We start from the raw sequence: 53,745 nt of genomic DNA on the forward strand, positions 1-53,745 counted from the left end.
CACCCAGCCCGGTCGCTGGCTCGTCGGCCGCCGTGGCGACGCTTCGTTCCAGCGGATCTTCGACGCCCTCCGCCCCGGCAACCAGACCTGGGCCGGCGCCGCTTCCGCCCTGCTGGTCGGATGCGTGATCACGGAGGACGAGACCGGCCGCCCCATGCCCGTGCCCGACTACGTGCTCGGCCTGTCCGGCCAGAACCTCGTGCTCCAGGCCGTCGCCGAGGGCCTCGTTGCCCACCAGATGGGCGGCTTCTCCCGCGAGGCGATCGCCTCGTCCTTCGGGCTTCCGGCCACCGCCCGCGCCGTCGTGGTGATCGCCGTCGGCGTTCTGGGCTCCCCCGACCTGCTGCCCGAGGACCTGGCCGCACGCGAGATCGCCCCTCGCGTCCGCAAGCCGCTGTCCGAGCTGGTCTTCACCGACACCTGGGGCACCCCGGCCTTCTGACTCAGCCGAGGCGGCGGACCAGGCGCACGACGATGCTGGTGACGATGAGCCAGAAGATGGCGGCGAGGCCGTAGTCGGCCAGCACCCGCAGCTTGGCGTCGGCCGGCGTGAACAGGTCACGGAAGGCCAGCGCCAGCGGATCGGCCCAGGACCGGACGAACGTGGTGATCGGGTTGTCCGGATTGGCGCCGAACACGGTGAGCAGCACGTGCGCGACGAGGATGACGGCGATGATCGTGCCGACCCAGCGCAGGACGGCGGCGACGATGCCGACCACCCTCCCGCGCGCGTGCGTCTCCGTCTGTTCCGCCATACGGGGCAGTCTGCCACGCCCGCCGACCGGCGTCGATCAGCCGGCGCGGTAGAGAACCCGGGCGATCAGACCCGTCACGACCAGCCAGAACACCGCGGCCAAGCCGTAGTTCAAGATCACATTGAGAGCATCGCTGCCGGTGGCGAACAGGTTGCCGAACCACAACGCCAGCGCACCCGCCCACTGCGCCACCCACACCACGAGCGGGTTGCCCGGGTTGGCGCCCAGCAGCACGAACAGAATGTGCGCGACCAGGATGACCGCGATGATCGTGCCGATGACGCGGACCACCGTTCCGGCCGTCGCGCGACCGCCACGAACGTAGGTAGCCATGACCGACCTCACCTCGCTCGATACAGGGGCCACCCGATCGGGTGGCGTCGAGCGGTGAATACCCACGCCCGGTGATCGCTACACAGTCAGCGCAGCACCCGGGCGACGATGCGGGTCACCAGCAGCCAGAACACGGCCGCGAGGGCGTAGGTGATGATCACGCTGGCCGGCGCGCCCGGCGGCTGGACGATGTTGCCCCACCACAGGACCAGCAGGTCGGACCACACCTTGACCACGGCGAACAGCGGGTTGTCCGCGGTCGATCCGGACAGCGCCAGCAGCATACGAATGATCATGATCAGGGCGGTGAGCACGCCGAACAGGTTGATCACCGTGGACAGCACGCCCGACTTCTTGCCCCCTGACGCCATGCGTCCACCTAACCACAGCCCCCGACCACCCGAAGGTGCCCACCATGTGGGTTCCGGGTTTCACGATCCGGCGATAGCGGTTACGCTCCGCCCGTGCGTTTCGCCCTCCTGCTTCGCTGCCGTGGCGGGGTCTGATCCAGACCGGCCCCCCGTCGCGGAGTTCAGCGCTGCCGCCGGTCGAGTCATCCCGGTCAGCAGGAGTTCACATCCATGAGCGAGTCCAGCAAGATCCGCACGCCGTCCCGTCCCGCGCCGGCCGACCAGCCGTCCTGGAACACGCAGCGCGGCAGCTCGATGCCGGTGCACCGCTACCGGCCGTTCCACGAGCTGGTCGAGGAGATCTCGGTACCCGACCGCACCTGGCCCGACAAACGCATCACCAAGGCGCCGCTGTGGTGCGCGGTCGATCTGCGTGACGGCAACCAGGCGCTGATCGACCCGATGTCGCCGGCCCGCAAGCGCAAGATGTTCGATCTGCTGGTGCGGATGGGCTTCAAGGAGATCGAGGTCGGCTTCCCGGCGGCCAGCCAGACCGACTTCGACTTCGTCCGCGAGATCATCACCGACGGCGCCATCCCGGATGACGTCACCATCCAGGTGCTGTCGCAATGCCGGCCGGAGCTGCTGGACCGCACCTTCGAGGCGCTGCGCGGGGCCCGCAAGGCCATCGTGCACATCTACAACTCGACCTCGATCCTCCAGCGCCGCGTGGTGTTCCGCGAGGAGCGCGAGGGCATCAAGAAGATCGCCACCGCGGCCGCCGAGTACGTGGTCGAGCTGGCCGCCAAGCAGCCCGACACCGACTTCCGCTTCGAGTACTCGCCCGAGTCCTACACCGGCACCGAGCTGTCCTACGCGGTCGAGGTGTGCAACGCGGTCACCGAGATCCTGGGCGCCACCCCCGAGCGGCCGGTGATCATCAACCTGCCGGCCACCGTCGAGATGGCCACGCCGAACGTGTACGCCGACTCCATCGAGTGGATGAACCGCCACCTGGAGCGCCGCGACTCGGTGATCCTCTCGCTGCACCCGCACAACGACCGCGGCACCGGCGTGGCCGCCGCCGAGCTGGGCTACCAGGCCGGCGCGGACCGGATCGAGGGCTGCCTGTTCGGCAACGGCGAGCGCACCGGCAACGTCTGCCTGGTCACGCTGGCGATGAACCTGTTCAGCCAGGGCATCGACCCGCAGCTGGACCTGTCCGACATCGACGAGATCCGGCGCACCGTCGAGTACTGCAACCAGCTGCCCGTGCCCGAGCGCCACCCCTACGGCGGCGACCTGGTCTACACCGCGTTCTCCGGCAGCCACCAGGACGCCATCAACAAGGGCCTGGACGCGCTCAAGGCGGACGCCGACCGGGCGGGTGTGCCGGTCGAGGACTTCCAGTGGGAGGTCCCGTACCTGCCGATCGACCCGAAGGACGTCGGCCGCAGCTACGAGGCCGTGATCCGGGTCAACTCGCAGTCCGGCAAGGGCGGCGTCGCCTACGTGATGAAGACCGAGCACCAGCTCGACCTGCCGCGCCGGCTGCAGATCGAGTTCTCCAAGGTCATCCAGGGCGTCACCGACGCGCAGGGCGGCGAGGTGTCGCCGCGGCAGATGTGGGACGCCTTCGCCGGCGAGTACCTGGACCGCGTGACGCCGCTGGAACTGGTCCGGCAGCGGGTGGACGACGTCGACGAAGGCACCTACCGGATCACCGCCCAGGTACGGGTGGAGGGCGACCAGCACGAGATCACCGGCGTCGGCAACGGCCCGCTCGCCGCGTTCGTGGACGCGCTGAGCACCGTCGGCTACGACGTGCGCGTCATGGACTACGTCGAGCACGCGCTCACCGCCGGCGACGACGCCCGCGCCGCCTCCTACGTGGAATGCGCGGTCGGCGACACCGTGCTGTGGGGTGTGGCGGTGGACAGCTCCATCGTCGCCGCCTCGCTGCGTGCCGTCGTCTCCGCGGTGAACCGCACCGCCCGCTGATGCAGTGAAAGGACCATTCCTGACGTTGAACGTCAGGAATGGTCCTTTCCGAACGTCAGGTCAGCGGAGCTCGGCGGGCTCCTCCTCGGCCGGGGCCGCCATCGCCTTGCCGGCGCGGTGCTTGACGTACAGCGAGACGCACACGCCGGCGATCAGCGCGACGCCCAGGCCGACCCAGGCGAAGCCGCTCAGCCACTTCTCGGCCACCTCGCCGACGTAGTGGATCAGCGCCGTGGTGCCGGTCGCCCACACGATGCCGCCGAGCGCGTTGGCGATCAGGAACTTGGGGTAGCGCATGTGCAGCGCGCCGGCCAGCGGGCCGGCGAAGATGCGCAGCAGGGCGATGAAGCGCCCGAAGAACACCGTCCACATGCCCCACTTGGCGAACGCCCGCTCCGCGGTGGCCACGTGACTGGGCCCGAAGTGCTTCGGGAACTTGCGGCCGAGCCACTCGAACAGGGGTTTGCCGCCCTTGCGGCCGATGGAGTACCCGATCGAGTCACCGATGATGGCGCCCGCGGACGCCGCGATCGCGATGTACTCCCACTCGACGGCCGAGCTCGGGTGGATGGTCAGCAGGGTGGCGCTGACCAGGGCGATCTCCCCCGGGATCGGGATGCCGAGGCTCTCGATCATCACGATCAGGCCGATCGTGACGTACACGGCAAGCGGTGGAATGGCCGCGATCCACTGGGCGATGTGCAAGGCCGTCGGTCCTTCCCCTGTCCCGTACGTTGTGTCCAGTGTGCCCGAAGAAGCGCCGACTGTCGGGCCGCTGTCGAATTCCTGAGGAGTCCATGTGATCTGGCATCACGCGGGCGATCAGGATGTTGACTGTGGACATGAGCGTTCCGGACAGTGTCACAGCGGCGTTGGGGCTGGTGTTCCTCGTCGGCTTCGTGCCGCTGCTGCCCACCGAGCCGGTGCTCATCTCCTGCGGCGTGCTGGCCGCGTCCGGCAAGCTCCCGCTGCAATGGGTGATCATCACGGCCATCACCTCGTGCGTGCTGGCCGACCTCGTCAACTATGGCATCGGGCGGCGGATCGGGCAGCCAGCCATCGCCAAGTTCGCCCAGCGCCGCACGCCCGCCCTGGTGCTGGACTGGATCAAGGAGCGGCTGGCCCGCAACGCCGAGCCGATCCTGGTCGCCGGGCGGTGGCTGCCCGGCGGCGGCACCATCGGCGCCGTGCTGTGCGGCTCGCTGCGCTTCCCGCTGCGCCGGTTCGCGCTGGCCTCGATGATCGGCTGCACGCTGTGGTGCCTGTACGCGACGCTGCTCGGCTACCTCGGCGGCGAGCTCGCTGACGACGACATCCCGCTGGCCCTGGGCGTGTCGCTGGGCATCGCGGCCGTGCTCAGCCTGCCCGCCAGCATGTTCCTACGGGCGCAGCGGCGGCGTCGGGCCGTCACCGCCGTCGACATCGACGACGACCCCGACCTGGAGCCCATCGCCGGCTGACTGGCCGTAGCCGATGAAGTTCCGGACGGCCTGGCTCATCTCGTGCTCCGTGAGCAGCCGCGGCTCGCGGCCGGCGCCGAGCACCTTGAGCGCCACCTCGCAGACCCACTCCAGGTAGCCGGCCCGCTGGTACGCCTGTCCCAGGTCGTCGCCGGTGGCGACGGCACCGTGATTGGCGAGCAGGCACGCGGACCGGTCGCCCAGCGCTTCGACGAGCACAGTTGCCAGCTCGGGCGTGCCGAACGGGCGATACGGCGCCACGAGCACGCGACCGCCGAGCAGCGCCAGGTAGTAGTGCACGGCCGGCACCTCGTCCACGACAACCGACAGCGCGGCGGCCGCGGTGGAGTGGGTGTGCACGACCGCCCTGGCATCGGTCGCGTTGTACACCGCGAGGTGCATCGGCAGTTCGCTCGTCGGCTTCAACGGCGCCTCGACGGCCGTGCCGTCCAGCTCGTGCACGCCGACCAGCTCCGGCGTCAGGTCGCCGTAGTCCAGGCCGCTCGGCGTCACGGCGACGAGGTCGCCCACGCGGACGCTGACATTGCCGGCGGTGCCGATGACCAGCCGGTCCTCGACCGCGCGCCGGCATGTCTCGACGACTTCCCGCCGGGCGTCCGCGAGCAGCATCACGGGGCCGTCAGGACGATCGGGTCACCCTCGGTGATGGCGATCGTGTGCTCGAAGTGCGCCGCTCGGCTGCCGTCCTCGGTGAGCAGCGTCCAGCCGTCGTGGCCGGTCCAGTACGTGTCCTGGCCGCCGCCGGTGAACATCGGCTCGATCGCGATCACCAGGCCGGGGTGCAGCTTCATGCCCTTGCCCGGCTCGCCCTCGTTGGGCACGTGCGGCAGCTCGTGCATGGCGTGACCGACGCCGTGACCGCCATGGTCGGCGAGGATGCCGTAGCCGGCGTTGCGGGCGATCGGGCCGATGGCGTGGCCGATGTCGCCGAGCGTGTTGCCGGGCCGGCAGACCTCGATGGCCGCCCGCAGGGCTCGTTCCGTGGCCTCGACCAGCGCGATGTCCTCTGGCTGCTGCTCGCCGATCAGGATCGTGATCGCCGCGTCGCCGTGCCAGCCGTCGACCTCGGCGCCGAAGTCGATGCTCAGCACGTCGCCGTCGTTGAGCCGGTAGTCGTTCGGGATGCCGTGCACCACCGCATCATTGACGCTCGTGCACAGGACCGCCGGATAAGGCGTCGGCGCGAAGCGCGGGTGGTAGTTCAGGAAGGACGAGCGGGCCCCCATGCTGGCGAGGACCTCCGCCGCGACCGCGTCCAACTCCTTGAGGCCGACACCGATGGCGGCCCGTTCCTTCACGGCCGCGAGCCCCGCGGCCACCACCGAGCCGGCCGCGCGCATGGCCCTGATCTCGGCTTTTGTCTTCAGCTCGATCACACCAATAACTTTACCGGTATTAGTATGACGGTTGTGGTGCGCGTCCCCCTGACCGAGTCCGAGCGAGCCCGCGGCGAGCGGCTCGGCCGGCTGCTGCGTACCGCCCGTGGCGGCCGCAGCATGGTCGACGTCGCCGCGCACGCGCGTATTTCGGTGGAGACCCTGCGCAAGATCGAGACCGGCCGCGTGCCGACCCCCGCGTTCTTCACCGTCGCCGCCGTCGCCGATGCCGTCGGGCTGTCACTGGACGAGCTCGTCGATGCGACGGTCGAGCAGCTTCGCTGAGTCCTCCTCTGGCAGCGCCGCCTCGGTCAGCCGGCGAAACGCCAGCTGGTAGGCGTCGACCTCGTCCGGCGAATCCGCGTACGAGACCGCCGTCAGGCTCTCCGTGTAGACCGTCGTGAACGCCGGCACCGCCAACGTGAGCAGCGTGAACGCCGTGCCGAGGCCCGCATGCTCGCCGCGGTCGATCGGGATCACCCGGAACGTCACGTTCGGCCGCTCGATCAGGCCGCGCAGGTGCTCCAGCTGCATGCGCAGCACCAGGCGGCCGCCGACCGGCCGCAGCAGCGCCGGCTCGCCCGTGACGATGTGCAGGTCCGGCGGGGTCGCCGAGGTCAGCGGCCGCTGCGCCTCCACCCGCTCACGCGCCTCCCGACCCACGTCCGACGGCGCCGTACGCAGCGACGTCGACAGCAGCGCGTTCGCGTAGTCCACCGTCTGTGTCAGATCCGGCAGCAGCTGGTCCGTGTACGTCTTGATCACCGACGACTCGGCGACGTACGCCCGGAACGTGCTCTCGCTCGCCGTCACCCGGGACGGCCGCTCGCGGGCCTTCATCCCGAAGAACCGGATCTTCTCCGCCTCGCCGTCCGGCACCTCGTAGAGCTCGAGCATGCGCTCCAGCTCGCTCTCCGGGACCTTGATGGCGCCCGCCTCGAGTCGGGCGATCTTGACGCTGCTGTACCAGTTCAACAGCTTCGTGGCCTGGGTCGGCGACATGCCGGCCTTCTCACGGCAGCTGCGCAGCACTGCACCCAGCAGCTCGCGGTACGCCGCGACTGCGGCAGACCCCATCGGCACATCCCTCCTCGTCCGCGGCCACCCATCCTGCCCGCCGCCACGGCCCCCACACCCAACCCCACCCGATCGAGGGACATATTCCTGATAGCTTATCAAGAATCCTGCCCGCTAAATTGAGCTCATGCCCATCACCCCCACCCTCCGCACCCGCCTCCAGGAGGCGGCATGCGACTACGCGCACCTGGCCGGCTGGAAGATCGTCCCCGGCTCCGTGTGGACCGGCTCCGAGTACATCCGCGGCCACACCAACCGCATCGCCGGCGAGTTCGAACCCGTCTTCCCCCGGCCCACCCGTGACGTTCGACGCGTGCACTCCCTGTGGAAGATCGCGCCCTACTCCGTGCTCGCCCCCACCGGCACGGCGTTCGACGTCATCTCCGTGCCGCTCGTCCTCGGCGTCGCCGCCACCCGGACCGCCCCGTTCCGACGGCGCATCGCCCCCGCCGCGCTCTCCCCCGACCGCATCCGGTTCCTCGTGTTGCCCGGCATCCCCGTCGCGCCCGACCTCCCCTTCGCCGAGCTCTGCACCCACGGCGAGTGCGTCCCCCTGCCGCCCACTCCCGTCGCCGGCGGCGCACTCACGTGGTGGATCTCCCCCGTCGCCACCGACTGGCAGCCCGGCGACTCCCTCGCCGTGCAAGCCGCCCTCCGCGAAGCCTCCGCCGACCTACTCCAGCCATGCTCGCGCTAACCCTGTTGGCCGCTGTCGGCAGCGTGCTCCTCGCCCTGGCCACCGTTCTCCTGCGCCCGCACCTCTTCGGCCCCAAACCCCAACACGCCGGCGCCCACCACGGCGCCGCCCTCACCGTCACCGACCTCCGCGTCCGCCTCGCCTACGAAGCCGGCCAACGCTCCGTACAGACCGCCCGCCATCACCTCGTTACCCACCGGCTCTGATCAGCGAATATCCAGTTGTATCGGAACAGCGTCATCCTGCCGAGCAACACATAGCAGGCATCCCGTTTTCAAGATCGATCCTGCACTCACGATGCAATAGCGGCACCAATCCGCGACGGTCACATCACCGAGCCGTGCGACACATTCACCTTTCTGCCGCAGCTACGTCGGGCCACACCTGGGTCGTGACTTCACGAAGATTTTCAACCTCAGACTTAGGGAATTTGCCCGTTGCAACAAACCGCTCCTCGATAGTGAGCCCAAGCTCTCGCGCCTTGGGCTCACTTCTCCCGAGGTAGTAGACCAACAAACTGTCAGCATCTTCACCCGTCACCAGAAATGGTTCGTTGCGATATTCGCAACGCCACTCGACACGGTAGACACCACACGTCTCCGAGATCGGCGTGTGTCTGATGTACAGATCGGGCGCATACTTCTCAAAGCCCACCATCGGTGGGTTGTCATCAAACCAGTAGAGGTCGACAACATCCGGATCCACCGTCAATGCGGTTCGGAATTTCCGCCCGCCAACAACGGAGAAGTAGTACTGTCCATGGGAGTCTGCCACTTTTCCCCTTTACCCAAGCAAGGCCATCAATATAAGCGGGTAATCCTTCTTGAAACACCATCCACGCCAGTCCCACCCGACATCAAATGTCTGCCAGACCCGGTAAACCCGCTTCCCATGAAGGAATCACCTCAGTCAACGGAGCCGCCAATATTCGCGCGGCCGGCCTCGGCCGACCACCGGACGGGACCATCGACGGGCGATGCGCCATGAACCCCTGCGCCACCCTCCGCAGCACCAGCAGGAGGAACCATCTACACCGAACTAGGCATTCCCCCTTTGGGCCAGTAGCGCTTCTTCACCTCACGAAGATTCTCCGCCTGCCCCCGAAGAATCTCACCGGTTGCGACGAACCGCTCGACCACGTTCATGCCAAGCTCGCGAGCCCCGGTTTCACTGTCTCCAACATAAGTCGCATCAAGGTTTTCACCGTCCTCACCGTTGACAATGAATGGCTCACCCCGGATACTCACATCGCCACTCGACAAGCAAGAGAGATTCCAACTCCTCCAAGCGGACCGCCATCTTGTAGGAGCCCGGGGTCGTTTGCGTGAAGCCAGGAACGGGCGGCTCAGAGCCGCTCCAGCGAAGATTGAGACTCGAAATTACGAACCATTTTCACGTGGCCAGATCTGGCGACGAACCTCTCGCAGATTGTCCACCTGATCCCGCGGGAACACACCAGTAGCCACAAGAGGCTCCTGAATCTTCAAACCAAGCGATTCAGCAACGCTGATGTCTCCACCGACATACTGCACCGCAAGGCGGTCCCCCAGGTCGGTGTCGACAATGAAGGGATGGCCTTTATATTCACAGTACCACTCCACGTTGTACAGGACGTCAAGTTCGTCCAACCGCACAGATCGCGTCCGAATCCCCGGCGCAAGCTCCGTAAACCTTTCATCGGAAGGACTTTCGCCTTCGGAATAAAGGTCGACAACATTTGGGTCCTGCGTCAGCGCTGCTTCATACTCGTGACCGTGGAGATATGCTACGTATGCCACTCGACCATCAACCCTTCTTCGTCGGAACCCAGCCCGTCTTCCCATTGAAGGTAGCGACAGGATACTCGCGGCCGTCACTGTCGATCCGAACTATACGGTCACCATTTCCCAGGTCGCTCGGCATACGCTCCCATTCTGGAACGAAATATTCATCCGACCGAGTCACACCATTGCCATTGAACGGCTCGCTCCACAGTCGACTTCCTTCAATGTTGGCGACACCTTCCCGCGTGGTCCCACCAAAGGGAATCTCATACTTCTCCGGGTCGGCAACCGTAGACCGCAGGACATAAACAGACTTCATGTCTTCAGAGAACGGCGTTCCAGGGTAATTCAACGCCAATGCCCGATAGTTGGACGCAGGTGTGGTCAACTGATCAGTATCCACACTGCGCGCGAAACAACCCCTCACCCTCTTGTAGCTGAAGTCATCGCTCTCGACGTTACCGAGATAGTTCTCCACCGCTTTGGGACTGAGCACCTTCTGTACGGGCATTCCAGCTTCTAGAGGAATTTCCTCGCGGATGGCTCGCCACTTCATGGCCTCGTCATGGGTGACGTTCGCGGTGCCGCCGGGCTGGTTCATACGGTGCCGCATGGAGTCGAACTCCGCCTTCGTGACGCCGTGGCGCTCGAGCAACTCGGGAAGCTGAACCTCGGCGGAGTGTGGACCGGGGAGCCGCCCCTTGAGGCGAGCGGGTTCGCCGCCACCTCCTGGGATGGTGGGTGCTGTCCTGTCCTTGCCGCCATGGCGTGACCCAACCTTCTCGGCTGGATGAGTACCGCCACCGGGAGCACGCTTCGGCTTCTTGCCAGAGTCGGCAACGCCCTTGCCGACGGGAGAACCGGAGCGTTTGGAGCCGCCGGGCGGGTCGACCTTGCGTTTCGCGTCGGGATGATGCTTGCGGAGGTTCTTGGCGGCGGTGGTGTCGGCTTCTTCGTAGAGGTCGGCGGTTTTGCCGAGGCGATGGCCTGCGGAACCGGCGACGCGGCCGCCCTGGTCGAAGACCTTGCCGGCGAGCTCGGTGGCCCGGCCGGTGAACTTGGCGACGACGGAGCCGACGCCGGAGCGGTCGCCGGAAGCATGGGAGACGAGGTTCTGGCCGGTCTGCTCGAGCTTCTGACCGGCCTGCTGGATGGTGTCGCCGAAGTTCTTGAGCTTGCCTCCCGACTTCCGCAGATGAGCTGGATGGATCTTGGCCTTGCTCACGTCGCCCCCAGGTGACGGTCAGAGCGTCTCAACCCATCGGGCAGGGTACGGCAAGTCGAGAGACGATTCTTGGTAACTACTCGGTCGGGCTACGGGGCAGCACTCCAGGTCAGACCAGCAAGAACCTGAGAGTATGCGAGACGGCCGAGCAGGTAGTTGCACGCCTGGTTCTCCGAGGCGGCAGGACGACCTCGCTACGAGGGCACAAAATACGCACCGCCTATTCTTCCATCTCGTCGGCAAACTGGAAGCGATCGCGGGTGATTTGCAGGACGGTCATGCGACCAAGAAAGGCGTAGCAAGCGTCGGCCTCATTGTAGAAGACGGACCACCGACCGGTGCCTCGAAGAACGATGCACCACCTGTTGTCGGCGGTCTCGCCGATGGACACGTCGTGATCGTCGATACCGATGGCTTCCAACGCGCTCGGGAGGCTGTCGACTGAGATGATCACGATATCTCCGGTTCGCTGACGCCGATTCGAGAGACGGCCTCCGGACCTGCCGTAGAGGCAGGTCCGGAGGGAACCAGGTCATTGAGCGGCGTCGCCCCATGAGAGGCCGGCGAGGATCTGGCTGTAGGTGAGGCGGCCGAGGAGGTAGGTGCAGGCCTGGTGCTCGGTGGAGAAGCGCTCCAGGTCGTTCTTGTCACCGCGCTCGAGCCAGTACACCTCCCAGGCTCCGTCCTCGGCCTGTTCGAGGGACCATGAATACTGGGCATGTCCGCCGAGGGCGACCATGCGAGCGGGAATGCCGATGGCGGCTACGGCGGATTCCAGTTCCTGGATGTTCACAGCTTGACCTCCCGGAGATACCCGGCGTTCACAAGATCGATGACGGAGTGCGGCATGTAGTACTGGGTTCCGCCACCGTCCTGGCCCATCGCGGGCGCGATCGGCCCCTCCCACACGGGAATGGGGTGAACGACCTCGTACTGGTGGTACCCGTCGGAAAGGTTGTTGGGCGGCAGGCCCCGCTGCGGGAACGGAGTGTCGGTAGGCGAGGTGAACCGGCCGAATCCGGGACCGAAACGGTCGATGGTCTGACCAGGCTGCAGGACGCTTGGCTGGCGCGATTCGGGGCTGTCGAAACCCTGGGGATGCTTCTGGGGATCGGGCCACACGAGGTCAGGGTTGCCGTGCGCATCCTTCTGCCCGCTCGGCCAGTACTTCTTGTTCCATTCGGCCTGCCCGAGCCCACCGGTGGGGTCGTATTCCTTCGGCACGATGTCCTTGACGGCCGGATGATTCCGGTCGGCCCCCGGCGTCAACGCGTCCTGCACACGGTTGGGATTTGCCTGCGCTTTCTTGATGAGATTGTCGTCGAGCAGGTTCTTGTGAGGATGGGTCAGATCATCCGTCGGCACCGTCTTGCCGTTGGCGTCGTAGTCGCGAGTGGACTTCGGCGGGTCGTGAAGGTCACCGCTGAGCGACGGGACCTCGTGGTCCTTGCCGCCTTTGCCGTTGCCGACGGCACTGGCTGAGCGCTTGCCGCCGCCGGCGACGGGCTCGGCCTTCTTGGTCTTGCCGCCACCGCCACCGCCGACCGGAGAGCCGGAGCGCTTGCCGCCGCCTGGGACGGACTTGCCCTTGCGGCCCTCGTGGACGTTGCGAAGGCCCTTGGCGGCGGCGCCGTCGGCCTCCTCGAACAGGTCGCCGGTCTTGCCGAGGCGGCCGCCGGCCTCCTCGGCGACCCGGCCACCCTGCTCGAACACCTTGCCGGCGAGCTCGGTGGCCCGGCCGGTGAACTTGGCGACGACGGAGCCGACGCCGGAGCGGTCGTTGGAGGCGTGCTCGACCAGGTTCTGGCCGGTCTGCTCCAGCTTCTGCCCGGTCTCCTTGACGGTGGTGCCGAACTTCTTGACCTTGCCGCCGGACTTGCGCAGGTGGTCGGGGTGGATCTTGACCTTGCTCATGTCGGGATGCCCTGGTTCGTCGCGACGGATTCGGCGGTGCCGAAGGGATCGTTGGCGACGCTGTCGGCCATGCCCTCGACCTGGTCCACGGAGTCACTGACGCCCTGCTTGAACCCGTCGGCGCCGGCGCCGGCCACGGCGCCGAGGTCGATGCCCTGGTGGGTGCCGAGCGCGTCCCCGACGAGCTGCTCGGCGAGTTCGGTGCCGGCGCTCTCCAGCGCGGCGAAGATGGGTCCCTCGACGACGGACAGCAGCTGCTGCTCGACGGTCTGGATGGCCTGCTGAATGGCCTGCTTGACGATCTGCTCGGTGAACTCGGTCTGGGCGACGGCCAAGGCCTCGGAGGCGCCGAAGGTCTCGATGGCGGCGGCCTGGTCGGCGATGAGCTCGGCGGCGAGGATGACCAGCTGCACGATGGCGGCGAGCTTCATGGCCATGATCACGACGGCGGCTATGTCCAACCCGGTCGCGAGCAGGTCCATGCCCTCGCCGAGCTGCTGGAGGTGCCCGTCGGCCAGCTTCTTCCACAGCGCCTCGAAGATCTGCAGCGACTCGGCGGAGTTGACGCCGAGCATCTCCTCGATCTCGGACTTGGCGTCGCCGTTGTTGCTGGACAGCTCGGAGCCGAGCTCGCGGAGCTGGTCGGCGGCGGAGCGGAGCTCGTCCTCGTCGATGTTGGGCCACTCGACGCCGATCAGGTCGAGCACCCAGGTGACCTCGGAAGGGAGGGTGACACCCATGCTCACCACGACCCTTCGTTGAGCACGGAGCCGCCGTCGTCATCGTCGTAGTCACGGCCGGACGGCGCGGTGGGGCGCTGCTGCTGCGGAGGCTGCTGGGACGGCGCGGGCCGGGCGGCCGGCGGCGCGGCGGGCGGGGGCGGGCTGTACGACGGCGGCGCGGCCTGGGCCTGGCGCCACGGGTCGGCCTGGTCGGAGGCGTCGGTGGCGGTCCGCGGCACCTCGGGCGTGCTGAGCTGCCCGGCGTCGATCCCGACGGCGCTGCCGGCGGCGGCGAGCACGTTGGCGCTCTGCGCGCGAACCGGCGCGAGCGTCTCGGACACCTTGGCCCGGGCCTTGGCGGCGGCGGCCTGGATCGTGGCGACGACGGTCTGCGCCAGCTTGTCGGGGGTGGTCCGCTCGAAGGCGTTCGGCGACAGCTTCAGCGACGTCACCACCCCGGTGGCGTCGACGGCGACCTGCACGCTGCCGTCGCGCGACGTCGCCTCCCCCGTGCTCGACAGCGCCTGCTGCTGCGCCTGCTTCACCGCGGCCATCTGCGCACGCAGCCCCGCCAGCGCGCCGTCGGCCTGTTGCCGCAGCTCGGCGACCTTCGCCGCCCGCTGCTCTGGACTCAAGTCCGGCTCAGTCATTGCCAACACCCCTCACGTCAGGCACTACGACGCCGACCGCGTCCCACCGGTTCCCGTCCGATTCGTGACCGGACCGCTCGGGGGACATCTTCGAGCCACCCCGATCCGCCGACCAGTCGGGGGGTGTGACCAGCGCGGGTGACGCCCGGTAGCCGATTCACCGGACACCTTCCAGTGCCCGCTTGTCGCAATAGGTCAAGAACGCCGCCGAGTACGTGCACAATCTGTACTTGTCGTGTACGCGGGCGAAGAAGGGGTGCGACCGGGTTGGCCGTGGAGTTCCGGATCCTCGGGCCACTGGAGGTCGTCGTGGACGGCCAGGTGGTGCCAATCGGCGCTGCCAAGCACCGCACGCTCCTTGCCTGCCTGCTGCTGCGGGCCAACCGCGTGGTGTCGGTCGACGAGTTGGTGGACCGCATCTGGGACGGCGACACGCCACACCGCTCGAAGGCGACCCTGCAGACGTACGTGATGCGTCTGCGTCAGGTGCTGGGCGACCCGTCGATCATCCGCACGGCGGCCGACGGCTATCTGATCACTGTCGACGCCGACCACCTGGACCTGCTGCGGTTCACGGAGCTCGCGGCGGCGGCGCGGGCGACGCAGGCCGGCGGGGACCTGTCGACGGCGGCGGAGCTGTTCGGCCAGGCGTTGAGCCTGTGGCGGGGCCAGCCGCTGGTGGACGTGCCGTCGGACGTGCTGCACCGCGAGGAGATCCAGCGCCTGGTCGAGCAGCGGCTGGAGGTGCTGGAGCGCCGCATCGAGGTGGAACTGAGCCTTGGTCGGCACACGGACCTGATCCCGCTGCTGCGCGCCGTCACGGGCGAGCACCCGTTCCAGGAGCGGTTCTGGGGCCAGCTGATGCTGGCGCTGCACCGTTCGGGCCGGCAGGTGGAGGCGCTGGAGGCGTTTCGCCAGGTCAGCCGCCTGCTCGGGGAGGAGCTGGGGGTCGGCCCCGGGGAGCGGCTGCGGGCGATGCACCAGGCGGTGCTGCGGGACGACCCGGGCCTGGCGCCGCCGGAGCGGGCGCCGCGCCCACCGACCCGCGCGGTGCCGTCGGAGTTGCCGGCCGACCTGGTGGACTTCGTCGGGCGGCGTGAGGTGTCGGACCGGATCGCGCAGCGGCTGCTGGCCGGCGACACGAACACGGCGGTGCCGCTGGTGACGCTGTCGGGGCCGCCTGGCGTCGGCAAGACCGCGCTGGCGATCCACGTGGCGCACGAGGTGAGCAGCCGCTTCCCCGGCGGCCAGCTGTATGTGAACCTGCGCGGCTACGCCCCGGGCCCGCCGATGAGCACAGTGGACGCTCTGACGAGGTTCCTGCGGGCGCTCGGCGTGCCGCCGTCGCAGATTCCGCTGGACGTCGAGGAGCAGATCACGCTGTACCGGTCCTGCATGGCGGGCCGGCAGGTGCTGGTGGTGCTGGACAACGCGGCGGCGGCCGAGCAGGTCCGCCCGCTGCTGCCGGGCAGTCCGGGCTGCGCGGTCCTCGTGACGAGCCGGGACACGCTGCTGGGGCTGACGGCGTTGCAGGGTGCGCGGCCCGTCGGCCTGGACGCGCTCACGCCGGACGAGGCGCACGGTCTGCTCACGGAAATGCTGGGCGCACGGGCGGTCCTGGCCGAGCCGAAGGCCGTCAGGGAGTTGGCGCAGCTCTGCGCCTACCTGCCGTTGGCGCTGCGGATCGCGGCGGCGAACCTGGCCAACAGCCCGGGCGTGGCGAACTATGTGGCACGGCTCCGGGAGGGCAACCGGCTCGACGCGCTCGTCGTGGACGGAGACGACGAGGCGGCCGTGCACGCGGCGTTCGACCTCTCCTACCACGCGCTGAAGCCGGCGGCGCGGCAGCTGTTCCGCCTGCTGGGTCTCATCCCCGGCCCGGACTTCACGGTGGAGGCGGCCGCGGCGGTGGCGTCGCTTCGCCTGGACGAGTCGCAGCGGCTGCTGGATCGGCTCGCGGCGGCGAACCTCGTGCAGCAGCACTCGCCGGGCCGCTACCACCTGCACGCCCTGCTCCGCCTGTACGCCGAGCAGCGCACGGAGGTGGAGGAGAACCCGGGTTCGAAGGTGATCGCCCGGTCGAACCTGGCCGCCTACTACCACCACGCGTCGGCGGCGGCGTCGAACCGGCTGTCCCCGGGCAGTGTGCGGTTGCCGGTGCCGGGCGCCGGTTTTGTCGTGACGACGCCGTCGTTCGCCGACCACTTCGAGGCGCTGGCCTGGCTGGACACCGAGCGGGCGAACCTGATCGCGGCGGTGGCGCAGGCGGAGGAGACGGGCCCGCTGCCGGCGGCCTGGGGTCTCGCGGACGCGCTGCACCGGTACTTCCGCGGCCACCGGCACGGCGACGAGGGCGTCCGGACCGCGCGGATCGGGCTCACCGCGGCGCTGCGGTCGGGCGACCGGCGGGCGGAAGCCGTTATGCGGCAAGCACTTGGCGCGCTGGCGTGGGATCAGAGCGACTACGACGAGGCCGTCGACCAGCTGTCGCTGGCGCTGGCCTACTACCGCGAGATGGGTCCGGACGACGCGCTCATCGAGGCGCTGACCGATCTCGGCGGTGTGTACGGCGAACGCGGTGACCTGGCGAAGGCGGCGGACTGTTTCCAGCAGGCGCTCAAGGTCGCGGAAGCGGTCGGTTCTCCGGCCGGCCTTGCCACCACGCGGTTCAAGTTGGGCACGCTGAAGCAGGCGTTGGGCGAAACCGAGGCGTCCCTTCCGCTGCTGGAGCAGGCGCTGGCCGGGCACCGGGCGCTCGGGCGCCGCTACGACGAGGCGTCGTGCCTGACCAACCTCGGGCTGAGCTATCAGGAGCTGGGCCAGTACGAGAAGGCGCTGGCATGCATGCACGAGGCGCTCGACCTGCGCACGGAGCTGGGCTCGTCGGACGGTCGCAGCAGTCTGCTGGACAACATCGCCGCGGTGTACCTGGACATCGGCGACTTGGCGCAGGCCGATGAGTACGCGACGACGGCGCTTGTGCATGCCCGCGAGACCGGCGCCCGCCGCGCCGAGGCGCACGCGCTGATCTCGGTGGCCTGGGTGGCGGCCCGTCGCGACGACCCCGAATTGGCCGTGCGCCGTTTCGAACAGGCGCTGAGCATCTTCCGGGAGATCGACAGCCCGGCCCTGGAGGCGTTCACGCTGATCCAGATGGCCACGATGCACCGGATGCGGGGCGATCGGCAGCGGGCGGTGGAGCTGGCCCGGCGGGCGATCGCCGTGTGCGTGCCGGAGCAGCATCCCACGACGCTGGAGCAGGCACGGAAGGCGTTGGAGCTAGCGCTGAACGATTAGGTCGGCCCGCTCGCGCGTACCGTCCACTTGGAACCAGCCGAGCTCGAATTCCTTCCACCGCACCAGATCAGCGCGGCTGGCCTCGCCGTCACGGGCGACGGCGCGCTCGAGCGCGTCCTTCGCCTCCACCCAGACCAGCTGCGACAGCCACGGCGTCGCCGCCCGGCGACCGGCGGAAACCCCTTCCACGACAAGGACTTCCGTCGGCTCGACGACAACCTCCGGGCCGAGTGCCGGCACGCCGCCGCTCCAGTCCATCCGCCGGTACCGGCCCGGCTCGCCACGCAGCAGCGGCTTGATCACGCCGTCGACCAGCCGCGGCCACCACGCCACCGGGTCGTCCCAGGTGGCGAAGTGGTCGGTGGGCACGATCGGCAGGCCGAGCGTCGCCGCGTAGCTGGACTTGCCGGCGCCGGACGGCCCGTCGATCGCGATGATCCTCACACCGTGCGACGCCCCGACAGGGCGCGGCCGAGCGTGAGCTCGTCGGCGAACTCCAGGTCGCCGCCCATCGGCAGGCCCGAGGCCAGCCGGGTGACGGTCAGCCCCGGGAAGTCGCGCAGCATGCGGATCAGGTAGGTCGCGGTCGCCTCGCCCTCGGTGTTCGGGTCGGTGGCGAGGATGATCTCCTTGATGTCGTCGGCGCCCATCCGGGCCAGCAGCTCGCGGATGCGCAGCTGGTCCGGGCCGATGCCGGACAACGGGTCGAGCGCGCCGCCGAGCACGTGGTAGCGGCCCTTGAACTCGCGGGTCTTCTCCACCGCCACGACGTCCTTGGGCTCCTCGACCACGCACACCACGGTGGCGTCGCGGCGCGGGTCCTTGCAGATGCGGCAGGTCTGCTCCTCGGAGACGTTGCCGCAGATCTGGCAGAACTGCACCCCTTCGCGCACCTTCTGGAGCGCGTCCTGCAGTCGCCCGATGTCCGCCGGATCGGCGGCGAGCAGGTGGAACGCGATGCGCTGGGCGCTCTTCGGACCGACGCCGGGCAGCCGCCCCAGCTCGTCGATCAGGTCCTGGACCGGTCCCTCGTACACCGTCAGAACCCGGGCAGGCTCAGGCCACCGAGGTCGAACCCGCCGCCGAGGCCACCGGCCAGCGGGCCCATCTTCTGCGCGGCCAGCTGCTGCGCGTTGTTGTTGGCGTCGCGCACGGCCGCGACGACCAGGTCGGACAGCGTCTCGACGTCGTCGGGGTCGACCACCTTCGGGTCGATGTTCAGCGACTTGAGCTCGCCGGCGCCGGACACGGTCGCGGTCACCAGACCGCCGCCCGCGGTGCCGGTGACCTCGGCGGCCGCCAGCTCCTGCTGGGCGTTGACCAGCTGCTGCTGCATCTGCTGGGCCTGTTGCAGGATCTGTTGCATGTTGGGCTGGCCGGGCTGCACCGCGGCTCCTCTCGTCGGTTTGACCAGCACCAGCGTAGTCGCCGGGTGTGACAGGGTGGATCCATGGGGCTGGACGTGAGGCGACTACTGGAACTGCACACGTGGCGGGCTTTCGACGTCGACGACGAGGGGCGGGTGCTGGCCGGCTCGGACGAGTCGGGCCGGGTGCAGCTCGTCGAGCTGGCGCCGGACGGCACGGCGACGCCGCTGCCACACCTGACCGGCGTGAGCAATGCGAAGTACGTCAGGGGCGAGCGCGCCGTGGTCGTCGAGCACGACAGCGGCGGCAACGAGCGCGGCCAGCTGTCGCTGCTGCGGCTCGGCGCGTCGGAGTTCGAGCCGATCGTGCACGACGAACGGCACATCCACCGGCTGGGGGGCATGCTGGACGGCCGCGTCGTGTACGCCACGAACCGGCGCAACAAGGTCGACTTCGACGTGGTGGTGCGCAACCTGTTCAGCGGGGCCGAGGAGGTCGTCTACGACCGCGGCGGCTACTCGGCCGACGCGGCGCTGTCCCCCGACAGTCGGTACCTGGCCACCACGGTCGGCACCGACCAGGCGAACTCGACCCAGCTGCTGCTGGTCGACACCATGCCGGCGACCGAGGCCGACCAGGTGGTCGAGCTGACCGGCGCCGACGAGCCGACCAACATCGGCCATGTCGGCTGGCTGCCCGACGGCTCCGGCCTGATCGCCACCAGCAACCGGGACCGCGAGTTCAAGGCCGTTGCCCGGTACGACCTGGCCAGCGGGCAGTGGACGTGGCTGGTCGCCTCCGACCAGCACGACCTGATCGGCTGGCTGTCGCCGGACGGGCAGAAGCTGCTGGTGATGACCAACGTCGACGGTGTCGCCCGGCTGACCGTGCACGAGGGCCCGACCGGCCGCCAGCTCGACGAGATCCAGCTGCCCGCCGACGGCTGGACCTCGTATCCGCTGCTGGATCCGGTGTTCTCGCCGAACTCCCGGTACGTGGCGGTGACGTTCAGCTCGCCGACCATCCCGATGGACGTGCTGCTGGTCGACCTGGAGTCGGCGAAGGTCACCCCGCTGACCGACACCGGGTCGCAGCTGGCCGGCATGGTGGAGCCGACGCACGTCCGCGCCAACGGCCAGATCCCGTGCTTCGTCTACGGCAGCGGCAAATCCGCGGTGTTGTTCCTGCACGGCGGCCCCGAGGGGCAGTCGCAGCGCCGGTTCGATCCGCTGGTGCAGGGGCTGGTCGCCGCGGGGCACGTGGTCGTGGTCCCGAACATCCGAGGATCCATCGGCTACGGCAAGTCGTACTACTCGGCCGACGACCGGCGCAGGCGGCTGGACTCGGTGCAGGACCTGGCGGTGCTGCACGACTGGCTGCCGTCGATCGGGGTCGATCCGGCGAAGGTCGCGCTGTGGGGCCGGTCCTACGGCGGCTACCTGGTGCTCGCCGGGCTGGCGTTCCTGCCGGAGCGGTGGGCGGCCGGCGTGGACATCGTCGGCATCTCCTCGCTCGTCACGTTCCTGGAGAACACCTCGCCGTACCGGCGGCGCCTGCGGGAGCGGGAGTACGGCTGGCTGGACTCCGACCGGGACTTCCTGGAGGAGGCGTCCCCGATGAACAAGGTCGACCAGATCCGCGCGCCGCTCTTCGTGGTGCACGGGGCGAACGACCCGCGGGTGCCGCTGAGCGAGGCGGAGCAGCTGGCCGAGGCGGTGCGCCGCAACGGCGTCGAGTGCGAGCTGGTGGTGCACGCCGACGAGGGGCACCAGATGGCCAACCTGGCGAACAAGCTGGCCACCTATCCCCGGGCGATCGAGTTCGTCACCCGCCGGCTGGCTTGACGCGCTTCTCGATCGGCACCGCGCCGAGTTCCTCGGCGAGCATCTCGAGCAGGACGTCGTGCGGGTCGCGGCGGTCGACGAGCTCGCCCGGCTCCGGCGCGCGTGCCGCCTCGGCCATCATCGACTCTTCGCTCTCCGGCTCCGGTTCCGGCTCGGGTTCGGCGGGCTCGTCCGGCTCCGGCGGCAGCGGGATGTCGTCGACCGGGGACGCGGCCGCCGGCGGTGCGACCGGCGTCGGCCGCGACTCGGGCTGCGGGCGGGCGGCCTGGCTGGGCCGGGTCGGCGCGGCGGGCCGCTGCCGAGGCGGGGCCGCCGCCGGGGCCGCCATCGCACCCGGTCCGCCACCCGCTTCGCCGTGCACGCAGCGGACCTGCCAGCTGCCGCCGACGACCTTGCCGATGGCGGCGGCGATGGCGTCCTGGTTCTGGGCGGCCGCGAGGCGGCGGGCCAGCGGGGCCGAGGTGTGGGCGATGGTGACGGTGTTGCCGTCCACGGACTGCACGGCGGCGTTCATCAGCATTGCCTGCGTGGACTTGCTCGGGATCGCCGCCAGCAGCTGGGACCAGAGCCGTCGCAGCGTCGCCACGTCCACTCCGCCCTCGCCGGCGGGCGCGGCGGCCGCCGGGGCCGGTTCGGGCTGCGGCTCCGGCTGGACCGGCGGCTGCTGGACCGGGGCTTGTTGCACCGGGGGCGGCTGGACCGGCGGCTGCTGGACCTGAGGTTCGGGCTGCCTGGGGGCCGGCGCCTGGGCAACCGGCTCCGGCTGGGGCTCGGCCGGCTGGGGTTCCGCGGGCCGCTGCGACGGCCGCTGGAACTTGTTCGCCACCGGAGCCGCGGCGTCGACCGCGACTGCACCGGCGGCTGCGACCGGGCGGTGCTCCAACTGCTCGATCCGTTGCAGCAGTGCCGCGTCGGTGGCGCTGGCGGCCGGCAGCATCATCCGGGAGCACAGCAGCTCCAGCACGAGCCGCGGCGCGGTCGCCCCGCGCATCTCGATCAGGCCGGCGTGCACGATCTCGGCGTACCGGGTGAGGGTGGCCGGGCCCAGCCCCTGGACCTGCTCCTGCATCTGCGCCAGCTCGTCCTCCGGCGCGGTGATCAGCCCGCGCTGGCCGGCGTCCGGCACCGCGGACAGCAGCACCAGGTCGCGCAGCCGTTCCAGCAGGTCCGCCGCGAAGCGGCGGGGGTCGTGGCCGGCCTCGACGACCCGGTCGAGCGTGCCGTACACCGCCGCGCCGTCGTTGGCGGCCAGGCCGCGGACCATCTCGTCGATCAGGGCGATGTCCGTGACGCCGAGCAGCGCGATCGCCCGCTCGTAGGTGACGCCCTCGTCGCCCGCGCCGGCCAGCAGCTGGTCCATCACCGACAACGTGTCACGGGCCGAGCCGCCGCCCGCGCGCAGCACCAGCGGGTAGACGGCCGGCTCGACCTTCACGCCCTCGTCGCCGCAGATGTTCTCCAGCAGGCCGCGCAGCGTGCCCGGCGGGATCAACCGGAACGGGTAGTGGTGGGTGCGGGACCGGATGGTCGGCAGCACCTTCTCCGGCTCGGTCGTGGCGAACACGAAGATGAGGTGCTCCGGCGGCTCCTCCACGATCTTCAGCAGGGCGTTGAAGCCCTGCGTGGTGACCATGTGCGCCTCGTCGATGATGAAGACGCGGTAGCGGGCCTCCGCCGGCGCGTAGAAGGCGCGGTCGCGCAGCTCGCGGGCGTCGTCGACGCCGCCGTGGCTGGCCGCGTCCAGCTCCACCACGTCCACCGTGCCGGAGCCGCCCGGGGCCAGTCCGATGCAGGAGTTGCACACCCCGCACGGGTTCGGCGTCGGTCCCTGCGCGCAGTTCAGCGACCGGGCCAGGATGCGGGCGCTGGACGTCTTGCCGCAGCCCCGTGGACCGGAGAACAGGTAGGCGTGGTTGACCCGCCCCGCGGCCAACGCGGCCCGCAGCGGCTCGGTGACGTGGTCCTGGCCGACGACCTCGGCAAAGGTCGCGGGCCGGTACTTGCGGTAGAGGGCGAGCGCCACGGGTACGACCCTACTGCGGTGGTCCGACAGTTCCGTGCCGGACCTCGTCCGGGCAAAAAAAGGGGACCCCGCGCACCTGTCAGAGCCCGCTTATCCTTGCTGCCTTCCGGCCCTGGGGAGGTTCACAGGATGGACACCGCACGAGGTCCGTGTCTGAGTGTAGCGGGTCCCTCGATCCGGTGCTTCGGGAGGCGGGGTCTTCGGGAGCGGAGCAGGATGCCGGGCCATGGCGGAGGACACACGGCTTGAGATCGACATCGAGCTGTTCGGCGGTCCCGAGGACGGCCGGACGATCAAGGTCCCGGCGCAGCGGGACGGGGTTCCGACGTTGCCGCGGTGGGAGTTCCCGCAGCTGCCCAAGGAACGCAACCGGGAGAAGCTGAAGGCGGCGCTGGCCGCGTTGCCGGTCATCGTCTACGAGCGTCCCGCCGAGCCCGTCCGTGGCCGATGGAAGTACGTCTACGCGGGCACCCGCGCCCGCAGCTGAGCGCTGCCCCGCCCGACCGGCCCGCAGGCCCCTCACCAGCCGTTTTGGCTGGTCAGGCACCCCTCCGGTAAGCTCCCACGCGGAGGATTCGCCTAGTGGCCTAGGGCGCACGACTGGAAATCGTGTTGGGGATTAAACCCCTCACGGGTTCAAATCCCGTATCCTCCGCAGGTCAGAGGCCCCGCCGACACGGCGGGGCCTCTGCTGTTCCCGGGAATGTCAGACCGGCGTGCCAGGCTGGTGGGGTGACGGATCCGCTGAGCGCGCTCCTGGAGGGGACGGCATCCCAGGCCCGGCGACGGTTCGACCAGCGCAACGGGCGGCTGGGCAACTCGTCGACGGTGCACGCGGTGCATTTACAGCGGTGGTTGGGCGACATGCTGATCCCGGCCCCGGGCTGTCACGTGGGCACGGGCACGTGGGACTTCACCCGGTTCGAGCCGACCAACGACCCGGTGACGTGCGGCCGCTGCCTGCGCTCCCCGCAGGTGAGGCAGGCAGCGGCCGATCACGTGTCGCCGCAGCTGGAGCTGGAGCTGGTCAGCCCCGAAGACAGCCGCTGACCCACTCCTCGATGCCGGCGGCGGTGATGGGCAGCGCGGAGGAGAGCACGTCGGCGCCGGTGTCGGTGACGACGAGGTCGTCCTCGATACGCACGCCGAGCCCGCGCAGCTCCGGCGGCACGGTGAGGTCGTTGGGGTGGAAGTACAGCCCCGGCTCGACGGTCAGCGCCATGCCGGCGGCCAGCGTGCCCTCGTGGTACGCCTCGGCGCGGGCCCGGGCGCAGTCGTGCACGTCCAGGCCGAGGTAGTGGCCGACGCCACAGACGATGTAGCGCCGGTGGTGCTGGCCGTCGGGGTCCAGCGCCTCGTCGACGGAGACGGGCAGCAACCCCCAGTCGTGCAGGCCCTCGGCGAGCACCCGCATGGCGGTGTTGTGGAACGCCCGGTACTCGACGCCGGGCCGCACGTCGGCCATGGCGGCCAGGTGCGCCTTGAGCACGAGTTCGTACACCTGGCGCTGCGGGTCGCTGAACTTGCCGTTGACGGGGAAGGTCCTGGTCACGTCGGCGGTGTAGTAGGTGTTGACCTCGACGCCGGCGTCCATCAGCAGCAACCCGTCGGCGGGCACGTCGCCGTCGCAGCGCACCCAGTGCAGCACCGGGGCGTGCGGGCCGGCGGCCAGGATGGAGGCGTAGCCGGGGGCGTTGCCGCTGGTGCGGGCCCGCCGGTCGAAGGTGCCCTGCAGCCAGCGCTCGCCGCCGCCCTTGATCGCCATCGGCAGCTCGGCGGCCACCTCGGCGAAGCCGAGCACGGTGGCGTCGACGGCGGCCTGCAGCTGGCCGATCTCCCAGTCGTCCTTGAATCGGCGCAGCTCCGCCAGAACTGTGCGCAGGCCGGAGCTGTTGCCGTAACCGAGCGCGTCCAGCATCGGCTCGACGCCGCCGGTGGCGTTGACCGCCGGGTGCTGGCCGCGCAGCAATCCGGGCAGGTCCTCGATACGCCGGCACGTCAGGCCGAGCGCCTCGCTCCACTCGGCGAGGCCGGGCACGGGCCCGATCCACAGCTCGCCGTCGCGGGCGCTGCCGAAGAACTCCGGGTCGCCGGGGCGGGCCGGCTCGCGCAGCAGCAGCACGGCCTCGTGCCCGCCGGAAACCGGCAGCATCAGCAGCACGGCGCCCTCGGCGTTGCAGCCGGTGAGCCAGGAGAAGTCGCTGTCCGGACGGAAGTCGTAGTCGGTGTCGTTGGCCCTGACCGGGGCCCGTCCGGAGGCGACCGCGATGCGCTGCCCGGGGAACTCGGCCGACAGCCGGGCCCGGTGCGCGGCGGCGGCCTCCCGCGCGCCCGGGGTCAGCCGGACCTCGCGGGCCGCATCGCCCCAGCCTGTTCCGACCGAGGACCGGAATCCGGTCGCCTCGACCAGCCTGGACGGGTCTCGCCTCGCCGGCCGATCAGTCATCTGGAGCACTCCTCACAGCGTGAACCCGTTCGGGAACGGGTCGGTTGGGTCCAGCAGGTACTGTGCCATGCCGGTCAGCCAGGCGCGGCCTTCGATCGTCGGGGTCACGCCGTGTGACGTCTCGGCCACGAGGCGCCCGGTGAACCTGGTGCCCAGCAGCGATTCGTTCACGAAGTCGGTGTGCAGCGCCAGTTCGCCGCGGGCGTGCAGCTGCGCCATCCGCGCGCTGGTACCGGTTCCACACGGCGATCGGTCGAACCAGCCGGGGTGGATGACCATGGCGTTGCGCGCGTGGCTGCCGTTGTGGCCGGGCGCAACCAGTTGCACGTGCTTGCAGCCGGCGATGCCGGGGTCCTCTCGGTGCACGGGCCGCCGCTGGGCGTTGATCGCGTCCATTATGGACAAACCGGTGGCCAGAATCCGGTCCTTTTCCTTGACGTCGAAGACGATACCCAGCGAGTCGATCGGCAGGATCGCGTAGAAGTTGCCGCCGTAGGCCATGTCGTAGCGCACCTCGCCGAGCCCCGGGACGTCCACCACGGCGTCGAGTTCGTGCGCGTATGCCGGCACGTTCTGGAACCGCACCGACTCGGCGTGGCCGTCGCGCACTTTCACCTCGGCGACGACCAGGCCGGCCGGGGTGTCCAGCCGCACGGTCGTGACCGGTTCGACGACCTCCACCATGCCCGTCTCCACCAGCACGGTCGCGACGCCGATGGTGCCGTGCCCGCACATCGGCAGGCAGCCGGAAACCTCGATGTACAGCACGCCCCAGTCGGCGTCCGGCCTGGTCGGCGGCTGCAGGATCGCGCCGCTCATGGCCGAGTGCCCCCTCGGCTCGTTCACCAGGAACTGCCGGATGTGGTCCATCTTCTCGACGAAGTGCTGACGCCGCTCGGCCATGGTGGCGCCGGGGATCGGACCGACGCCGCCGGTGATCACCCGCGTCGGCATGCCCTCGGTGTGCGAGTCGACGGCGGTGAAGTACCTGCTGGCCCGCACGTCAGATCACCCGGGCGAGATCGGCGTCCAGCCGGGCGCGGTTGGCGTCGGTCAGCGGCCCGCGCGGCGGGCGGCAGGGGCCGCCGTAGCGGCCGACCTTGTCCATGGCGTACTTGATGGCCTGCACGAACTCGGTGCGCGAATCCCAGCGGAACGCGGCGACGAGCCGTTCGTACAGCTTGCGGGCCTCGTCGAGCCGGCCCTGCGTGGCCAGCGTGAACAGCTCGACCGACTCGGCCGGGTAGGCGTTGGGGAAGCCGGCGAACCAGCCGGTCGCGCCCATCAGCACGGCTTCGAGCAGCACGTCGTCCGCGCCGGCGATCACCGCGAGCCCCGGCGCCTGCTCGCGGATCTCCAGCACGCGACGGACGTCGCCGGAGAACTCCTTGACCGCCACCACGTTGTCGATCTGGGCGATCTCGCTCAGCAGCTTCGGCGTGAGATCCACCTTGGTGTCGAACGGGTTGTTGTAGACCATCACCGGCAGGCCGACCGAGGCGACGGCGGCGAAGTGGTCGACCACCTCGGCGTCACTGGCCCGGTACATGGTCGGCGGCAGGCAGAGCAGGCCGTCCGCGCCGTCCTCGGCGGCGAGTTCGGCCCAACGCTTGGCCTGGTGCGAGCCGGGGGCGTGCACGCCGACGACCACGATGCCGTCGTCACCGACGGTCTCGATCGCGGTGCGGGCCACCGTCCGGCGTTCGTCGTCGGTGAGCGACGAGTACTCGCCGAGCGAGCCGTTGGGGCCAACGCCGTGACAGCCGCTGTCGATCAGCCAGCGGCAGTGCTCGGCGTAGCGGTCGAGGTCGATGCGCAGGTCGGCGTCGAAGGGCAGCGCGGTCGCGACGACCACTCCATCGAAGATCACTGTTCCTCCACGGGGTTGGCGGCGAGGTCGCCGAGCGGGATCGGGGTGGCGATCGGCCGGCGGGCGAACGTGGTGGGGTCGAGGTCGAGCAGGTCGGCGACGGTGGCGCCGCAGATGCGGCCCTGGCAGACGCCGAGTCCGGCGCGGCTGGCGAGCTTCACCGCCCGGGTCGCGACCGCGCCGCGTTGCTCGGCGGCGGTGCGCAGCTTGCGGTGGGTGACTCGTTCGCAACGGCAGATGATCGTGTCGTCGGCGAGCCAGCTCCGCCAGCCCGGTTTCACCGCATACACCCTGGTCAGGGCCTCGGCGAAGCGCCGATCGACGGTGCGACCGACCTGCACGCCCGCGGCCGCGGCTCCGGCGATGATGCCTTCGTGGGCGGCGAGCTCCGCGCCGCCGATGCCGGTGATCTCGCCGGCCGCGAAGATCCACGGCACGGAGGTGCGCTGCTCCTGGTCGACGTCGACGAATCCGTTGCGCAGGCGGCAGCCGGCGGAGATCGCGAGTTCGAGCTGCGGCACGAAACCGTAGCCGACACAGACGGCGTCGACCGGGATTCTTTTGACCTGCAAGGGATTCCAGTAACGGTCGAGCCTGGCGACGGTGACCTCGCGGACCCGGTCGTCGCCGTGCGCGGCGATCACGGCGGTGCGTTCACGGTAGTGGCGGGCGACCTTGGCGTACTGGGCCAACTCGATCAGCTTGCGGCGGCCGGCGATGAGCGCTTCCGGTTCCCGAAGCCACTCACGCGACGGGGAATTCGCCTCGAAGACGCGCACCTTGGCGCCGACGTCCAGCAGCGAGCTCGCCACCGGCAGCAGGAACGGCCCGGTTCCGGCGACAACCACGTTGTGCCCCAACGCGATTCCCTGCCCCTTGGCCATCGCCTGCGCCGCACCGGCGGTGTAGACACCGGGCAGGTCCCAGCCCGGGAACGGCAGCGTCCGGTCGTACGCGCCGGTGGCCAGGACCAGCGCTTCCGCGGTGACGACACGCGATCCGGTGAGGTGCAGGCGGTTGCCCTCGATCGCCCAGACGGTGGTGTCGGGCAGGTGCCGCACGCGGTCATGGGCGACGCGGATTTTCTTGGCGCGGAAGGATTGCCGGTGATACTGGCCGCCGATCCTCGCAGCGGAGTCGATCAACAGCACGTCCTTGCCTGCCCGTGCCGCCGTGACGGCCGCGTTGACACCGGCCGGTCCCGCGCCGACCACGACGACGGTCATCGGGTGCTCACCTCGTCACCCTCGCGCAGAACCCGTTGGCATGCACGAACATCCGGCGTGCCGTTGACCGCGACCAGGCAGCCGTGGCAGACGCCGATCGCGCAGAACACGCCGACGTTCGGCACCACCGCCGCGATCGTCCGCCCGGGTTCGACCGTCCTCGGCTCGCCGTCGATCGTGACGTTCATGCCGCCAACCCCTGTCGGTCGACGCGAAACGGCTTCGGGTCGACGTGCGGCTCCTTGCCGGTCATCAACTCCGCGAGCAGCCGGCCCGTCGCCACGGCGAGGCCGATGCCGGCGCCCTCGTGACCAGTGGCGTGCCACAGGCCCGGCACGCGTGGATCGGGCCCGATGACTGGCAGGTGATCAGGCAGGTACGGCCGGAACCCGCCGTAGGCGCGCATCACGTTCACCTTGGCCAGCAAGGGAAAGAGCCGGATCGCCTTGCGGGCCAGCTCGCGAAGGACGTCGACCTGGATGGTGTCGTCGAAGCCGACGCGCTGCCGGCTGGAGCCGATCAGCACCGTGCCGGCCGGCGTCGACTCCACCACCGTCGACGTCTGCAGGTCGGCCTCGCCGCTGGCCACCGCGCCGACGTAGTCCGCGTCGTACACCTTGTGCCGCACCAGATCCGCGACCGGCGTCGTCACCAGGATCAGGCCACGGCGGGGCAGCACCGGGATCGGCGCACCGGCCCTCGTGGCGAAGTCGCCGGCCCACGGTCCACAGGCGTTGACGACGTGATCACACGGAATGGTCCCGCTGTCCGTGACCAAGGCGTTCTTCGTGACGCCGGTCGCGGTCACCCCGGAGAGGAGCCGGCCGCCACGCTGCCGCACGGCGGTAAGCAGCGTGGTGGCCAGCAGCACGGGTTGCACCTGGCCGTCCTCGGGGTACAGGACGGCCCCGGTGATCTCGCGGGTCAGGTTCGGCTCCAGCTCGAACGCCCGCTCCGGCGTGATCTCCTCGGCAAGCACGCCGGCAGCTCGTTGCCGTGCCGCGAAATCGTGCAGCGGTCCCGAATCCGTGGTCGCGACCACCAGACCGCCCTTGGGCTGCCACTCGACATCGGCTTGTTCGGCCCCGAGTTCGTCCGCCAGCCTGGCGAGCAGTTCCGGGAGTTGGCGGCGGGACGCCTGGGCCAGTTCGAGTTCCGGGCCCGGTTCCTTGTCCGAGACGAGCACGTTGCCCTCGCCCGCGCCGGTCGTGCCGGCGGCCGGGCCGCTGCGGTCGACCACGGTGACCGTCGCGCCGGCCGCGCTGAGCGCCTCGGCGCAGGCCGCGCCGATGACCCCGGCGCCGACGACAACAACGTGCACGGCCACCTCCGTTCGTTAAAATGAACGCTACGGGTCGGAGGTGGCGCAGGTCAAGGCCGGCGGTCCGGCATCGGCGGGGTACTGCAGCAACAGCACCGACAGCACCGGCTCGTCGACGGCGCGGTAGATGTGCGGCCGGTCGGCCGGGAAGCTCACGTAGTCACCGGGGCCCAGCTCGTACGGGTCGTCCGGCGGGCCGATCAGCAGCCGGCCGGTGACCACGGTGACGTGCTCGATTCCGGCGTGGCCGTCGGAGTGCTGCTGCTGGCCGGGGCGGACCCGCTGGTCGTAGACCTCGAAGACGGTCTCGGTGACGTCCAGCCGGCGCAGCATCCGCAGGTCGACCGCGTTGCTGCTGAGGACGTCCAGGTCGGCCGAGCGGACCAGCACCACGTCCGGGTCGCTGCGCAACGTCAGCAGGCTCGACACCGGCACACTCAAGGCGTTCGACAAACTGAACACGGTCTCGATGGTGGGGTTGCCGGCGCCGGACTCCAGCTGGGACAGCGTGCCCTTGGCGATGCCAGACCGGCGGGCCAGCTCCGACAGCGACAGGCCGCTGCGTTCACGCAGCACCTTCAGGTTCGCCGCCAACACCTGGCCGGCCCTCGGCTGAGTCACGCCCCCACGATGTCATGAAAGGACCATTCCTGACGTCCAGCGTCAGGAATGGTCCTTTCACAGCGGTTACTTGGCCGGCGGCGCGAAACAGTGCGCCAGGTCGAGCAGCTGGTCCAGCAGCTCGTTGCCGGTGCTCGGCCGGAACCGGACCACCTGCGGGTCGTGGTCGCTGGCCTGGTCGGCGAACTCGGCGTTGACGTGCACCACGTCGTACTGCACGCCGCGCGGCGCGGTGCTGACCAGCAGGTGGTCGAGCACCTCGGAGTTGCCCTGGTAGACGTAGCTGTAGCGCTGGTTCGCGGGCAGCTCGTTCACCAGGTCACGCAGCTTGCCGCCGGCGGTGAGCGTGGCCACCGTCGGGGAGAACTGCATGTCGTTGAAGTCGCCCGGGATGACGATGTTGGCCTTCGCGTTCACCGCCAGGATCTGGTCGACGAACGCGCGCAGCGCCGCCGTCTGCTGCCCGCGCTGCACCTCCGAGCTCCGTGTCGGCGGCTGGTTGCGGCCCACGTCCGGCTGGTCGCCGAGCTTGGACACCAGGTGGTTGCCGATCACGATGACCTCGCGGCCCTGGAACCGGAACTCGGCGGCCAGCGGCTTGCGGCTGGCGTTCCAGGCCGGGTTGGTCGGGTCGACGCGGCCCGGCGAGACCGACAACTCCGCCTGCCCGTGCTTGTTGACGATCGTCGTCGCGGTGGTGGCGTCACCGCCCGGGCGGTCCACGAAGGACACCCGCTTCGGGTTGTAGAAGAAGGCGATCCGGATGTTGCCGCCCGGCTGGCCGCCGTCGGCGTCGTTGGTCGGATCGATCTCCGTCCACCTGTACTGCGGTCCGCCCGCGGCCACCACGGCGTCGGCGAACTTCTGCAGCGTCTGGTCCGCCGCGACGACGCCGTCGTCCTTGGCGCCGGAGTTGTCCTGGATCTCCTCCAGCGACACGATGTCCGGCGCGGCCAGGTTGTGCACCAGGTTGCCGGCCAGGCGGTCGAACTTGGCCTGCGGATCGGTCGGCGCCAGGTTCTCCACGTTGTAGGTGGCCACCGCCAGCTCGTCCACGGTCTGCTTGGCCGTGGTCTCCGGCTGGATGCCGCCCGAGACGTAACCGCCCAGCTGCGTCGCCTGGATCACGTAGCCGCCGAACTGGGTGTAGTCCAGCGGGCCGGCCGTGGCGCCCGCGAGCTTGTCGCCCACGTTCGCCTTGGGGAAAGGCACCTGGGAGAACGGGATCAGCGACTGCACCTCGAGCCGGCCCGAGTTGTTGTCGTCGTAGCCCAGGTAGACCGTGCCGCCGCGGACGCTCGGGTTCTGCGTCGGCTTGGTCGTCACGTACAGCTCGTTGTACTTGTCGGTCGGGCCGACCACGCGGGCGTCGTCCACCTCGACCCGCATGCCCTCACGCGACTCGAAGAAGTCCAACGCGTACTTGTCCGGCTGCAGCGGGAGGGACTCGATGTTGCCGCCGGTCGGGGCGAACGCCGTCGGAACCGTGTCCGGGCCGAGCACCTCGGCCGCCGGCAGCGGGTTGCCCGAGGAGACCACCGTGACCGTGGCCGAGCCGAGCTCGGTGTTGGACTGGTACAGCGAGCTCGCGCCGGACTCGTCCGGGTAGAACTCCGACACCTTGCCGGAGACCTTGACCGAGTCGCCCGGCTGCACCGCGATCTTGGCGGAGCCGGTGTAGACGAAGATGCCCTCGCTGGTGCGGGGATCGCTGTCCGGGTTCGGGTCCTGGAAGAAGAAGCCCTGGCTGTTGCCGAAGGAGCGGACGCCCGTCACGATGCCCGGCACGTCGCTGACCTGCTTGCCGACCAGCGGCGAGAGGCGGGTCGTGCCCTGGATGTCGTGGATGCGGGCCGGCACCCCGGTCGGCGGGGTGGGGCCGCCCGGCGTCGTCTCACCCTTGCCGTTCGTCGGGGCCGGCGCGCCGGTGGCGAAGTCCTTGCCGTTGTCGTCGGTGTCGCCCGCCGTGCGGGTCACCGCCGTCGTGTTGCTCGGGGCCGCGGCCGACGTGCCCTCGACGACCACCGCGCCGCCGAAGCCCACCAGGTCGTGCACCCGGGGATCCGCCGCGCAGTCCGCCGCCGTCAGGCAGGTCAGCGGGTCCGTGCCCGAAACCAGGGCCACCGTGCCCGCCGTCGCCGACATGTTGATGTTGCCGGTCGCGTCCGGCGTCGGGAGCGCCGTCGTGCCGCCGGTGCCCTTCGCCTCGCCCACCAGGTACTTCGTCCCCGGGGCGATGCTGCCCGTCAGCGGCGTCGCCTGCCACACGCTCGTCGGCTTCGGCGCCGCCGGCAGGTACTGCACGCTCCAACCGGCCACCGACACCGCCGTCGCGGCCCGGTTGGCCAGCTCGACGTAGTCGGAGGTGAGGGTGGCGCCGGCGTTGCCGCCGCCCCCGTACACCTCGGCGATCAGGGCGTCGGCACTCGGCGTCGCCGACGCCGGGGCCGCCGTGACGACCAGGCCGGCCGACAGCAGCGCGGTCACCGCCGTGCCGGCCATGGCTCTGCGGCGGTGTGGAGATGGGGTCACCCTCGTCCTCCTACTAGCTCAGTGGTCGGGGCATCCTCCCCCGGTTGAGTGAACGCCGGAAGGCTTTTGCGCAACGGTTACCTGGTAGTACGAACGGCGGCAACTTCCGGTGTTCAGCCCATACCGGGCGGATCACCGATCTGGCGTTGACCTCGTGAGACGGTGGGCCCTCGTGCTCATGGCGGACGCCGGATGCTGCGTCCTGGCCATCGTGGTGTCCCTGATCCCCGGCATCCAGCTGCCGATCGTGTGGCCGGAGCTGGCGCTGTTCGCGCTGCCCGGCGTGGTCGCGGGGGTGTTCGTCCTGCTCCGAGCCCGCAAGCCACAGCAGTTGCTGACCGGCATCGGGGCCGTGCCGCCGAACCCGCGCGTCGCGTTGATCATGTTGGCCATCGCCGCCGGGACCTTCAGCTGGGGCACCTGGCCCGGACTTCACCCGCAATACGCGAACGGCCAGCACTCCTACGACAGCCATGGGTACAAGACCTGTTTCACCACCGCCCGGCACGAGGAGACGGTCGCCGCCCTGCCGAGGGCCGCGGCCGCGCTCGTGGTGTTCTTTCTCGCCGGGATGGCCCTGCTGTGCCTGGCCGTGGTCGATCGGAGGAGCGAGCCGTGAAGCGGTTGATCGTCGCCTCGCTGGTCGGCGCGGCCTGGGCCGTCACCGTGCTGGTGCTGTCCCTGGCCTTCGGCGCCGCGCTGCCGATCGGCGTGACCGCGATGTGGCTGTCCGCCGTGCTGATGGCGGTCGCCAGCCGATTCCTGACCACGCCCGCGAGGACGGCACCTACCGAACCCTGCACCGCTGCGACCGTCCGGCCAAGCGCCTGCTGTACCTCGCGCTGGCCGCGCTCGGCTTCGGCGCCTTCACCGACGCGCCCCGCCCCGGCGTCAAGATCCTCGCCGGCGACAACCGCACCGGCCTCGCCCTCACCGGCGTCCCGGCTGGGCCAGTCTCTCCGTCGCCTTCTCCGCCGGCCCCGGCGCCGTCGTCACCACCGCCCCAACAGCTCACCCCGCTGGCGACAACGAGCCTCGGCACCTCTGGTGCCGGGGCTCCTCCGTTCAGCTTTCCCAACCGGCGCTCGCGAGGGCGTGGTGGTCCGCCAGCGCCGACCGGTCCGGTTCCAGGCCCTCAGGTACGCACAGAGGCCTTCCGTCCAGGTCCGCGTACTGCTCGTACCGCAGCAAGCCGGGATCGACGACGATCACCAGCCGATCCGGGTCGACCGCCACCATGCCCCGGTCGAACAGGGAGTGAATATCGGCTCGAAGCAGGAGCCCCTGGTCCCTCCGATGCTCCTGGTGCTTGGCGAAACCACGGAGGTGCGCGGCCTGCAACGCCTCTCGCGGACACGGTCCGGTCACCGCACAGCTGCTGCCGTAGCTGTCGAACAGCATCTGTCGGACCCCCTGCTGGCCGGTCCGCACCCGGACCATCGCCCGCCTGGACCCACCTTTGACGCTGTCCCGGCCTCCTCCGTTCGACGGCAGCGAAGCCGGCATCTGCACGGCCAACCCCTTGAGCCGCGCGGTGACCTGCACGACGTCCATGGGTCGTATCGCGTTCTGGACCGCCCTGTCGGTCGTGAGCTCCGCCAGTTCGTCTTTGTCTATGACCGGGTCGAGCGGTGTCCAGGTCCCCCCGTAGTGCGCCCTGAACACGGTGGTGGGGATCAGCTCGGTGGCCGGTTCGTCGAACGTGTGTCGGCATCTGCGACAGCGGTACCTCGGCTCCAAGGTCTCGCGAGGTCTGAATCGTACGAAGCCGCAGCTCGGGCAACGCTTCTGCGTCTTCACCTGATTCGGCTCGGCGTCGATGCGTTCCACCGTTGCCGCACCCAATGCCCAGTTGCTGTCGCGAAGGATCACCAAATGCCCCTCGGCGAGGTTCCTGTAGTGGGGCACGGTCGCGTCGTACGCGTAGATCTTGCCGGTGATGTCGTCGTATCCGCCGTTGCCCTGGAACTCCCGGTCATCCTCCTTCGTCAACAGCGACCAGGCTCGCTCGCTCGTCACGATCGGCGGTCGGACCGCCTGCAGCAACTCGTCCACACGGATGTCGTGGAGGTACATGTCCACCAGATGGCCCGCGAGCGCCTCGGCACAGCGGTCGTCGGTCAGCGACAGCCGCGCCTGCTCACTCAGGCTCGCCGTGTCCTCGGTCCTCGCCCACATCCAGTCCGCACGCAGGTCCGCGAACACCGTTTCGGCCGAACCGACAACCTCGTACTCGCTCAGCAACTCGGCCAGACGGCCCTCGTCCAGCTCGGCCAGCTCGCCGTGCCGGAACCGACTGACCACCCACAACAGGCCGATGGCCTCCGCGCTGGTCAGCCCCCGAGCCGCAGACAACAATTCGGCTGCGGTGTCGTCGAACGCCTCATGCTCGACCTCGAAGCCCAGCTGTTGGAGCACGAGCGCGATCGTCTCGTCGCCGCTGCGAAATTCCTCCGGCCGCAGCGGATCGCCTGCCCCTTCACCGTGCGCCACCCCCACGATCGCCCGCGCGTCATACCGTCGGTCGTCGTGAACCAGCGGAAACGACCGCGCGGTCAGAAATCCGTGGTCGCGCAGGAAAGCCGGCTCGCCGATGCGGTCGCACTCTGCGACGGCAGCCAGCACCGCCGCGCGGGAGATGTCAGCAAGGCTCACAGCTGCAGGGTAGGCGCCACCACCGACAGTTCCGGGGAAACGTCAGAGCCCCGGCAACCAGGTTCGGTTGCCGGGGCTCTGAGCAGCGGTGGCGGTGGGATTTGAACCCACGGAGGGTCTCCCCTCACACGCTTTCGAGGCGTGCTCCTTCGGCCGCTCGGACACGCCACCGGTAAGAACATTACAGGAGCCGCCGCGGCCGGTGACACGCGGGGTCACTTGCGGTCGAGCCTGGCCTTCAGGTCGTCGACGACGTGGCCGGCCTTGTCGAGCAGGTCGTGCCCGACCTCCTTGGCCTTGCCGACCATCTGCTCCTTCTGGCCCTCCGCCTGCAGGCGCTCGTTGCCGGTCTGCTCGCCGACCTTCTGCTTGGCCTGGCCGATGATCTGCTCGGCCCTGTCCTTGACCTTGTCGAACACGCTCATCAGTGCCTCCCTTGGCTCGCGCACCCTAGGGATGCCCCGTTCGGGGATGTCCGAATCACGGTCGGTGAGCGGCGAAGAACTCGTCCATCAGGGCGGCGCACTCCCGTTCGAGGACGCCGCCGCGCACCTCGGGGCGGTGGTTGAGCCGACGGTCGCGAACGACGTCCCAGAGCGAGCCGACGGCGCCGGTCTTGGGCTCCCAGGCCCCGAACACGACGCGGTCAACCCGGGCGAGGACGAGGGCGCCGGCGCACATGGTGCAGGGCTCGACGGTCACTGCGAGGGTGCAGCCCTCCAGGCGCCAGCCGTCCCCGTGACGGGCGGCGGCGGCGCGCAGGGCGAGGATCTCGGCGTGGGCAGTGGGGTCGCCGAGGCGTTCCCGGGCGTTGCAGGCGGACGCCAACTCCACGCCGTCACGGTCCACGACAACGGCGCCGATGGGGATGTCGTCGCCGGCAGCGCGAGCGGCCCGGATCGCGGCCCGGACCAGCTCCTCGTCACTGCTGGACACGGTCGACGACGGCGGCGAACTCGCTGCTGAAGCCGCAGCGCTGGGCGATCATCTGCAGCTGCTCGTCCGGGTAGAGGTCGACCTCGTCGACGATCACCTGCAGCTCGCCGTCGGGCAGTCCCAGGTCGGCGAGAATGCCCAGGTCGCCCTCCGGCCACAGGCCGTCGTCCTCGTCGTCCGGCGGCTCGACGCGCAGCAGGTCCAGCACGTCGGCGGCGATGTCGTAGTCCAGCGCCGCGGCGGCGTCGGACAGCAACAGCGACACCCCGCCGGGACTGGGCCGCAGCAGCACGAAGAACTCGTCGTCGACGTTGAGCATGCCGAACAGCGCGCCGGTCGATCTGATCTTCCGCAGCGCGGTGATGGCGGCGTCGAGCTCGTTCAACGTGGCCAGTTCGAGCGAGCTGCAGCGCCATTTGCCGTCCTCGCGGACGACGGCGACACCGAAACCACCGACCGGCTCGTGCACCGACATGTGCACACCGTATGCGCCCGGGCCGGTCACCCGGAAGCACCATCCCCCAAGCCGGCCCCGCGGAGATCGGCCGGACGGTGGCTCCGGTGGGACCATGGCTGGATGACCACTTCAGCGGCACGCCCAGCAACCACCCAGTCAGGTGACCCCAGGCTCGCTGGTCTCATCGAGGCCGCCCGCGCGCTCCAGCCACGCACGGTGGCGTTGCGCCGACAGGTGCACAAGCGGCCTGAGCTGGGGCTGAAGCTGCCACTGACGCAGGCGGCGGTGCTGCACGCGCTGGAGGGTCTGCCGCTGGAGATCACCACCGGCAAGTCCACGGACTCGGTCGTCGCCGTGCTGCACGGCGCCCGGCCCGGCCCCACCGTGCTGCTGCGGGCCGACATGGACGCGTTGCCCCTGACGGAGCAGACCGGCTGCGCCTTCGCCTCCGAGGTGCACGGGACGATGCACGCGTGCGGGCACGACACGCACGTGGCGATGCTCGCCTCGGCGGCACGGCTGCTGTGTGCCCGCCGGGAAGCCCTCAACGGTCACGTCGTGTTCATGTTCCAGCCCGGCGAGGAGGGGCACCACGGCGCCAAGCACATGATCGACGAGGGCGTGCTCGGCGCGTCCGGACTGCTCGCGAACAAGGCGTTGGCCCTGCACATCACCTCGACCGTGCGATCGGGCGTGATCACCAGCCGACCCGGTCCGATCATGGCCGCCGCCGACGTGTTCCGGGTGCGGGTGGTCGGCCGCGGCGGTCACGCCTCGCAGCCGCACAAGGCGCTCGACCCGGTGCCGGCCGCGGCGGCGATGGTCGGCGCGCTGCAGACGATGATCACCCGCCGGGTCGCGACGACGGAACCGGCCGTGCTCACCGTCGCCAAGATCGCCGCCGGCACCACAAACAACATCATCCCGGAGATCGCCGAGCTCGAAGGCACCATCCGGACCCTGTCCGAGACCACCCGCTCGCAGGTGCACACCGAGGCGAAGCGCATCTGCGAGCACACCGCCGCCGCGTACGGCTGCTCGGCCACGTTCCAGATCGAGCGCGGCTACCCGATCACCGTGAACGACCCCGAGGTCGCCGCGAACGTGCTCGACCTGGCCACCAGCGTGCTCGGCGCGCGCTACAGCGAGCCGATGGCCGAACCCATGATGGGCGCGGAGGACTTCTCGTACGTGGCCAGGCAGATCCCCGGCACGATGGCCTTCCTCGGCGCCTGCCCGCCGTCGATCGGACTGGACGAGGCCGCCCCCAACCACTCCAACCGGGTGCTGTTCGACGAGGCCGCGATGGAGCACGGGGTGGCCATGTACGCCGCATTCGCGCTCGACGCGCTGCGTTAACACCCGGGGTGGTTTCGCCAGGTTCGCCCGTGGCGGCAGGATGGGACACGTGCTGCCTGTTTGTGTGATCGGGTTGGGTCTGATCGGCGGGTCCGTCATGCGCGCCGCCAGCGCGGCCGGCCGGGCGACCTGGGGTGCCACCGCGTCCACCACGGACGCCGAGGCGGCGCGGGCCGCTGGCTTCACAGTCGAGGCCAGCGTCGACGACGCGCTGCGCCGGGCGGACGAGGAGGACGCTCTCATCGTGCTGGCCGTGCCGCTGACAGCGCTGGCCGAGGTGCTGCGGTCGGTGTCGGCGTACGCGCCCGGCTGCCGGCTCACTGACGTCATCAGCGTCAAGGGCGCCGTGTCGGAGGCCGTACGCAAGATCAACCCATACGCCCGGTACGTCGGCGGGCACCCCATGGCCGGCACCTCACGGTCCGGGTGGTCCGCCGGCTCGGCCGAGCTGTTCCGGGACGCCGCCTGGGTCGTCACGACCGAGGACGACAGCGATCAGGAGGTGTGGACCGAGGTCGTGCAGCTCGCCCTGGCCTGCGGCGCCCACGTCGTGCCGGCGTCCGCGTCCGCCCACGACGACGCCGTCGCCCGCATCTCCCACCTGCCACACCTGCTCGCCGCCGTGCTGGCCAGCGTCGGCGCCTCCGGCGGCCCGCTCTCCCTCGCCCTGGCCGCCGGCGCATTCGGCGACGGCACTCGCGTCGCCGGCAGCCGCCCCGAGCTCGTGCAGGCCATGTGCGAGGGCAACCGCGCCGCCCTCCTCGACGCCGTCGACGACGCCCTCGGCCGCCTCGGCGCCGCGCGGGGCTCCCTCGCCTCGACGGGCGGGCTCGCCGCCACCGTCAACGCCGGCCACCTCGCCCGCCGGGAGCTCGAGCAGCACCGCTCCGGCACCCGTCACGCCGTCAAGGTCGACCTGGAGGCCCGGGACGCCCTCACCAACCTCCGCGACCTCGGCAACAAGGGTGGCCGCCTGACCGCCCTGGACGGCACCGTCGCGATCGTGCAGATGCTCTGATCAACTGCGGTCGACCGCCCTGGAGTCGAGTCTCCGACAGCCGAGCCGCGATGTCTTGCTGCACGACGTCCCGTTCGTGCTTGAAGTGGAGCGGGCCAGGTCGGCGGGCTCGGGAAAGGCCGCAGTGCACACTCACCCGGCTGATCATTCCGCACTGTTTACTCAGCGCAGCGATCGGCCACGGAAAGTGATGTCAGACGCGGCGGGCCAGGCCGGGGTACTCGACGACCAGGCCGTCGCGGTCCACGACGAGCTCGACGGTGGCCTCGCCGCGGTCGAAGGCGAGCACGCTGCCGCGCTCGTCGACCGAGACGGTGCGATAGCGCTCGCGCACGAGGCTGACCGACAGGTCCGGCAGCGACACCCAGACGACGGGCAGCTCGTGCTCGCCGGCCTCGCGGTGCAGCCCGAGCCGACGCACCGGCAGGGCGTTGAACAGGACGCTGCTCTGGAGGTTGACGTCGAGCGCGCCCTCGAAGTCGCGGCGCTCGGCGCCGCGGCCGCGGTCGACGATCCACATGCCGTCCTCGGTGCGGCTGAGCGACATCGTGCGCTCCTCCTCGGCGGTGGTGCTGCGCAGCAGCAGCCGGCTCACCACACCGTCCTCGCCGACGGACAGCTCGAAGGAGGCGTTGTACGCCTCGTTGCCCTCGATGGCGGCCGCGACGACCCGGCCGCTGCCCTTGATCCGGTTCTCGGACAGCACCAGCCGGGCCGACTCGAGGCGGGGGCCGGTGAGGCCCTCCCACGTCACCATCACCGGCCGGCGACCGGCACGGGACGTGCTGTCGGACTGTGCGGGCTCAGTCGCGTTGGGGACGTTCACTGTCCACCTTTCGAGGTCAGGGTCGACAACGGAGCGTACCTAACCGAAATGACAGTGGGGCCTCCCGTTCCCACGGGAGGCCCCACATGGCTCAGCGGATCAGCTGGTGTCAGCTGTGGTTGGCCTTACGGCGACGCACGAAGAACAGCGCGCCCACGCCCGCGCCGATCAGCACGATGCCGGCGATCACCGGGCCGATGACCGAGGCGCCGGTGTAGGCGAGCTCGTTGGTGTCGGCCGAGGTGGTCGGGGTCGGCGTGTTGCACGACGGCGGCATCGGGGTGCTGGTGGTGGTGCCGCCGTTGCTCGTGGTGGTGGTGCGGGTCGTCGTGGTCGGCGACGTGGACGGCACGCACGGGCTGGTGCTGGTCGTCGTGGTCGTCGGCGACGTGGTCGTGGTGGTGGTCGTCGTCGTGGTGGTCGTCGACCCGACGGTCCAGGAGACGCTGGCCTCCTTGTGGAGCTTGATGTCGGTCGGCTTGGCCACGATCAGCGACTGCGTGATGGCCTTGGCGCTCGGCTTGCCGTCGGCGTTCGCGCCGACGAACAGGCGGCCGGCGTTGAGGTGCGCGGTCGCGTCGATGGCGAAGGAGCCGTTGCCGGCCTCGGTGCCCGCCGGGACCTTCACGTAGATCTGGGTGCCGTTCTTGACGTCGCCCAGCGCCTTGCCGTCCTTGTCGGTCAGCGTGACGCCGTTGGGCAGCTGCGTGGTGAGCTTGACCGAGTCGGCGGTGGTGGTGACGGTGAACGGACCGATCAGGTCACCGGCCTTGCCGGACTGCGAGGTCGGCGCGAGGTCCAGCGACGGCGTCGGCTGGTCGACCGGCGTGGCGTGGCTCAGCAGGTAGTTGTAAGCGGCCAGCACGTCCGCGCCGGAGTCCTTGTTGAACGGCGTCGGGTTGTTCTCGTCCAGCTTCGCGCCGTCGGACAGGTGCCAGATGGCGGACTGGGTGGCGCTGATCGCCTCGGCCTCGCTCAGGCCGTTGTTCAGCTTGACGCCGGCCGCGGTCAGCTCCTGGGTCAGCTTGGCGGCGCCGACGTTCGGGTAGCTGTTCTGCAGAACCCAGTTGATCTTGCCGGCGTTGGCCTTGAAGCCGCCGTCCTTGTCACCCGGGGTGGCCTCGTAGGGGTACTTGTCCCACGGGACCTCGACCATCTTGACCTTGCCGTCGATCTCCACGTTCAGCTCGACGCAGTACGTGTAGACCTTCTGGCCGTCGACCGTGATCGGGATCAGCAGCGTCCGCTCGCTCGCGAACTTGTCGCCGACGAGCTTGACGTTGAGGCCGGTGGTGGTGCCGATCTTGGCGTCCGACTGCGCGGAGGGCGCCTGGTCGCGCGGACCGCGCGGGGTGGCGTAGCCGCCGTGGTTGTCGTTGCCGTTGTCCGCGAACGCCAGCGGCGCCGCCGACATCAGGGCGATCGAGGCGCCGAGCACAGCGGCGGCGATACGACCCGGGTGGAACCGGTTTGCCATGACTCTCCTCTTTGACTGCCTGCTAGCGCTGGTCCCCGACCTCTGACCTGCCCTGCGGTGTCACGGTCCGAGCGACGCTCACCCGAAAGGACGCATTCGAAGCTCGTGACACATAGTCCGAACGGGCGATTTGCGCCGCGTTCGGTGAAAGTCCTGTGTGGAACGCCGGGCCACACTACTCGATAGAGTGACGCAAGCCGCGCGGGACTCACCCCATAGGGATGACCTGCGGAAACGTCACGGCGTGGTGACACGACACGAAGATCGACTAGACGAGCCGAGCTCGCTTATCACGCTGCGTCACGAAATTCGCCAGCTGGCGCCATGAATCACGATCGTGTCGAGTTATCCACAGGCCAGCGTTTCCGCTGGTCACATCGACGCAAACGATTACGCCAACCTGAAACGGTTGACATTCCGCGATAAGATCGTTATCCAACGGAGACAACATGATCTCCGCCGTTACTCCGTTCGTGGCAAGCCGTCAACCGCTCGGCGTCGTCAACATCACGTGTCGTAGGGGTGAACGAAACCAGGACCGGCGGGGACACTGTGGTCGTGACGCGAGCCCGGGACCTGACCCCGTACGTGGAACTGGGGCGCGAGCACTGGCGTGAGCTGCGAGCCGCGACGCCGATGAGCCTCACCTCCGACGAGCTGCACCGGCTGCAGGGTCTCGGCGACCGGGTGTCGCTCGACGAGGTCGCCGACATCTACCTGCCGCTGTCGCGGCTGATCAACCTCCAGGTCGCCGCCCGGCAGCGGCTGCACGCCGCCACCACCACGTTCCTCGGCGAGCCGTCCGAGAAGGTGCCGTTCATCATCGGCGTCGCCGGCAGCGTCGCCGTCGGCAAGTCCACCACCGCCCGCATCCTGCAGGCGCTGCTCGCACGGTGGAGCGACCATCCGCGCGTCGACCTCATCACCACCGACGGCTTCCTGCTGCCCAATGCCGAGCTGGAGCGACGGGGCCTGATGACCCGCAAGGGTTTCCCCGAGAGTTACGACCGCCGCTCGCTCGTCCGCTTCGTCGCCGACGTCAAGGCCGGCGCCCCCGAGGTCGAGGCGCCCGTCTACTCCCATCTCAGTTACGACATCGTGCCCGGAACCCGGCAACTGGTGCGGCAGCCCGACATCCTCATCGTCGAGGGCCTCAACGTCCTCCAGCCCGGCGCCCGCCTCGCCGTGTCCGACCTGTTCGACTTCTCGATCTACGTCGACGCCCGCACCGACTGCATCCAGCAGTGGTACGTCAGCCGCTTCCTCAAGTTGCGCGACACCGCCTTCGCCAATCCGGCTTCGTACTTCCACCGCTTCGCGTCGCTGACCGACGAGCAGGCCGTGGCGCGGGCGACCCAGATCTGGCAGGAGATCAACGAGCCGAACCTGGTCAACAACATCCGCCCCACCCGCGGCCGGGCGACCCTGGTGCTACGCAAGGAAGCCGACCACTCCATCAGTCGCGTCCGGATGAAGAAGCTCTAGGCCCAACGCTGGGCGATGGCCTGGCACTGGAGCCGAAGGGCGTCCAGCACGATGGGCAGCAACGGGTTGGTGTTGCTGGGACGGTGCAGCGCGAGGATCCGCCGGAAGACCTCGGCGTCGGAAATGCGCAGCACGCCGAGCCCGGCATCGATACCGACGGCCAGCTTGGGCACGACGGCGACGCCGAGACCACGGCGCACGAGTGAGCACACGACGCCGTAGTCGTTGCTACGCAAGGTGATCCGCGGGACGAAGCCGGCGGTGGCGCAGAGCCGTTCCAAGGACTTCGAGCCGGCGGTGTCGCTGCGGGTGCAGATCCACCGCTCGTCGGCGACCTCCACAAGGGACGCGTCGCCGCGTGTGGCCAGCCGATGCCCGGGCGCGGTCACGAGAACGAGCGGTTCGGACAGCAGGGGCGTGGCGATCAGTTCCCGGGGCCACGTCCGAGGATCGAGGTCGTAGGCGAACACGACGGCCACGTCCCGGTCGCCATCCAGCACGCCGGCGAGCACCTCGTCGGGTTCGCCCTCGTCCAGCAGCACATCGGCGCCGGGTCGCCGTTCCACAATGGCGGCGAGGGTCGAAGCCATGATCCGCGCGTTGGCGGTGGCGAAACTGGCCAGCCGCAGCGTGCCGGCGTCGCCACGGGTCAGCGCCCGCACCTCACGCTCCAGTTCGGACAGTGCGGCGAGCGCATCTCGGCTCAGCAGAGCCATCCGCTCGGCGATGGCGGTCGGCCGGACGCTGCGTGCCGACCGCTCGAACAGCTGGGCGCCGACGGCCCGTTCCAACATCGCGATCTGTTGCGACACCGCCGAAGTCGTGTAGCCGAGCAGGCGCGCGGTCTCGGCGAACGAGCCGGTCCGGACCGCCTCGGTCAGCGTGCGCAGATGGATGGGGTTCAGCATCAGACGCAGTTCAGTTCGGGACGATCCGAACTGGTCGCGAAGCGATCAACGGACAACCCGGTCACGTCGACCACGGGCGGCACGCCGAGCACGAGGTCACGTAGCACCTCGCCGACCGCCGGCCCCTGCAGGAACCCGTGTCCCGAGAATCCGGTCGCGTACAACAGCCTGCTGACATCGCGGGACTCGCCGATCAGGGCATTGTGATCGGGGCTGATCTCGTACAGGCCGGCCCACCGGTGCGCGATACCGACGTCGGCCAGCGACGGCGCACGCCGTTGCACGGCCTCCGCGAGGCCCGGCAGCCATTCGTCACCAGTGCTGAGATGGAAGCCCGGTTCCTGGTTCGGATCGGACATTCCGACCAGCAGCCCCGGCCCCTCGGGGTGGAAGTAGAACGAGGTGCCGAAGTCGATGGTCATCGGCAGGTCGGCGGGCAGATCGGGCAGGTCGGACGTCACGATGATCTGCCGCCGCAGCGGCACCACCGGCAGCGGCACACCGGCCATTTCGCCGACCGCCGCCGACCACGCCCCGGCCGTCACGACAACAGTTGACGTGTCGACAAGTCCCTCTGTCGTCCGGACGCCGGTGATCACGCCGTTCGCGACCTCGATCCCGGTCACCGCGCAATGCTGACGGATCCGAGCGCCCAGCGCTCGGGCACCGCGGGCATAGCCCTGCACCACGGCCTCGGGCGTGCAGTGACCGTCCGTCGGCGAGAATGCCGCGGCGAGCAGCCCATCACCGACGACCAGCGGCGACAGCTCGAGCGCCTGCTGGACGGTCAGCATCCGACTCGGCACACCGAGCTCGTTCTGGAGCCGGACACCCGCCTCGAACGCGGCCACGTCGGCCTCGTCGTCGAGCAGGAACAGGTAGCCGTGCTGGCGCAGGTCGATCTCGGCGCCGGGCCGCTGCCCGAACCGTTCGAACGCCGCGAGCGAGCGCCGGGCCAACTCGATGTTGGCCGGGTCGGAGAACTGCGCGCGCACCCCTCCGGCCGCCCGGCAGGTGCTGCCGGAGCCGAGTTCGTCCCGTTCCACCAGGAGGACGTCGACGCCTGCCTCGGCAAGGTGGAAGGCCGCGGACAGGCCCATCACACCACCGCCGACGACGATCACCTCGGCTCGCTCGGTCATGTGATTCACGCTAAGCCAGGATCGCGGCGAGCACGCCGGCAAACAACCCAATTAGCGCACACAGCGCAGCGCCGATGCGGGGGTACGGCCGACCGGGCACCCACCGCAGCACCGGCACCAGGAGCTGCGAGACGACGAGCGACGCGAGGACGAGCACGCTGATCGAGCGCAGCCCGCCGCCGGTGAAACTGGCCGGCACCTGGGGCAGGAACAGGGCGGTCGCCGCGATCACGGACAGCCAGATCGACACCACCGGCCCGGCCGTCACCACGAGCACCAACAGTGCGAACAGGTGCGCGGCGCGTTGCTCCTTCACGGCTCCAACCGTAGTTGTCGTGAGCGGGGCGGGCGCCCATCCCCGCCGCCGCCCACGTCCTACTTCGCCCGGCCGGTCCCACTGTGGCATCGGGGCCGTCACACGCTCGGGTGAAGCTTGGCCGCTCGAACCGGTGAAAATATATTGTTCAACGGTTATCGCCGAAAGGGGTCCCGTGGCCGATCCGACCGGCGGACCGGTGGAGCTGCTCGCCGCCGACCGCATCCAGCTGGACCGCGTGAGCACCGCGGAACGCGTCGCAGACGTGCTGCGCACCAGGATCACCGTCGGCGACCTGCCGCCGGGCACCCGGCTGTCCGAGGAAGCGATCGGCTCGGCGCTCGGTGTCTCCCGCAACACGCTGCGCGAGGCGTTCCGGCTGCTCACCCACGAGCGGCTGCTGGTGCACGAACTGAACCGCGGCGTCTTCGTCCGCACCCTGACCAGGGACGACGTCGCCGACCTGTACCGGCTGCGCAAGGTCGTCGAGTGCGGCGCGCTGCGCTACGCCGAGATCACCGACGAGGACCTCCGCCGCGTGCACCGCGTCGTGGACGAGGCCGTCGAGGCGGCCGAGCGGGCCGATTGGGTCGCGGTCGGCACCCACAACCTGCGGTTCCACCAGGCGTTGTGCGAGCTCGCCGGCAGCCCGCGGGTCGTCGACATGATGCGCGGCATCCTCGCCGAGCTGCGGCTGGTGTTCCACGTGATGGGCGATCCGCAGCGCTTCCATGAGCCGTACATCAAGCGCAACCGGGAGATCCTGGTCGCGCTGGCCGAGGAGGGGCGGGAGCGGGCCGAGCAGATGCTCGCCGAGTACCTGGACGACGCCGAGCGGCAACTCACGCAGGCTTATCTGTGACGCGGCGGAGCTGATCCGGCATCTCGACGTGCTCGCCGGTGAGCAGCGCGCTCGCCGTCATCAGGTCCACGGTCAGCGGCCGGTCCTCGGTCTCCGTCGGCAGCATGCCCACCGCGTTGTCGAAGGCGGCACGCAGTTCGGCGCTGTTGTTCGGGTGCATCTGCCGCATCCGGAGCACACGGACACTCGCGATCAGCTCGCACGCCAGCACGATCACGAAGTGCGGCACCACCTCGCCGGTCATCCGCGCCGACTGGGCCGAGAAGCTGGCGTGCTCCTCGACGCCGCGCGACAGCGTGGCGTGGCCGAGCACCGCCGGCATCGCCATCGACCGGAAACTCGCCAGCGAGGCCGCAGCGGTGTACTCGATCACCATCAGACCCGAGCTGCCGCTCGCCTCGTCCGCCGCGAACGGCCGCAGGCCCGTGTAGTTCGGCTCGCACAGCATCGCCAGTCGGCTCACCGACAACTGCGCCGTCTGCAGCGCCGACAGCCGCGCCTTGTCCAGGGCGAGGCTCAACGTGATGCTGTGGAACCCGCCGTGGTGGTAGACGTCGCCGTCGAGCACCGACACCAGCGGGTTCTCCGCGCCGGCGTTGATCTCCACGCTGAGCACCTGCTCCAGCGCCGCCAGGCCGTCCACCGCCTCGCCGTGGACCTGCGGGAAACACCGCAGGCCGAACGGGTCCTGCACCCGTGCCGGCGTATGCGTGATCTCGCCGAGCAGGTCGCGGATGCGTCGCGCCACCAGCTGGCTGCCGTGATGCGGCCGCGACTGGTGCACCACCTCCGCGAACGGCTCCGGCGAGCCGTCCACCGCCAGCAGCGACAACGCCGCCGACGTGCACGTCTGGTCCAACAGCGCCGACAGTTGGCCCTGCGCCAGCACCGACTGGCCGATCGTCAGGGCGTTGCTGGACAGGAAGGCCAACGCGTCCGAGGTCGCGAAGTCGATCGGCGGCAGCGGGTGCGGGCCCATCCACGGCTGCTCGCCGAGCAACGTCAGCGCCAGTTCCGCCAACGCCGTCAGGTCGCCCGTGCCGATCGCGCCGATGGAGTGCACCTGCGGGTAGCAGCCGGCGTTGAGGGCCAGCGCCAGCGCGTCGAGCACGTGCTCCGACACCCCAGAGTGGCCCGCCAGGATCTGGTTGGCGCGGACGACCATCATCGCCCGCGCCTCCGTCTCCGGAATCAGCGGTCCCGTACCGCCCGCGTGGCTGCGCAGCAGGCGGCGGCCGAACGCCGCGACCTCCTGTTCCTCCACGCTGACCATGCGGTTGGCGCCCACACCCGTCGTGCGGCCGTAGACCGGACGGCGGCCCGTGACCTCCTGTGCCAGGTCCGCCGCCCGCCGCACCCATTCCCGGGCCGTCGGGTCGATGCTCACCGGTTCGCCGCGGACGGCGACCGCGATCACCTCCGCACACGTCAACGACTTGCCGTCGAGCACAACTGCCACGTCCCGAAGGTTAACTCCTCAACAACCGCAGTCCAGTGCCCGAACCGGCGCCGTCAGCGGGTCGGGTTCGGCCAGCTCGTCGCCGGTGTCCGTACGGACCGGGAAGCCTTCCCTGATCCAGTACTCGATGCCGCCGATCATCTCCCGCACCTGGAACCCCCGGTTGCTCAGCTGCGCCGCCGCCTTCGTCGCCCCGTTGCACCCCGGTCCCCAGCAGTACGTCACCACCGGCACCGTCGGATCCAGCTGCGCCCCTTCGAGCCTGATCGCCCCCGGGATGCGCCCCTGCTCCCACGCCTCCTCGTTTCTCGTGTCCACCAACACAAATCCCGGGTCCCCGCTGCTCAGCGCCTTCCGCACGTCGCTCACGTCCGTCTGGAAGGCCAGGCGCATCTCGAAGAAGTTCATGTCCCCAACGCTATGAACCCGCCCGTCCTTTCTGAACCCGAGTTCCACGCCACTTCGGCACTCTGGTCACGGAATCCATGGCATCCTCCCCTTGTGACCATGGATTCCCTGGACTCCACCGATTGGCGCATCCTGGAGGCACTCCAGGCCGACGGCCGCGCCAGCTACGCCGAGTTGGCTCGCGCCGTCTCCATGTCCCCCAGCGCCGTCACCGAACGGGTCCGCCGCCTCGAGGAGTCCGGCGTGATCACCGGCTACTCGGCCGTTGTCGACCCCGACCGCCTGGGCCTGTCGATCATGGCCTTCGTCCGCCTTCGCTATCCCACCAACAACTACAAGCCCTTCCACGCCCTCATCGACACCACGCCCGAGATCACCGAGGCCCACCACGTCACCGGCGAGGACTGCTTCGTCCTCAAGGTCCTCGCCCGCTCCATGCGCCACTTGGAGGAGGTCACCGGCCGCATCTCCACCCTCGGCCCCGTCACCACCACCATCGTCTATTCGAGCCCGCTGAAGTCCCGGCCCCTGACGCCTTAGTTGCCCAACGTCAGTGACACCCGACCGGCCTTGGCGTCGTCGGCCGTCACCGTGACCTTGCCCCGATGGCTGATCTCGATCTGGTAGAACTTCTCGTCGTTCGGCACGGCGGAAACCACGATCGAGAACGTGCATCCGAGCCCATCCAGCCCTTGCGGCTTCGTGATCGCACCGACCGCGTCGACCTTGCCCGCTGCGTCGTAGACCGTCACTGATGCCCCGTCCGCGATGTCGCTGTACCCGCCGCTGCCATGGCATGTGCCACCGATGCTGGACGAGGATCCATAGAGGCTGAACGTGCCGACCAGCGTGAACGTCGTGGGCGATTTCTCGGCATCCGCCGTCGACCCGATCGCCGACTGGAACAGCACTCCAGGCCCCGGCCCTTTCGGCTGGCTCAATCCCCACACCACACTCAACAGCAGCGCTCCGACGGCGACGCCGCCCACGAACGGCGCCACCCACCGCCGCCGCTTCCGTGCAACGGCAACGACTCCTTGCTCCTGCACCGGCTCGCTCGAACCGGCGCCTTCGCTCTCATCCACCTTGCGGCCCTCCAGACTCGCCGTCCCCCGGACAAGTCCGCCATTCGCCGCGTTCCGTTAGCCCCTTCCCCAAACCGCAACTCGCCGCCGTCGACCATGCCAACGCCAAGCACCCGCCCCAAGAGCGACGCGAAGCGAGCAACCACTACGCCCGACGCACCCACCCCGACCCGAGGGCGACGGCGAAGCCGAGCCCGAAGGGGGTGCAGGGGGGCGAAGCCCGCCCTGCCTTGGGGTGTGGGGCGAGAGCCCCACAAAACACAAAGCAAGAGGCCTGTCGACGTTTTCCGCCGACAGGCCTCTCCCACTCTTGCGCGTGCGCCCGAAGGGATTCGAACCCCTAACCTTCTGATCCGTAGTCAGATGCTCTATCCGTTGAGCTACGGGCGCGTGTTCAGTTGTCATCCTACCCTAGCAGGATGTTGCGGAGGCTCCGGGATTTGAACCCGGGATGGGGGTGAACCCAAACCGCATTAGCAGTGCGGCGCCATAGACCAGACTAGGCGAAGCCTCCCCGGAGCCCTCGGCTACCGTCGATAAGACTACACACTCGGCCCGCAGGCTCCAAAACGGGGGGTCAGATGGGGTGTGACCTGCGGGTTCGCCCTGCCGGGTGTGGCGGGAGCCACCCCCGGTCGGAGGTGGACGGCCGTGGCGGGCGGTCACTAGCGTGAACGGGTCCACATCGACGTGGCCGGGGAGTGAAAATGGACAAGGTTCGGCCGTCCGCGGCGGACGCGGTCAGTGATCTGCCGGCGGGGGCGACCCTCGCCGTCGGCGGATTCGGGTTGTGCGGGATTCCCAGCGATCTGATCAGGGCGGTGCACGATCTCGGTGTCGACGACCTGAAGGTCGTGTCCAACAACTGCGGCGTGGACGACTGGGGCCTCGGTGTCCTGCTCCACGACCGCCGGATCTCGCGGATGACCTCCTCGTACGTCGGCGAGAACAAGGAATTCGCCCGCCAGTACCTGTCCGGCGAGCTGGAGGTGGAGCTGGTCCCGCAGGGCACGCTGGCGGAGCGCCTGCGAGCGGGCGGCTGTGGCATCCCGGCATTCTTCACGCCGGCGGGCGGCGGCACGCAGATCGCGGAGGGCGGCCTGCCCTGGCGGTACGGCCCGGACGGCGGGGTGGCGGTGGCATCGCCACCGAAGGAGACCCGCACGTTCGGCGGGCGCGACTACGTGCTGGAAGAAGCGATCACGACGGACTTCGCACTGGTCCGCGCGGCGAAGGGCGACCGGCACGGGAACCTGGTCTTCAACAAGTCGGCGATGAACTTCAACCCGCTGTGCGCGATGGCGGGCAAGGTGACGGTGGCCGAGGTGGAGGAGCTGGTGGAGCCGGGCGAGCTGGACCCGGAGCACGTGCACCTGCCGGGCATCTTCGTGCAGCGCGTGGTTGTGGTGACGGACAACGAGAAGCGGATCGAGCGCCGGACCGTGAGGGAGGCCCAGTGATGGGGTGGAGCAGGCAGGAGATCGCCGCCCGGGCCGCGCGGGAGCTCGAGGACGGCCAGTACGTGAACCTGGGCATCGGCCTGCCGACACTGGTGCCGAACTACCTGCCCGAGGGTGTGACGGTGGTGCTGCACAGCGAGAACGGCATCCTGGGCACGGGCCCGTATCCGACGGACGACGCGGTGGACCCGGACCTGATCAACGCGGGCAAGGAGACGGTGACGACACTGCCGGGCGCGGCGTTCTTCGACTCGGCGCTGTCGTTCGGCATGATCCGCGGGGGTCACATCGACACGGCCATCCTGGGCGCGATGCAGGTGTCGGCCGCGGGTGACCTCGCCAACTGGGCCATCCCCGGCAAGCTGATCAAGGGCATGGGCGGCGCGATGGACCTGGTGCACGGGGCCCGCCGCGTGATCGTGATCATGGAGCACACCGCCAAGGACGGCTCGCCGAAGATCCTCAAGGAGTGCACGCTGCCGTTCACCGGTCGCGGTGTGGTGCAGCGGATCATCACGGACCTGGCCGTGCTGGACGTCACGCCGGACGGCCTGCGGCTCGTTGAGCTGGCGCCGGGCGTGTCGGTGGACGACGTCCGGTCGGCCACCGAGCCGGAGATCTCGGTGGCCGCCGGGGTCGCCTGATCACCGCAGGTGTGAGTCGAACCAGTTGAGGGTGCGCTGCCACGCTTCGGCACTGGCCTTCGGGTCGGTGTCGAAGCGGTGGTTGCCCTGGGCCACCCGGACGACGTCGGTGGCGACGGGCGCCGACGCGGCGGCGTCCCGCAGCTTGTCGACCTCCTCGGCGCTGACGTGCTCGTCCCGCTCGCCGTAGAGGCCGAGCCAGGGGCAGCTCAGTTCGTGCGCGACCTCGACCAGCGAGGGCAATCCGTCCGACAGCGGCGTGAGGATGCCGCGGCCGGACACGCTGACCGCCGCGCCGATGGCGCGCCTGGTCGCCACGATCAGGGCGGCGGCGCCGCCCAGATCGAAGCCGATGACGCCGGTCCGGTCGGGGGTGATGCCCCGCTCGGCGAGCCATACGCAGGCCACGTCGATGTCCGCCAGCACGGATTCGACGGGCAGCTGGGAAAGCTGGCCGTCCACGTCCTGAGCGGCCAGTTCGTCGGCGTCCGGGTAGAGGTGCGGCGCCACCACGAGCCAGCCCTCGGCCGCCAGCGATCCGGCGAGCAGCCGGACCGTGTCGGTGACCCCGCGGGCCTCGTGCAGCAGCACCAGACCGCCCCGCGCTGCACCCTCCGGTTCCGCGACTGTCACCCGCAGCTCGCGTCCGTCGGTCAACGGCAGGTTTTCGGTCCTGGTTTCCGTCATCTCACCACCCAATCACGCCGGGGTGAACTCCAGTCAACGCGACCGGCCCCCAGACGCAGCGAGCGTTGCGTACCCGTTGTGATCGGCTCTCAAACCTGCCTGGGGCGTCGCATCACGTGCACCAGGGCGGGCGGCACATTGCCCCAGATCGTCCGGGTGAGCACGACTTCCTCGAAGCAGCGCCGAAATCCGGCGAGCTGACGCTTGGACGGGCCGGCCCACCGGGTCCAGGTGTAGGTGAACTGCGTGAAGACGCCGGCGGGGTGCATGGCGGCCGCGACGGCCTCGGTGAGCCTGCCTCGGTATGCGGCCCACGGCAGGCCACTGATCACCACGTCGGCGAAGACTCCCCGCTCCGCCAACAGTTCCGGCAGCCGCTCGGCGTCGGCGACGATGACTTCCACGTCGGGGAAACGCTTGGCCAGCACGTCAGCCAGCCGCGGGTTGAGCTCGACGGCGAGGTGCCGGCCGCGACCGTCCAGCCGGGATCGGATCACCTCGGTGAACGCGCCGGTGCCGGGTCCGAGTTCGACGACAACCGGCTCGCCCTGTTCGGGAATCGGCGCGACCATCTGGTCTGACAGCGCTCTCGAGCTGGGAATCGCGGACGCCGTCGTGAGCGGCGAGCGGATGAACTCCTGGAAGAAGAGCTTGGCGTCGCTCACTGCGCGGCCCCCGTCAGTCGTCGGTCGGTGCGGCGCACACCGTACGGACCGATCGCGAACAGGAAGCAAACTGCGGCCACCGGAATCAGGTTGAGGCTGAACAGTGTCAGGCCGGTGCCGACGGCCAGCAGCACCGGACTCCACCAGCCCAGTTCTCGCCAGTTGAGCACGGCGAGCGTGATCAGGCAGAGGTAGAACAGCGCCGGCCCGATCACGTAGACGCCGGGCAGCAGGCCGGGCACGGATTGCACCTGCTCGAACAGCGCGTTCATGCCGGCGCGGTCACTCGCGACGACACCGGCGACGATGTCGATCACCACCTGGGCCACGGAGGCGGTCACCCCGAGCAGCCCGACCGCGGCGACCACCGGCGCCGGGCCGGGCCGGTCGCCGAGCGTCAGCATCACCGGCACGAACAGCATGAGCCCGGCCAGGAACAGCAGGTGCCCCGCCGTCCAGCCGATGCCGGGCCCGTGCCCGCTGAGCAGCCGCACCACGCCGTAGCCGCCGAGCAGCGCCGGCGCGGCGACGAACGCGATGTCTCGTACCTTGACCATGCTTCGAGCCTGCGCCGGGCGCAGGCTCGAAGCATCAGGGTCGAACCCTGGCGTTGCCCTGGTTCAGCTGGTCCGACGGCGCAGGGACATCAGCACCAGGCCGACGCCCAGCACCAGTGCCGCGATCGCGGCGATGGTCATGGCCTGAACGTCGGCGGCACCGGTGTTGGCCAGCCTCGGCGAGGCCTGCGGCGTCGGCGTGGTCGGGGCGGTGGTCGGCGCGTACGGGTCGGGCTGGTCCGGCCCCGGCTCGACCGCGATGTCACGGCCGGTGAGGTCGCCCTCGGTGAAGTTCCACACCGGCGACTGCCCGTCCATCAGCTTCCACGGTCCGACGCCCTGAGGGCACCCTCGTCGAAACCGGCGTTGAGCTGGCCGAAGTCGCAGCGGACCACCACATAGCCGTAGCCACGGGCCCCGTCGGGCACGACTTCGGTCACGTCGAGCG

Annotated in this window: 62 protein-coding genes, 4 tRNA genes and 1 other RNA gene (2 of these 67 running past the window's edge); 19 read left to right on the forward strand and 48 right to left on the reverse strand. The window is 69.7% G+C overall.

Going from position 1 to position 53,745, the window contains the following annotated elements; all coding sequences use genetic code 11:
- Positions 1-442: the 3' portion of a nitroreductase family protein gene (locus BJ998_RS17810; protein WP_312890178.1), read on the forward strand. It extends 119 nt beyond the left edge of the window; only the last 442 of its 561 coding nucleotides appear in the window; the start codon falls outside the window, past its left edge; its stop codon occupies positions 440-442.
- Between the two features lies 1 nt (position 443).
- On the opposite strand, the gene BJ998_RS17815 is transcribed toward BJ998_RS17810, so the two are convergent.
- From BJ998_RS17815 to BJ998_RS17825, 3 genes are all read right to left on the reverse strand, one after another.
- A complete protein-coding gene (locus BJ998_RS17815) occupies positions 444-755 on the reverse strand; it encodes a YggT family protein (RefSeq protein ID WP_184863095.1) in 312 nt (103 codons plus the stop codon).
- 36 nt (positions 756-791) lie between these two features.
- Positions 792-1,088, reverse strand: coding sequence for a hypothetical protein (locus tag BJ998_RS17820; protein ID WP_184863097.1), 297 nt, complete (start codon positions 1,086-1,088; stop codon positions 792-794).
- Positions 1,089-1,174: 86 nt separating this feature from the next.
- Positions 1,175-1,459 (reverse strand): hypothetical protein, encoded by a 285-nt coding sequence (locus tag BJ998_RS17825; RefSeq protein ID WP_184863099.1) that lies wholly within the window; start codon positions 1,457-1,459, stop codon positions 1,175-1,177.
- A 210-nt stretch (positions 1,460-1,669) separates the two neighbouring features.
- On the opposite strand from BJ998_RS17825, the gene leuA reads away from it, so the two are divergent.
- Positions 1,670-3,439 (forward strand): 2-isopropylmalate synthase, encoded by a 1,770-nt coding sequence (leuA, locus tag BJ998_RS17830; RefSeq protein ID WP_184863101.1) that lies wholly within the window; start codon positions 1,670-1,672, stop codon positions 3,437-3,439.
- 60 nt (positions 3,440-3,499) lie between these two features.
- Here the strand turns inward: leuA and BJ998_RS17835 are convergent, their stop codons facing one another.
- The gene (locus tag BJ998_RS17835) at positions 3,500-4,144 is read right to left on the reverse strand and encodes a DedA family protein (RefSeq protein ID WP_184863103.1); all 645 of its coding nucleotides are present in this window, start codon (positions 4,142-4,144) and stop codon (positions 3,500-3,502) included.
- Positions 4,145-4,281: 137 nt separating this feature from the next.
- On the opposite strand from BJ998_RS17835, the gene BJ998_RS17840 reads away from it, so the two are divergent.
- Positions 4,282-4,899, forward strand: coding sequence for a DedA family protein (locus tag BJ998_RS17840; protein ID WP_184863105.1), 618 nt, complete (start codon positions 4,282-4,284; stop codon positions 4,897-4,899).
- On the opposite strand, the gene BJ998_RS17845 is transcribed toward BJ998_RS17840, so the two are convergent.
- Together BJ998_RS17845 and map are read right to left on the reverse strand one after the other, a co-directional pair.
- Complete coding sequence (locus BJ998_RS17845) at positions 4,819-5,529, reverse strand: class II aldolase/adducin family protein (protein ID WP_184868741.1); 711 nt, start codon at positions 5,527-5,529, stop codon at positions 4,819-4,821. The genes BJ998_RS17840 and BJ998_RS17845 overlap by 81 nt on opposite strands.
- Positions 5,529-6,296: a type I methionyl aminopeptidase gene (map, locus tag BJ998_RS17850; RefSeq protein WP_184863107.1), complete on the reverse strand. Its 768-nt coding sequence runs from the start codon at positions 6,294-6,296 to the stop codon at positions 5,529-5,531. The genes BJ998_RS17845 and map overlap by 1 nt, the downstream gene beginning before the upstream one ends.
- A 33-nt stretch (positions 6,297-6,329) precedes the next feature.
- Here map and BJ998_RS17855 point away from each other — a divergent pair, with 33 nt between their 5' ends.
- Positions 6,330-6,581 (forward strand): helix-turn-helix domain-containing protein, encoded by a 252-nt coding sequence (locus BJ998_RS17855; RefSeq protein WP_184863109.1) that lies wholly within the window; start codon positions 6,330-6,332, stop codon positions 6,579-6,581.
- On the opposite strand, the gene BJ998_RS17860 is transcribed toward BJ998_RS17855, so the two are convergent.
- A complete protein-coding gene (locus tag BJ998_RS17860; protein ID WP_184863111.1) occupies positions 6,537-7,373 on the reverse strand; it encodes a helix-turn-helix domain-containing protein in 837 nt (278 codons plus the stop codon). The genes BJ998_RS17855 and BJ998_RS17860 overlap by 45 nt on opposite strands.
- Positions 7,374-7,500: 127 nt before the next feature.
- Here BJ998_RS17860 and BJ998_RS17865 point away from each other — a divergent pair, with 127 nt between their 5' ends.
- The gene (locus BJ998_RS17865) at positions 7,501-8,070 is read left to right on the forward strand and encodes a hypothetical protein (protein ID WP_184863113.1); all 570 of its coding nucleotides are present in this window, start codon (positions 7,501-7,503) and stop codon (positions 8,068-8,070) included.
- A complete protein-coding gene (locus BJ998_RS17870; protein WP_184863115.1) occupies positions 8,058-8,276 on the forward strand; it encodes a hypothetical protein in 219 nt (72 codons plus the stop codon). The genes BJ998_RS17865 and BJ998_RS17870 overlap by 13 nt, the downstream gene beginning before the upstream one ends.
- Positions 8,277-8,421: 145 nt before the next feature.
- Here BJ998_RS17870 and BJ998_RS17875 read toward each other — a convergent pair whose 3' ends face one another.
- From BJ998_RS17875 to BJ998_RS17910, 8 genes are all read right to left on the reverse strand, one after another.
- Positions 8,422-8,844: a UCP033725 family protein gene (locus BJ998_RS17875; protein ID WP_184863117.1), complete on the reverse strand. Its 423-nt coding sequence runs from the start codon at positions 8,842-8,844 to the stop codon at positions 8,422-8,424.
- Positions 8,845-9,449: 605 nt separating this feature from the next.
- Positions 9,450-9,848, reverse strand: coding sequence for a UCP033725 family protein (locus BJ998_RS17880; protein WP_184863119.1), 399 nt, complete (start codon positions 9,846-9,848; stop codon positions 9,450-9,452).
- Between the two features lie 7 nt (positions 9,849-9,855).
- A complete protein-coding gene (locus tag BJ998_RS17885; protein ID WP_184863121.1) occupies positions 9,856-11,058 on the reverse strand; it encodes a WXG100 family type VII secretion target in 1,203 nt (400 codons plus the stop codon).
- 220 nt (positions 11,059-11,278) lie between these two features.
- Positions 11,279-11,512 (reverse strand): hypothetical protein, encoded by a 234-nt coding sequence (locus tag BJ998_RS17890; protein WP_184863123.1) that lies wholly within the window; start codon positions 11,510-11,512, stop codon positions 11,279-11,281.
- A gap of 78 nt (positions 11,513-11,590) precedes the next feature.
- Positions 11,591-11,851 (reverse strand): hypothetical protein, encoded by a 261-nt coding sequence (locus tag BJ998_RS17895; protein WP_184863124.1) that lies wholly within the window; start codon positions 11,849-11,851, stop codon positions 11,591-11,593.
- Entirely contained in the window at positions 11,848-12,972 is a 1,125-nt protein-coding gene (locus tag BJ998_RS17900; RefSeq protein WP_184863126.1) for a TNT domain-containing protein, read from the reverse strand. Before BJ998_RS17900 ends, BJ998_RS17895 begins: the two co-directional genes overlap by 4 nt.
- Positions 12,969-13,712 carry a WXG100-like domain-containing protein gene (locus BJ998_RS17905; protein ID WP_184863128.1) on the reverse strand — a complete coding sequence of 248 codons (744 nt, stop codon included), beginning with the start codon at positions 13,710-13,712 and terminating at the stop codon, positions 12,969-12,971. The genes BJ998_RS17900 and BJ998_RS17905 overlap by 4 nt, the downstream gene beginning before the upstream one ends.
- Positions 13,713-13,714: 2 nt before the next feature.
- Positions 13,715-14,344: a YbaB/EbfC family nucleoid-associated protein gene (locus BJ998_RS17910; RefSeq protein WP_184863130.1), complete on the reverse strand. Its 630-nt coding sequence runs from the start codon at positions 14,342-14,344 to the stop codon at positions 13,715-13,717.
- Positions 14,345-14,617: 273 nt separating this feature from the next.
- Here BJ998_RS17910 and BJ998_RS48640 point away from each other — a divergent pair, with 273 nt between their 5' ends.
- Complete coding sequence (locus tag BJ998_RS48640; protein WP_312890556.1) at positions 14,618-17,641, forward strand: AfsR/SARP family transcriptional regulator; 3,024 nt, start codon at positions 14,618-14,620, stop codon at positions 17,639-17,641.
- On the opposite strand, the gene BJ998_RS17920 is transcribed toward BJ998_RS48640, so the two are convergent.
- From BJ998_RS17920 to BJ998_RS17930, 3 genes are read right to left on the reverse strand one after another with little or no spacing between them, the layout of a single operon-like run.
- On the reverse strand, positions 17,624-18,085 hold the full coding sequence (locus tag BJ998_RS17920) for a uridine kinase family protein (protein WP_184863134.1): 462 nt from the start codon (positions 18,083-18,085) through the stop codon (positions 17,624-17,626). The genes BJ998_RS48640 and BJ998_RS17920 overlap by 18 nt on opposite strands.
- Complete coding sequence (recR, locus tag BJ998_RS17925; RefSeq protein ID WP_184863136.1) at positions 18,082-18,678, reverse strand: recombination mediator RecR; 597 nt, start codon at positions 18,676-18,678, stop codon at positions 18,082-18,084. Before recR ends, BJ998_RS17920 begins: the two co-directional genes overlap by 4 nt.
- 2 nt (positions 18,679-18,680) lie before the next feature.
- A complete protein-coding gene (locus tag BJ998_RS17930) occupies positions 18,681-19,007 on the reverse strand; it encodes a YbaB/EbfC family nucleoid-associated protein (protein ID WP_184868742.1) in 327 nt (108 codons plus the stop codon).
- A gap of 84 nt (positions 19,008-19,091) precedes the next feature.
- On the opposite strand from BJ998_RS17930, the gene BJ998_RS17935 reads away from it, so the two are divergent.
- On the forward strand, positions 19,092-20,852 hold the full coding sequence (locus BJ998_RS17935; protein WP_184863138.1) for a S9 family peptidase: 1,761 nt from the start codon (positions 19,092-19,094) through the stop codon (positions 20,850-20,852).
- On the opposite strand, the gene BJ998_RS17940 is transcribed toward BJ998_RS17935, so the two are convergent.
- Together BJ998_RS17940 and ffs are read right to left on the reverse strand one after the other, a co-directional pair.
- The gene (locus BJ998_RS17940; RefSeq protein WP_184863140.1) at positions 20,833-22,875 is read right to left on the reverse strand and encodes a DNA polymerase III subunit gamma and tau; all 2,043 of its coding nucleotides are present in this window, start codon (positions 22,873-22,875) and stop codon (positions 20,833-20,835) included. The genes BJ998_RS17935 and BJ998_RS17940 overlap by 20 nt on opposite strands.
- 57 nt (positions 22,876-22,932) lie before the next feature.
- Positions 22,933-23,027: signal recognition particle sRNA small type (ffs, locus tag BJ998_RS17945), an RNA gene on the reverse strand.
- Between the two features lie 74 nt (positions 23,028-23,101).
- On the opposite strand from ffs, the gene BJ998_RS17950 reads away from it, so the two are divergent.
- From BJ998_RS17950 to BJ998_RS17960, 3 genes are all read left to right on the forward strand, one after another.
- Positions 23,102-23,362 carry a DUF8847 domain-containing protein gene (locus BJ998_RS17950; protein WP_184863142.1) on the forward strand — a complete coding sequence of 87 codons (261 nt, stop codon included), beginning with the start codon at positions 23,102-23,104 and terminating at the stop codon, positions 23,360-23,362.
- A gap of 81 nt (positions 23,363-23,443) precedes the next feature.
- Positions 23,444-23,530 (forward strand) — tRNA-Ser (locus BJ998_RS17955).
- Positions 23,531-23,607: 77 nt separating this feature from the next.
- Positions 23,608-23,925 carry a hypothetical protein gene (locus tag BJ998_RS17960; protein ID WP_184863144.1) on the forward strand — a complete coding sequence of 106 codons (318 nt, stop codon included), beginning with the start codon at positions 23,608-23,610 and terminating at the stop codon, positions 23,923-23,925.
- On the opposite strand, the gene BJ998_RS17965 is transcribed toward BJ998_RS17960, so the two are convergent.
- The 8 genes from BJ998_RS17965 to BJ998_RS18000 form a co-directional block, all read right to left on the reverse strand.
- Positions 23,903-25,321 carry an aminopeptidase P family protein gene (locus tag BJ998_RS17965; RefSeq protein ID WP_184863146.1) on the reverse strand — a complete coding sequence of 473 codons (1,419 nt, stop codon included), beginning with the start codon at positions 25,319-25,321 and terminating at the stop codon, positions 23,903-23,905. The two genes, BJ998_RS17960 and BJ998_RS17965, sit on opposite strands and share 23 nt — an antisense overlap.
- Positions 25,322-25,333: 12 nt before the next feature.
- On the reverse strand, positions 25,334-26,323 hold the full coding sequence (locus BJ998_RS17970) for a proline racemase family protein (protein ID WP_184863148.1): 990 nt from the start codon (positions 26,321-26,323) through the stop codon (positions 25,334-25,336).
- 1 nt (position 26,324) lies between these two features.
- A complete protein-coding gene (locus tag BJ998_RS17975) occupies positions 26,325-27,191 on the reverse strand; it encodes a dihydrodipicolinate synthase family protein (protein WP_184863150.1) in 867 nt (288 codons plus the stop codon).
- Positions 27,188-28,417, reverse strand: a complete 1,230-nt coding sequence (locus tag BJ998_RS17980) for an NAD(P)/FAD-dependent oxidoreductase (RefSeq protein WP_184863151.1) — start codon at positions 28,415-28,417, stop codon at positions 27,188-27,190. Before BJ998_RS17980 ends, BJ998_RS17975 begins: the two co-directional genes overlap by 4 nt.
- Positions 28,414-28,605 (reverse strand): 2Fe-2S iron-sulfur cluster-binding protein, encoded by a 192-nt coding sequence (locus BJ998_RS17985; RefSeq protein WP_184863153.1) that lies wholly within the window; start codon positions 28,603-28,605, stop codon positions 28,414-28,416. Before BJ998_RS17985 ends, BJ998_RS17980 begins: the two co-directional genes overlap by 4 nt.
- Positions 28,602-29,738 (reverse strand): NAD(P)/FAD-dependent oxidoreductase, encoded by a 1,137-nt coding sequence (locus BJ998_RS17990; RefSeq protein ID WP_312890180.1) that lies wholly within the window; start codon positions 29,736-29,738, stop codon positions 28,602-28,604. Before BJ998_RS17990 ends, BJ998_RS17985 begins: the two co-directional genes overlap by 4 nt.
- Positions 29,739-29,765: 27 nt before the next feature.
- A complete protein-coding gene (locus BJ998_RS17995; RefSeq protein ID WP_184863157.1) occupies positions 29,766-30,359 on the reverse strand; it encodes a helix-turn-helix domain-containing protein in 594 nt (197 codons plus the stop codon).
- Positions 30,360-30,425: 66 nt separating this feature from the next.
- Positions 30,426-32,861 (reverse strand): DUF8508 domain-containing protein, encoded by a 2,436-nt coding sequence (locus tag BJ998_RS18000; RefSeq protein WP_184868743.1) that lies wholly within the window; start codon positions 32,859-32,861, stop codon positions 30,426-30,428.
- A 184-nt stretch (positions 32,862-33,045) separates the two neighbouring features.
- On the opposite strand from BJ998_RS18000, the gene BJ998_RS18005 reads away from it, so the two are divergent.
- Positions 33,046-33,510 (forward strand): hypothetical protein, encoded by a 465-nt coding sequence (locus tag BJ998_RS18005; RefSeq protein ID WP_184863159.1) that lies wholly within the window; start codon positions 33,046-33,048, stop codon positions 33,508-33,510.
- A gap of 446 nt (positions 33,511-33,956) precedes the next feature.
- Here BJ998_RS18005 and BJ998_RS18010 read toward each other — a convergent pair whose 3' ends face one another.
- From BJ998_RS18010 to BJ998_RS18030, 5 genes are all read right to left on the reverse strand, one after another.
- Positions 33,957-35,546: an HNH endonuclease signature motif containing protein gene (locus BJ998_RS18010; RefSeq protein WP_184863161.1), complete on the reverse strand. Its 1,590-nt coding sequence runs from the start codon at positions 35,544-35,546 to the stop codon at positions 33,957-33,959.
- Between the two features lie 86 nt (positions 35,547-35,632).
- Positions 35,633-35,717: transfer RNA gene (locus BJ998_RS18015), tRNA-Ser, on the reverse strand.
- Positions 35,718-35,761: 44 nt separating this feature from the next.
- Positions 35,762-35,971 (reverse strand): CsbD family protein, encoded by a 210-nt coding sequence (locus tag BJ998_RS18020; RefSeq protein ID WP_184863163.1) that lies wholly within the window; start codon positions 35,969-35,971, stop codon positions 35,762-35,764.
- Between the two features lie 55 nt (positions 35,972-36,026).
- Complete coding sequence (locus BJ998_RS18025) at positions 36,027-36,482, reverse strand: nucleoside deaminase (protein WP_184863165.1); 456 nt, start codon at positions 36,480-36,482, stop codon at positions 36,027-36,029.
- A complete protein-coding gene (locus BJ998_RS18030; protein ID WP_184863167.1) occupies positions 36,469-36,957 on the reverse strand; it encodes a tRNA adenosine deaminase-associated protein in 489 nt (162 codons plus the stop codon). The genes BJ998_RS18025 and BJ998_RS18030 overlap by 14 nt, the downstream gene beginning before the upstream one ends.
- A 102-nt stretch (positions 36,958-37,059) precedes the next feature.
- Between BJ998_RS18030 and BJ998_RS18035 the strand changes: the two genes are divergently transcribed.
- Both BJ998_RS18035 and BJ998_RS18040 read left to right on the forward strand, forming a co-directional pair.
- Complete coding sequence (locus tag BJ998_RS18035) at positions 37,060-38,298, forward strand: M20 metallopeptidase family protein (RefSeq protein WP_184863169.1); 1,239 nt, start codon at positions 37,060-37,062, stop codon at positions 38,296-38,298.
- A 64-nt stretch (positions 38,299-38,362) separates the two neighbouring features.
- Positions 38,363-39,316, forward strand: a complete 954-nt coding sequence (locus BJ998_RS18040) for a prephenate dehydrogenase (protein WP_446684996.1) — start codon at positions 38,363-38,365, stop codon at positions 39,314-39,316.
- Between the two features lie 193 nt (positions 39,317-39,509).
- Here the strand turns inward: BJ998_RS18040 and BJ998_RS18045 are convergent, their stop codons facing one another.
- Together BJ998_RS18045 and BJ998_RS18050 are read right to left on the reverse strand one after the other, a co-directional pair.
- Complete coding sequence (locus BJ998_RS18045; RefSeq protein ID WP_312890181.1) at positions 39,510-40,142, reverse strand: putative glycolipid-binding domain-containing protein; 633 nt, start codon at positions 40,140-40,142, stop codon at positions 39,510-39,512.
- A 109-nt stretch (positions 40,143-40,251) separates the two neighbouring features.
- Positions 40,252-41,619: a Cys-Gln thioester bond-forming surface protein gene (locus BJ998_RS18050; protein WP_184863173.1), complete on the reverse strand. Its 1,368-nt coding sequence runs from the start codon at positions 41,617-41,619 to the stop codon at positions 40,252-40,254.
- Between the two features lie 558 nt (positions 41,620-42,177).
- Between BJ998_RS18050 and coaA the strand changes: the two genes are divergently transcribed.
- Entirely contained in the window at positions 42,178-43,104 is a 927-nt protein-coding gene (coaA, locus tag BJ998_RS18055; RefSeq protein ID WP_184863175.1) for a type I pantothenate kinase, read from the forward strand.
- Here coaA and BJ998_RS18060 read toward each other — a convergent pair.
- Genes BJ998_RS18060 through BJ998_RS47555 form a run of 3 tightly spaced genes read right to left on the reverse strand, consistent with a single transcriptional unit; the run spans position 43,101 to position 45,470 of the window.
- Positions 43,101-44,012, reverse strand: coding sequence for a LysR family transcriptional regulator (locus BJ998_RS18060; protein ID WP_184863177.1), 912 nt, complete (start codon positions 44,010-44,012; stop codon positions 43,101-43,103). The two genes, coaA and BJ998_RS18060, sit on opposite strands and share 4 nt — an antisense overlap.
- On the reverse strand, positions 44,012-45,154 hold the full coding sequence (locus BJ998_RS18065; protein ID WP_184863179.1) for an NAD(P)/FAD-dependent oxidoreductase: 1,143 nt from the start codon (positions 45,152-45,154) through the stop codon (positions 44,012-44,014). Before BJ998_RS18065 ends, BJ998_RS18060 begins: the two co-directional genes overlap by 1 nt.
- A gap of 10 nt (positions 45,155-45,164) precedes the next feature.
- The gene (locus tag BJ998_RS47555) at positions 45,165-45,470 is read right to left on the reverse strand and encodes a hypothetical protein (RefSeq protein ID WP_246488616.1); all 306 of its coding nucleotides are present in this window, start codon (positions 45,468-45,470) and stop codon (positions 45,165-45,167) included.
- 175 nt (positions 45,471-45,645) lie between these two features.
- On the opposite strand from BJ998_RS47555, the gene BJ998_RS47560 reads away from it, so the two are divergent.
- Positions 45,646-46,332, forward strand: a complete 687-nt coding sequence (locus BJ998_RS47560) for a GntR family transcriptional regulator (RefSeq protein ID WP_312890182.1) — start codon at positions 45,646-45,648, stop codon at positions 46,330-46,332.
- Here the strand turns inward: BJ998_RS47560 and BJ998_RS18075 are convergent.
- Both BJ998_RS18075 and BJ998_RS18080 read right to left on the reverse strand, forming a co-directional pair.
- Positions 46,313-47,791, reverse strand: a complete 1,479-nt coding sequence (locus BJ998_RS18075; protein ID WP_184863183.1) for an aromatic amino acid ammonia-lyase — start codon at positions 47,789-47,791, stop codon at positions 46,313-46,315. The two genes, BJ998_RS47560 and BJ998_RS18075, sit on opposite strands and share 20 nt — an antisense overlap.
- Before the next feature lie 18 nt (positions 47,792-47,809).
- The gene (locus BJ998_RS18080; protein ID WP_184863185.1) at positions 47,810-48,199 is read right to left on the reverse strand and encodes a rhodanese-like domain-containing protein; all 390 of its coding nucleotides are present in this window, start codon (positions 48,197-48,199) and stop codon (positions 47,810-47,812) included.
- Positions 48,200-48,298: 99 nt separating this feature from the next.
- Between BJ998_RS18080 and BJ998_RS18085 the strand changes: the two genes are divergently transcribed.
- Positions 48,299-48,739: an Lrp/AsnC family transcriptional regulator gene (locus BJ998_RS18085; protein WP_221338048.1), complete on the forward strand. Its 441-nt coding sequence runs from the start codon at positions 48,299-48,301 to the stop codon at positions 48,737-48,739.
- On the opposite strand, the gene BJ998_RS18090 is transcribed toward BJ998_RS18085, so the two are convergent.
- The 3 genes from BJ998_RS18090 to BJ998_RS18100 all read right to left on the reverse strand — a co-directional run bounded on the left by BJ998_RS18090 (position 48,736) and on the right by BJ998_RS18100 (position 49,798).
- Entirely contained in the window at positions 48,736-49,200 is a 465-nt protein-coding gene (locus tag BJ998_RS18090) for a hypothetical protein (protein WP_221338049.1), read from the reverse strand. The two genes, BJ998_RS18085 and BJ998_RS18090, sit on opposite strands and share 4 nt — an antisense overlap.
- A gap of 401 nt (positions 49,201-49,601) precedes the next feature.
- Positions 49,602-49,674 (reverse strand) — tRNA-Arg (locus BJ998_RS18095).
- Between the two features lie 35 nt (positions 49,675-49,709).
- Positions 49,710-49,798 (reverse strand) — tRNA-Ser (locus tag BJ998_RS18100).
- Positions 49,799-49,991: 193 nt separating this feature from the next.
- Here BJ998_RS18100 and BJ998_RS18105 point away from each other — a divergent pair.
- Both BJ998_RS18105 and BJ998_RS18110 read left to right on the forward strand, forming a co-directional pair.
- Complete coding sequence (locus tag BJ998_RS18105) at positions 49,992-50,744, forward strand: CoA transferase subunit A (RefSeq protein ID WP_184863189.1); 753 nt, start codon at positions 49,992-49,994, stop codon at positions 50,742-50,744.
- Positions 50,744-51,388 (forward strand): CoA transferase subunit B, encoded by a 645-nt coding sequence (locus BJ998_RS18110; RefSeq protein ID WP_184863191.1) that lies wholly within the window; start codon positions 50,744-50,746, stop codon positions 51,386-51,388. Before BJ998_RS18105 ends, BJ998_RS18110 begins: the two co-directional genes overlap by 1 nt.
- On the opposite strand, the gene BJ998_RS18115 is transcribed toward BJ998_RS18110, so the two are convergent.
- The 5 genes from BJ998_RS18115 to BJ998_RS18135 all read right to left on the reverse strand — a co-directional run.
- Entirely contained in the window at positions 51,389-52,075 is a 687-nt protein-coding gene (locus BJ998_RS18115; protein WP_184863193.1) for a dienelactone hydrolase family protein, read from the reverse strand.
- Between the two features lie 89 nt (positions 52,076-52,164).
- Positions 52,165-52,740, reverse strand: coding sequence for a class I SAM-dependent methyltransferase (locus BJ998_RS18120; protein WP_184863195.1), 576 nt, complete (start codon positions 52,738-52,740; stop codon positions 52,165-52,167).
- Entirely contained in the window at positions 52,737-53,297 is a 561-nt protein-coding gene (locus BJ998_RS18125) for a hypothetical protein (protein ID WP_184863198.1), read from the reverse strand. The genes BJ998_RS18120 and BJ998_RS18125 overlap by 4 nt, the downstream gene beginning before the upstream one ends.
- 63 nt (positions 53,298-53,360) lie before the next feature.
- Positions 53,361-53,615 carry an LPXTG cell wall anchor domain-containing protein gene (locus BJ998_RS18130; protein WP_184863200.1) on the reverse strand — a complete coding sequence of 85 codons (255 nt, stop codon included), beginning with the start codon at positions 53,613-53,615 and terminating at the stop codon, positions 53,361-53,363.
- Positions 53,615-53,745, reverse strand: partial view of a hypothetical protein gene (locus tag BJ998_RS18135; protein ID WP_184863202.1) — the 3' end only. 187 nt of this gene lie beyond the right edge of the window; 131 of the gene's 318 nt are visible here — the last part of the coding sequence; the start codon falls outside the window, past its right edge; its stop codon occupies positions 53,615-53,617. The genes BJ998_RS18130 and BJ998_RS18135 overlap by 1 nt, the downstream gene beginning before the upstream one ends.

Origin of the sequence: Kutzneria kofuensis (genome assembly GCF_014203355.1) — a bacterium.
Taxonomy (GTDB): domain Bacteria; phylum Actinomycetota; class Actinomycetes; order Mycobacteriales; family Pseudonocardiaceae; genus Kutzneria; species Kutzneria kofuensis.

What these genes read in the sequence shown, in the direction of transcription:
- BJ998_RS17815 (WP_184863095.1), bottom strand. Translation starts at nt 755, where the DNA reads ATGGCGGAACAGACGGAGACGCACGCGCGCGGGAGGGTGGTCGGCATC.
- BJ998_RS17820 (WP_184863097.1), bottom strand. Translation starts at nt 1,088, where the DNA reads ATGGCTACCTACGTTCGTGGCGGTCGCGCGACGGCCGGAACGGTGGTC.
- BJ998_RS17825 (WP_184863099.1), bottom strand. Translation starts at nt 1,459, where the DNA reads ATGGCGTCAGGGGGCAAGAAGTCGGGCGTGCTGTCCACGGTGATCAAC.
- leuA (WP_184863101.1), top strand. Translation starts at nt 1,670, where the DNA reads ATGAGCGAGTCCAGCAAGATCCGCACGCCGTCCCGTCCCGCGCCGGCC.
- BJ998_RS17840 (WP_184863105.1), top strand. Translation starts at nt 4,282, where the DNA reads ATGAGCGTTCCGGACAGTGTCACAGCGGCGTTGGGGCTGGTGTTCCTC.
- BJ998_RS17845 (WP_184868741.1), bottom strand. Translation starts at nt 5,529, where the DNA reads ATGCTGCTCGCGGACGCCCGGCGGGAAGTCGTCGAGACATGCCGGCGC.
- BJ998_RS17860 (WP_184863111.1), bottom strand. Translation starts at nt 7,373, where the DNA reads ATGGGGTCTGCCGCAGTCGCGGCGTACCGCGAGCTGCTGGGTGCAGTG.
- BJ998_RS17865 (WP_184863113.1), top strand. Translation starts at nt 7,501, where the DNA reads ATGCCCATCACCCCCACCCTCCGCACCCGCCTCCAGGAGGCGGCATGC.
- BJ998_RS17870 (WP_184863115.1), top strand. Translation starts at nt 8,058, where the DNA reads ATGCTCGCGCTAACCCTGTTGGCCGCTGTCGGCAGCGTGCTCCTCGCC.
- BJ998_RS17900 (WP_184863126.1), bottom strand. Translation starts at nt 12,972, where the DNA reads ATGAGCAAGGTCAAGATCCACCCCGACCACCTGCGCAAGTCCGGCGGC.
- BJ998_RS17905 (WP_184863128.1), bottom strand. Translation starts at nt 13,712, where the DNA reads ATGGGTGTCACCCTCCCTTCCGAGGTCACCTGGGTGCTCGACCTGATC.
- BJ998_RS17910 (WP_184863130.1), bottom strand. Translation starts at nt 14,344, where the DNA reads ATGACTGAGCCGGACTTGAGTCCAGAGCAGCGGGCGGCGAAGGTCGCC.
- BJ998_RS17930 (WP_184868742.1), bottom strand. Translation starts at nt 19,007, where the DNA reads ATGCAACAGATCCTGCAACAGGCCCAGCAGATGCAGCAGCAGCTGGTC.
- BJ998_RS17935 (WP_184863138.1), top strand. Translation starts at nt 19,092, where the DNA reads ATGGGGCTGGACGTGAGGCGACTACTGGAACTGCACACGTGGCGGGCT.
- BJ998_RS17950 (WP_184863142.1), top strand. Translation starts at nt 23,102, where the DNA reads ATGGCGGAGGACACACGGCTTGAGATCGACATCGAGCTGTTCGGCGGT.
- BJ998_RS17965 (WP_184863146.1), bottom strand. Translation starts at nt 25,321, where the DNA reads ATGACTGATCGGCCGGCGAGGCGAGACCCGTCCAGGCTGGTCGAGGCG.
- BJ998_RS17980 (WP_184863151.1), bottom strand. Translation starts at nt 28,417, where the DNA reads ATGACCGTCGTCGTGGTCGGCGCGGGACCGGCCGGTGTCAACGCGGCC.
- BJ998_RS17985 (WP_184863153.1), bottom strand. Translation starts at nt 28,605, where the DNA reads ATGAACGTCACGATCGACGGCGAGCCGAGGACGGTCGAACCCGGGCGG.
- BJ998_RS18000 (WP_184868743.1), bottom strand. Translation starts at nt 32,861, where the DNA reads ATGGCCGGCACGGCGGTGACCGCGCTGCTGTCGGCCGGCCTGGTCGTC.
- BJ998_RS18020 (WP_184863163.1), bottom strand. Translation starts at nt 35,971, where the DNA reads ATGAGCGTGTTCGACAAGGTCAAGGACAGGGCCGAGCAGATCATCGGC.
- BJ998_RS18030 (WP_184863167.1), bottom strand. Translation starts at nt 36,957, where the DNA reads ATGTCGGTGCACGAGCCGGTCGGTGGTTTCGGTGTCGCCGTCGTCCGC.
- BJ998_RS18035 (WP_184863169.1), top strand. Translation starts at nt 37,060, where the DNA reads ATGACCACTTCAGCGGCACGCCCAGCAACCACCCAGTCAGGTGACCCC.
- BJ998_RS18050 (WP_184863173.1), bottom strand. Translation starts at nt 41,619, where the DNA reads ATGGCAAACCGGTTCCACCCGGGTCGTATCGCCGCCGCTGTGCTCGGC.
- BJ998_RS18060 (WP_184863177.1), bottom strand. Translation starts at nt 44,012, where the DNA reads ATGCTGAACCCCATCCATCTGCGCACGCTGACCGAGGCGGTCCGGACC.
- BJ998_RS18065 (WP_184863179.1), bottom strand. Translation starts at nt 45,154, where the DNA reads ATGACCGAGCGAGCCGAGGTGATCGTCGTCGGCGGTGGTGTGATGGGC.
- BJ998_RS18080 (WP_184863185.1), bottom strand. Translation starts at nt 48,199, where the DNA reads ATGAACTTCTTCGAGATGCGCCTGGCCTTCCAGACGGACGTGAGCGAC.
- BJ998_RS18085 (WP_221338048.1), top strand. Translation starts at nt 48,299, where the DNA reads ATGGATTCCCTGGACTCCACCGATTGGCGCATCCTGGAGGCACTCCAG.
- BJ998_RS18105 (WP_184863189.1), top strand. Translation starts at nt 49,992, where the DNA reads ATGGACAAGGTTCGGCCGTCCGCGGCGGACGCGGTCAGTGATCTGCCG.
- BJ998_RS18110 (WP_184863191.1), top strand. Translation starts at nt 50,744, where the DNA reads ATGGGGTGGAGCAGGCAGGAGATCGCCGCCCGGGCCGCGCGGGAGCTC.
- BJ998_RS18115 (WP_184863193.1), bottom strand. Translation starts at nt 52,075, where the DNA reads ATGACGGAAACCAGGACCGAAAACCTGCCGTTGACCGACGGACGCGAG.
- BJ998_RS18125 (WP_184863198.1), bottom strand. Translation starts at nt 53,297, where the DNA reads ATGGTCAAGGTACGAGACATCGCGTTCGTCGCCGCGCCGGCGCTGCTC.
- BJ998_RS18130 (WP_184863200.1), bottom strand. Translation starts at nt 53,615, where the DNA reads ATGGACGGGCAGTCGCCGGTGTGGAACTTCACCGAGGGCGACCTCACC.